Below are 57,671 nucleotides of genomic sequence, written 5' to 3' on the forward strand. Positions count from 1 at the left end.
AGGGGGGACCCTGTGGGAGAGTAGGACGCCGCCGAACAATTATTCCGGGAAAGCCCCGTGCCCTTGTGGCACGGGGCTTTTCTGCGTTCACGGCATGACCACCGACGCGAGACGGAAGCCGGCTCGCTGAACAGGCGAAGCACGATCGTCTGGGGCCTCCCCGGGGCGGCGGTAGCCGGCCGTGCAACATGACGGCGGAGGTCTCGAACCGGTGGTTCTGAGCACCCCTTGAACGGGGTATGCTTTACCTCGTTGCCGCAAGGCAGCAGGCCCCAATAGCTCAGTCGGTAGAGCGTCTCCATGGTAAGGAGAAGGTCTGCGGTTCGATTCCGCATTGGGGCTCGGTACGAAGAAAGGCCCCCGCCGACGGCGGGGGCCTTTCCCATGCCCTGACTAGATGTTCTGCGGCTCCGGGACGCGCATGGCAAGGATGGCCATGTCGTCGGAGGCGGGCTCCGCTGCGAATCGCTCGACGGCCCGCAGGATGCGCCCCGCCACCGCGCCGGCTGTGAGGCCCGTGCACATCGCGAGCACATCGGCCAGACCGTCGTCGCCCAGCATGCGGGACCCCTCGCGGCGTTCGGTGACTCCGTCGGTCACACACAGGAGTACGTCGCCGGGCTGCAGAGTGACCTCCTGCTCGTAGAGCTCGAGGTCCTCGATGACTCCCAGCAGCGGCTGCGGTTCGGCAGCGGCTTCCACGGAGCCGTCCTGGCGCAGGCGCAGGGGGAGCGGGTGTCCGGCGCAGACCACCTTCAGGAGGGCGCTTCCGTCCTCCTGGGGCCACAATTCCCCGTAGAGCAATGTGAGGAAGCGACTGCGGGCCCCCTCGTCCAGAATGGCGGCGTTGAGCCTCTCCAGTACCGCGGGGCCGCCGAACCCCTCGCGGGCCAGCAGACGCAGGGCGTGCCGGGCCAGGCCCGTGACGGCTGCCGCCTCAGGGCCCGTACCGCAGACGTCACCGATGGCGAAGCCGTAGGCACCGTCACGGATGGGGAAGACGTCGTAGAAGTCGCCGCCGACCTCGTTGCCCTCGCCCGCAGCGCGATAGATGACCTCGATCTCGACGTTCGGCACATCCGGCAGGCCCGGCGGCAGCAGGCTCCTCTGGAGCGACTGGCTGATGGCCATGCGCTCCGAGTACAGGCGGGCGTTGTCCAGCGCCAGAGCCGCCCGTCGGGACAGGTCCTCGGCCAGTTCCAGGATCTCCTGGCGGAAGTGCTCGTCCGACGGCTTGCCCAACGTGAGCATGCCGATCACACGGTTCCTCGCCACCAGCGGCAGGACGACTGTCTCGCCTCCGACAGCGGCCGCGGTGGCCAGAACGGTGCGTGCCGACGCCCCCATGCTCAGGGGTGCGTCCTTGCCCAGGGTGCGCTTGGACGTGCGCAGGGCGGCCTGGTGGCCGGCTTCCGTGGGCGCCGGCCAGATGCGCGCGCCCGGGGCCGGGACGGGGTCCGGCGGGTCGATCGAGGACAGCAGTGCCTTCAGACCGTCGATGCGCTCCTCGTCCTCGTGGAGGACGTAGGACAGATACGGCTCGGAGGACTGGTCCGCGATGGTGTACACGGCGCACCACGTCGCCAGCGTGGGCACGGTCATCTGTGCCATCAGGGCCAGGGTCTGGTCCCTGTCCAGCGTGCCGGCCAGCAGGTCGGACGCTTCGACGAGGAAGGACAGCGAGCCGCGCCGGAGGCGTTCCAGCTCACCGAGCCTGGCCGACTCGACGGCCAGCGCGATGCGGTCGGCCGCGAACTGCAGGCGCAGGGCCTCTTCGTTGGAATAGCGCCCCGCCGCTTCGGCCGCGACCCCGAGGGACCCGGTCAGCCGGCCCTCGACCTTGAGCGGGACCGTGACGACCGAACGCATCCCGGTGTCGCTGAGCAGCGGCACGGCCCCCGGTACGACGGTGAGGTCCTCGTGGACCGCGGGCATGCGGGCGGAGCCGTAGCGGCCCGTGCCGGCCTCGACGGGCACCCGTGCGAAGCGCTGGCGGGCCGAGGGAAGACCGGTGGTCGCGCGGACCTCCAGTTCGGTCTCGTCGTCGGTGGCGAGCAGCAGGAAGGCGGCATCGGCGTCCAGCATGTCGCGCGCCCGCTCGACCGTGCGCTGCAGCAGCCCGTCCAGGTCGTCGGGGGCGGGGGAGCCGATGAAGATCTCGAACGGATCCGTACTGCGGTTCTCTGCTGAGGCGTCGGACACGGGCGCTCGTACCGGCGTCTGGAGGACCGCGCGTTCGTAATCGCGTACGAGGAGGCAGACGGTGGAGGGTTCGCCGTCCGCGTCGCGGACCCTGAGGTGTGAGGCGTACACGGGGATGACACGGCCGTCCGCGCCGCGGATGCCGTAGCTGCCCTCCCACCGGGAGAGTCGCAGCGCGTCGGCGATACCGGTGTTGGTCCCCGGGGTGTGCGGCCACGCCACGAAGTCGGTGAAGTGCTTGCCGTCGGCCTTCTCCGCCGCGTAACCGAAGAGGAAGGAGGCGTCCTCGTTCCACGCGGTGACGGAACCGGAGCCGTCGATCTGGACGACGGCCACCCGCACACGTTGTTCCGCCACCGGCAGAAGGGCGGTGGGCAGGACCGGGCTCGCCGAGCGGATGCCCACGGGCCGTTCGGGAAGATCGAGCTGGAACCAGACATGTTTGTGCGTCGGGGTGTACTCGACGCCCCAACGGGACGCGAGAGCCGCGCAGAGCAGCAGGCCGCGGCCACCCTCGCGGTCCGGGCTGCCGAAGTCGAGGCCGGAGCTCTGGAGCGGGACCTCCCGCTCCGGGTAGTGGTCGGCGACCTCCACGCGTACGCCGTCCTCGGTGCGTAGGCAGAGGACATCGGCGGCCGTGCCCGCGTGCACGACGGCATTGGTCACGAGTTCACTGGTCAGGACGACGGCGTCGTCAACGACGTCCCTGTAACCCCACCCCTGAAGGGTGTCGCGGACGAAGGCGCGGGCGGTCGCGACCGAGCGTCCGACCGGATCGAAGGTGGCAGCCGCGCGCGCGGTGATCACAGCACTCCCCATATGGTGTCTCGTCGCTTCCCCGAGTCCTGTGCCCGTATATCGCCGCTTCGATTCGCCTGCCAGGCTAGACGCTCACCAGGTGTCCCGGGTACACGAGGGCGGACTTGGGTACGTAGGGCACCCGGCGGTTGTGCGCCGGGCGCACAACTATGGGGCCCTCGGTGAGGGAAATGGGACGACCCGGCGACCTTCCCCGCCGTCCTCTTCCGGCCTGGTACGTTTCAACGATTTGACGACCGCATAGTCACCCGTCGACGGTGTGCTGTGGCGGTGAGCCAAAGTGGAAGTGGGCAAGCTTCCGATAAAGGCCCGAGCGATACGGTCAACCCCTGCGGGAGGGACACGGTGGAGTCTGGCGTGGCGGCGCGGGGTTCAGGAACGCGCACAAAAGGCGGGCAGTCCGTGAAAAAGCAGCGCAATGGGACCATCGACGTGGACGCGGCAGCTCTGAACAGACTGCTCGCGGCCCTGGTGGCGATGCGTGACGGGAACTTCCGCCGGCGGCTCACCGTCTCCGGCGACGGCGTCCTCACCGAGATCGCGGCCGTCTTCAACGAGGTGGCCGACCGCAATCTGCATCTGACGGGTGAGCTGGCCCGGGTCCGGCGCGTGGTCGGGCGCGAAGGGAAGCTCACCGAGCGCCTGGAGACCGGCGCGTGCGAGGGCTCCTGGGCTGCGGCCATCGATGCCTCCAACGAGCTCGTCGACGACCTGGCTCGGCCCGTGTCGGAGGTCGGACGCGTGCTCTCCGCGGTCGCCGACGGTGATCTCGAGCAGCGCATGGAACTGCGGACGCACGCACCGGACGAGACCGTACGCCCGCTGCGCGGGGAGTTCCTGAAGGTCGCCCGTACGGTCAACAACCTGGTCGACCAGCTCTCCGCCTTCACCGAACAGGTGACGCGGGTGGCGGTCGAGGTGGGTACCGAGGGCAAGCTGGGCGGTCAGGCCCAGGTCCGTGGCATGTCCGGGTCGTGGAAGGACCTCACGGACTCCGTGAACACCATGGCCTACCGGCTCACCGCACAGGTGCGTGACATCGCCCTGGTGACGACGGCCGTGGCCAAGGGAGACCTGTCACGGAAGGTCACCGTTCACGTGGCCGGTGAGATGCTCCAGCTCAAGAACACCGTCAACACGATGGTGGACCAGCTCTCGTCGTTCTCCTCCGAGGTGACCAGGGTCGCCCGTGAGGTGGGCACCGAGGGCGAACTGGGCGGACAGGCGACCGTGCCCGGGGTGGCCGGGGTCTGGAAGGACCTCACCGACTCCGTCAACACGATGGCCGGGAACCTCACCTCCCAGGTACGCGGCATCGCCGAGGTGACGACCGCCGTCGCCAACGGTGATCTGTCCCAGAAGGTCACCGTGAGCGCCCGCGGCGAGGTCGCGCAGCTCGCCGAGACGATCAACCAGATGACCGAGACGCTGCGCACCTTCGCCGACGAGGTGACGCGCGTCGCGAGCGAGGTCGGTGGCGAGGGCCTGCTGGGCGGCCAGGCCCAGGTGCCCGGCGCGGCCGGTACGTGGAAGGACCTCACCGACTCGGTGAACACGGTCTTCCGCAACCTCACGACGCAGGTGCGCGACATCGCGCAGGTGACCACCGCGGTGGCCAGCGGTGACATGACCCAGAAGGTCACCGTGGACGTGGCCGGCGAGATGCTGGAGCTGAAGAACACCGTCAACACGATGGTCGACCAGCTCCAGGCCTTCGGTTCGGAGGTGACCCGGGTCGCCCGGGAGGTCGGCGTCGAGGGCCGACTCGGCGGGCAGGCCGAGGTACCCGGTGCCGCTGGTACGTGGAAGGACCTCACCGACTCGGTGAACACCGCCTTCCGCAACCTCACCGGCCAGGTGCGTGACATCGCGCAGGTCACCACGGCGGTCGCCAACGGTGACCTTTCGCAGAAGGTCACCGTGGACGTGGCCGGCGAGATGCTGGAGCTGAAGAACACCGTCAACACGATGGTGGCGCAGCTGTCCAACTTCGCCGACCAGGTGACGCGGATGGCCCGGGACGTGGGCACGGAGGGCCGCCTGGGCGGTCAGGCGCGTGTCGACGGTGTCTCCGGTACGTGGAAGGAACTCACCGACTCCGTCAACTTCATGGCCGGCAACCTCACCTCACAGGTGCGTCAGATCGCCCAGGTGACGACGGCGGTGGCGCGGGGTGACCTGTCGCAGAAGATCGACGTGGACGCCCGGGGCGAGATCCTGGAGCTGAAGAACACCATCAACACGATGGTCGACCAGCTCTCGGCCTTCGCCGACCAGGTGACCCGCGTCGCCCGCGAGGTGGGCACCGACGGCCGCCTCGGCGGTCAGGCCCAGGTGCCCGGTGTGGCAGGCGTGTGGCGCGACCTGACCGATTCGGTGAACGGCATGGCGGGGAACCTCACCGCCCAGGTCCGCAACATCGCCCAGGTGGCCACGGCGGTGGCGCGGGGTGACCTGTCGCAGAAGATCGACGTGGACGCCCGGGGCGAGATCCTGGAGCTGAAGAACACCCTCAACACGATGGTCGACCAGCTCTCGAACTTCGCCGAGCAGGTGACCCGCGTCGCCCGTGAGGTGGGCACGGAGGGCATTCTCGGCGGGCAGGCGGAGGTGCAGGGCGTCTCCGGTACGTGGAAGGACCTCACCCAGTCCGTCAACGGCATGGCGAACAACCTGACCCTCCAGGTGCGCAACATCGCCGAGGTGACCACGGCGGTCGCCAAGGGGGATCTCTCCAAGAAGATCACCGTCGACGCCAAGGGCGAGATCCTCGAACTGGTCACGACCGTCAACACGATGGTCGACCAGCTGATGAACTTCGGTGACGAGGTGACCCGGGTCGCCCGTGAGGTGGGCACCGAGGGCATCCTCGGCGGCCAGGCCCGGGTGCGCGGTGCGACGGGCATCTGGAAGGACCTCAGCGAGAACGTCAACCTGATGGCCAACAACCTGACCAGTCAGGTGCGCAACATCTCCAGGGTCTCCTCCGCGGTCGCCAACGGAGACCTCACGAAGAAGGTGACGGTCGAGGCGCGCGGGGAGGTCGCCGAACTCGCCGACACCGTCAACACGATGGTGACGACCCTGTCCTCGTTCGCCGACGAGGTGACCCGGGTGGCCCGCGAGGTGGGCACCGAGGGGGAACTGGGCGGCCAGGCACGCGTCCCGGGCGTCTCGGGCACCTGGAAGGACCTCACCGAGTCGGTGAACTCGATGGCGTCCAACCTCACCGGACAGGTGCGTCAGATCGCCACGGTGACCACGGCCATCGCCAAGGGTGACCTCACGAAGAAGATCGACATCGATGCGCGCGGCGAGATCCAGGAGCTGAAGAACACCATCAACACGATGGTCGACCAGCTCTCCTCCTTCGCGGATCAGGTGACCCGGGTGGCCCGCGAAGTGGGTACCGAGGGGCAGCTGGGCGGGCAGGCGCGGGTGCGGGACGTCGACGGGACGTGGCGGGACCTCACCGAGTCGGTGAACGAGATGGCCGGGAACCTGACCCGGCAGGTGCGCGCCATCGCGGCCGTCGCCACGGCGGTGACCCGCGGTGATCTGAACCTCAAGATCGACGTCGACGCGGCCGGTGAGATCCAGGTGCTGCAGGACAACATCAATACGATGATCGCCAATCTGCGCGACACCACGCTGGCCAACAAGGAACAGGACTGGCTGAAGGGCAACCTCGCCCGTATCTCCGGTCTGATGCAGGGCCGCCGCGACCTCGACGACGTCGCATCGCTGATCATGAGCGAGCTGACGCCGGTCGTCTCCGCCCAGCACGGCGCCTTCTTCCTGGCCATGGCCACCGGTGACGGGAGTGAGGTCGGGTCGGACGCCGGCAGGGAGAGTTCGTACGAGCTGCGCATGCGCGGCAGTTACGGCTACTCGGCGGGCTCCATGCCGACCTCCTTCCGGCCCGGTGAGACCCTCATCGGCACGGCGGCCGAGGAGAAGCGGACGATCCAGGTGGACAACGTGCCGCCCGGGTACCTGAAGATCTCGTCGGGACTCGGCGAGGCGCCGCCCGCGCATGTGATCGTGCTTCCGGTGCTCTTCGAAGGCCAGGTGCTCGGCGTCATCGAGCTGGCTTCGTTCCAGCCGTTCACACACATCCAGCGGGACTTCCTCAACCAGCTCGCCGAGATGATCGCCACGAGCGTCAACACCATCAGCGTGAACACGAAGACCGAGAAGCTCCTCGAACAGTCCCAGGAGCTCACCGAGCAACTGCGCGACCGCTCGCAGGAGCTCGAGAACCGGCAGAAGGCGCTGCAGGCGTCCAACGCGGAGCTGGAGGAGAAGGCGGAACTGCTGGCCCAGCAGAACCGCGACATCGAGGTGAAGAACACCGAGATCGAGGAGGCGCGGCAGGTCCTGGAGGAGCGTGCCGAGCAGCTCGCCGTGTCGATGCGCTACAAGTCCGAGTTCCTCGCGAACATGTCGCACGAGCTGCGTACGCCGCTCAACTCGCTGCTCATTCTGGCCAAGCTGCTCGCGGACAACGCCGAGGGCAATCTCTCCCCGAAGCAGGTGGAGTTCGCCGAGACGATCCACGGGGCGGGGTCCGACCTCCTCCAGCTGATCAACGACATCCTCGACCTGTCCAAGGTCGAGGCCGGCAAGATGGACGTGAGTCCGACCCGGATCGCACTGGTGCAGCTGGTCGACTACGTGGAGGCGACGTTCCGGCCCCTCACCGCGGAGAAGGGGCTCGACTTCTCCGTACGGGTCTCTCCGGAGCTCCCCGCCACGCTGCACACGGATGAGCAGCGACTTCTGCAGGTCCTGCGCAACCTCCTGTCCAACGCGGTCAAGTTCACCGACAGCGGCGCCGTGGAGCTGGTCATCCGGCCGGCCGGCCCCGATGTGCCCAACGCCATCAGGGAGCACCTGCTGGAGGCCGGGTCGCTGCGTGACGCCGACGGCGACCTGATCGCCTTCTCGGTCACCGACACCGGGATCGGCATCGCGTCCAGCAAGATGCTCGTGATCTTCGAGGCGTTCAAGCAGGCGGACGGCACGACCAGCCGCAAGTACGGGGGTACCGGGCTCGGTCTCTCCATCAGCCGCGAGATCGCCCGTCTGCTGGGCGGTGAGATCCACGCGGCGAGCGAACCGGGACGAGGCTCGACCTTCACGCTGTACCTGCCGCTGCACCCGAGTGAGCTGCCTCCGCAGGGCTATCCGCAGTTGGGCCCCGGCCCCATCGAGGTCCACGCGGGTTCCGCGGAGGGCGGCCCGCACATGGCGCCGTCGCCGGGCAACGGGACGGAGCAGCCCCTGGGCGACCCCGCCAACTCCGCCGGGGTCTTCCGGCGCCGGCGCAAGGCGCTCGGGGGGGCCGCCCAGCGCCCCGCCCTGGCGAACGGTGCGCCCGAGGAGGCGAGCGCCGCGCCGGAGGAGTGGGTGCAGAGCGCGCAGGCGGAGGCGGAGCCCCGACGGGCGATCCGTTTCCACGGCGAGAAGGTGCTGATCGTCGACGACGACATCCGCAACGTCTTCGCCCTCACCAGCGTGTTGGAGCAGCACGGGCTCTCGGTGCTGTACGCGGAGAACGGGCGTGAGGGGATCGAAGTCCTCGAGCAGCACGACGACGTGACGATCGTGCTGATGGACATCATGATGCCCGAGATGGACGGCTACGCGACCACGACGGCGATCCGGAGGATGCCGCAGTTCGCGGGGCTGCCGATCGTGGCGCTGACCGCCAAGGCCATGAAGGGTGACCGTGAGAAGGCCATCGACAGCGGGGCCTCCGACTACGTGACCAAGCCGGTCGACTCCGACCATCTGCTGTCGGTGATGGAGAACTGGATGCGCGGCGAGTGACCGTGCGCGCAGAGGCGCGCCGGGATCCTTCGGCCCGCTGCGCCCCGAAGGGTGTGAGAGGGCGGATTCCGGGGAACCTTCTGGTCTTCGACCGCGTTTTCCCTGTGTGCACAGTGACATCGCGGTGACAGGGTGTGGTGATGGGCGGGGTGCAGCTACCATGACCGGCACAAGGACGGACGGCGTAAGGGAGTCGTCCCCTGGGGCGGCACCCGGTGCGATGCCGGGGCGAGGAGGGCGGGCCATGATGCAGAAGGCCAAGATCCTCCTGGTCGATGACCGGCCGGAGAATCTGCTGGCGCTGGAGGCCATCCTCTCTGCGCTCGATCAGACACTGGTGCGGGCATCGTCCGGGGAGGAAGCGCTCAAGGCGCTGCTCACGGATGATTTCGCGGTCATTCTGCTTGACGTGCAGATGCCCGGCATGGATGGATTCGAGACGGCGGCACACATCAAGCGGCGGGAGAGAACCCGGGACATCCCGATCATCTTCCTGACCGCGATCAACCACGGCCCGCATCACACCTTCCGGGGCTACGCGGCGGGCGCGGTGGACTACATCTCGAAGCCCTTCGACCCGTGGGTGCTGCGCGCCAAGGTCTCGGTCTTCGTCGAGCTGTACATGAAGAACTGCAAGCTGCGCGAACAGGCTTCGCTGTTGCGGCTGCAGCTCGAGGGCGGCACCCACCAGGGCGCCGACGACAGGGAGCCGGCCGGTCTGCTCGCCGAGCTCTCGGCGCGGCTCGCCGCGGTCGAGGAGCAGGCGGAGGCCCTCTCCAAGCAGTTGGACGACGACTCGGCCGATGCCGCTGCGGTGGCCACGGCGGCCCATCTCGAGCGCAAGCTCACCGGATTGCGTCGCGCGCTCGATGCGCTGGAACCGGGGACGGGCGGTTCCGCGGCCACGCTGCCCTCGCAGAGCTGACCTGCGAGGGCTGAGGGCGCGTCAGTTCAGCGCCTGTGGGCGGGCGACACGGACGGGTGAAGCCGTAGGCACACGTGTCCACCGGCGTCCGCACCGGTAACCTCAGTCCCATGGCCTCACGTACGTCCGGCAAGGGTTCCCTGGGCACGGCGGGCACCGCGAAGGGTGCCGGCCGTACGCAGGGACCGGCGAAGAAAGCCGCGCCAGCCAAGAAGGCGGCGGCGAAGAAGACCGCGCCCGCCAAGAAGGCACCCGCCAGGAAGGCGGTGGTGAAGAAGCCCCCGCCCAAGCCCGCGCCGTCCCCCACCGGGGGCGTGTACAGGCTCGTCCGTGGACTCTGGCTGGGCACCGCGCACGGCGTGGGGGCGGTGTTCCGTTCCATAGGGCGCGGTGCCAAGGGACTTGATCCTGCACACCGCAAGGACGGACTGGCCCTTCTGCTTCTCGGACTCGCGCTGGTCGTGGCGGCGGGTACCTGGTCGCATCTGCAGGGCCCTGTCGGCGATCTCGTCGAGATGCTCGTGACGGGGGCGTTCGGACGGCTCGACCTCCTGGTGCCGATACTGGTGGGCGCCGTCGCCGTGCGGCTGATCCTCTATCCGGAGAAGCCGGAGGCCAACGGCCGTATCGTCATCGGACTCTCCGCCCTCGTCATCGGTGTGCTCGGACAGGTCCATATCGCCTGCGGTTCGCCCGGCCGGGAGGACGGCACCGGGGCCATGCAGGACGCGGGCGGGCTGATCGGCTGGGCGGCCTCCCAGCCACTCGTCTTCACGATGGGCGAGGTCCTCGCCGTCCCGCTGCTTCTGCTCCTGACCGTCTTCGGACTTCTCGTCGTCACCGCCACCCCGGTCAACGCCATCCCCAGGCGGCTGCGGCAGCTCGGTGTGCGGCTCGGCATCGTCGACCCCGTGTACGCACCCGGTGAAGAGGACGGCAGCGACGACGAGCGGTACGACGAGCAGTGGCGCGACGCGCTGCCCGAGCGCTCCCGGCGCTCCCCGGCACGGCGCTCGGAGACGGACGACCTCGAACCGGATCCGGCCGAGGGCGAGGCGCCGGCCAAGCGGCGCAGGCCCCGCAGGCCGTCCGCCCAGCCTGCGATGAACCGAGGCATGGACGCCGTGGACGTAGCGGCAGCCGCGGCGGCCGCGCTCGACGGGGCGGTCCTCAACGGTATGCCCCCGTCCCCGGTCGTCGCCGATCTCACCCAGGGTGTCTCCCCGGACCGGGGCCGGGAGCAGACCGGCACACCGGTTCCCGGCGCACGGTCGGCCGAGAAGGCCCCGCCCGCCGGCAGGAGCGCGGAGAAGGGCACCTCGTCCTCCGGCGGCGTCCCCGATCTGACGAAGCCCGCCCCCGAGCGGTCCGAGGCGCTGCCCGCCCGTGCCGAGCAACTCCAGCTCTCCGGTGACATCACGTACTCGCTGCCCTCGCTGGACCTGTTGGAGCGTGGTGGACCCGGCAAGACGCGCAGCGCCGCCAACGACGCGGTCGTCGCCTCACTGACCAACGTCTTCACGGAGTTCAAGGTCGACGCGTCCGTCACCGGCTTCACCCGTGGCCCGACCGTCACCCGGTACGAGGTGGAACTCGGTCCCGCCGTCAAGGTCGAGCGGATCACCGCCCTCACCAAGAACATCGCCTACGCCGTCGCAAGCCCGGACGTCCGGATCATCTCCCCGATCCCGGGCAAGTCCGCCGTGGGCATCGAGATCCCCAACTCCGACCGGGAGATGGTCAACCTCGGCGACGTCCTGCGCCTCGCGGACGCGGCCGAGGACGACCACCCCATGCTGGTCGCACTCGGCAAGAACGTCGAGGGCGGCTACGAGATGGCCAACCTGGCGAACATGCCGCACGTCCTGGTCGCCGGCGCGACCGGTTCCGGCAAGTCCTCCTGCATCAACTGTCTGATCACCTCGGTCATGGTGCGGGCGACGCCGGAGGACGTGCGGATGGTGCTCGTCGACCCGAAGCGGGTCGAGCTCACCGCCTACGAGGGCATTCCGCACCTCATCACGCCCATCATCACCAACCCGAAGAAGGCCGCCGAGGCTCTCCAGTGGGTCGTGCGCGAGATGGATCTCCGCTACGACGACCTCGCGGCCTTCGGCTTCCGGCACATCGACGACTTCAACCACGCGGTACGCACCGGCAAGGCCAAGGCCCCCGAGGGAAGCGAGCGGGAACTCTCGGCCTACCCCTATCTGCTCGTCATCGTCGACGAGCTGGCGGACCTGATGATGGTGGCCCCGCGTGACGTCGAGGACTCCATCGTCCGGATCACCCAGTTGGCGCGTGCAGCCGGCATCCATCTCGTGCTCGCCACACAGCGCCCCTCCGTCGATGTCGTGACCGGTCTGATCAAGGCCAATGTGCCCTCCCGGCTCGCCTTCGCGACCTCGTCGCTCGCCGACAGCCGGGTCATCCTCGACCAACCCGGCGCCGAAAAGCTGATCGGCAAGGGTGACGGGCTGTTCCTGCCCATGGGTGCGAACAAGCCGACCCGCATGCAGGGGGCCTTCGTCACCGAGGCCGAGGTCGCGGCTGTCGTCCAGCACTGCAAGGATCAGATGGCGCCGGTCTTCCGCGAGGACGTGGTGGTCGGCACGAAGCAGAAGAAGGAGATCGACGAGGACATCGGCGACGACCTCGATCTGCTCTGCCAGGCCGCCGAGCTGGTCGTCTCCACCCAGTTCGGCTCGACGTCGATGCTCCAGCGCAAGCTGCGGGTCGGTTTCGCCAAGGCCGGTCGGCTGATGGACCTGATGGAGTCGCGCAACATCGTGGGTCCCAGCGAGGGCTCCAAGGCGCGTGATGTCATGGTGAAACCGGACGAACTCGACGGTGTGCTGGCCGTCATCCGCGGGGAAACCGCTTCGTAAGAGTTTTGCGGGCAACCGTTTCGCCCGGCCGTACGTCAAGTTGAAAGGAGGAGTAGCGAATGATCCGTCTTGCGCTCAGTCCTCCGTCCTGCCCAAGGGGCTGCCCGGCGAACCCGATGGCGTACAAAGTCGTCGCTCCCGGTTGCCCCACCCTTTCGTACCACCCCTAGACTGAACATCCAGCAGGTGGCTCACGCTCGAAAGGCGCCCCCGTGTCCATCGGCAACTCCCCCGAAGACGACCGGCCTTCGATCGGTCGCGCTCTACAGCAGGCTCGTATCGCCACAGGTCTGACGGTCGAGGAAGTCAGTAGCTCCACCCGGGTGCGCATCCCCATCGTGCACGCGATCGAGGAGGACGACTTCTCCCGCTGCGGCGGCGACGTGTACGCCCGAGGCCATATCCGTATGCTCGCCCGCGCCGTCAGGCTCGACCCCGATCCGCTGATCGCGGAGTTCGACGCCGAGCACGGCGGCCGCCCGGCGCCGACGCCCGCGGCGCCGATGTTCGAGGCGGAGCGGATCCGCTCCGAACCCCGGCGGCCCAACTGGACCGCGGCGATGGTCGCCGCGATCGTGGCCGTGGTCGGCTTCGTCGGCTTCACGCTCTTCAGCGGCGAGGACGAGGGATCGGGCTCGACGAACGTCGCCGAAGGCTCGACACCCGACAAGACCACTCCCAAGCCCACCGCGACCAAGCCCGCAGACCCCAAGCCCGCTCCATCAGAAAGTGCCATCGCCGCCGCTCCGCGGGACAAGGTGACCGTCAGGCTCAGCGCCACCGAGGGCAAGAGCTGGATCTCGGCCAAGGACCACAACGGCCGACTGCTCTTCGACGGGCTGCTGGCCCAGGGCGACTCCAAGACCTTCCAGGACAAGGAGCGGGTCGACCTCGTTCTCGGTGACGCCGGAGCGATCGACCTCTTCGTGAACGGCAAGAAGGTCGACGACCAGTTCGAATCCGGTCAGGTCGAGCGGCTTTCCTACACCAAGGGTGACCCCGAGGTCGGCTGACCTGACTACACCCTGCTTATCCGACGGTGAGTGCCCGGCAGTCCTGCCGGGCACTCACCGTCTGTTTTGCCCACGTCCGCCTTCCAGATCACCGCTCGGTCCGTCACTCCGCGTAGCGACGAACCCTGCTCGGCGGGCCCGGTGCCGGGACAAAGTAGTCTTGAGCCCATGCCCGAACGCCGTACCGTCGCCCTTGTCACTCTTGGCTGCGCCCGTAACGAGGTGGACTCGGAGGAGCTTGCAGGCCGCTTGGCAGCGGACGGCTGGGAGCTCGTCGAGAACGCCACGGACGCGGATGTCGCCGTCGTCAACACCTGTGGGTTCGTCGAGGCCGCCAAGAAGGACTCCGTCGACGCCCTGCTCGAAGCCAATGATCTGAAGGACCACGGCAGAACCCAGGCCGTCGTGGCGGTCGGCTGCATGGCCGAGCGCTACGGCAAGGACCTCGCCGAGGCGCTGCCGGAAGCGGACGGAGTCCTCGGATTCGACGACTACGCCGACATCTCCGACCGTCTGCAGACCATCCTCAACGGTGGCATCCACGCCTCCCACACCCCGCGTGACCGGCGCAAGCTGCTGCCGATCAGCCCGGCCGAGCGGCAGGACGCCGCCGTCGCGCTGCCCGGGCACGCCCAGGAGATCACGCCGGCGCCCGCCGACCTGCCGGAAGGTGTCGCGCCGGTCTCAGGGCCGCGTGCACCGCTGCGCCGCCGGCTGGGGACCAGCCCGGTCGCCTCGGTGAAGCTCGCTTCGGGCTGTGACCGGCGCTGCTCGTTCTGCGCCATCCCCTCCTTCCGCGGGTCGTTCATCTCGCGGCGCCCCTCCGACGTCCTCGGAGAGACCCGCTGGCTGGCCGAGCAGGGCGTCAAGGAGGTCATGCTCGTCTCCGAGAACAACACCTCGTACGGCAAGGACCTCGGCGACATCAGGCTCCTGGAGACGCTGCTGCCGGAACTCGCCGAGGTCGACGGGATCGAGCGGATCCGCGTCAGCTATCTGCAGCCCGCCGAGATGCGGCCGGGGCTGATCGACGTACTCACCTCGACGCCCAAGGTCGCCCCCTACTTCGACCTGTCCTTCCAGCACTCCGCACCCGGGGTCCTGCGCGCGATGCGGCGGTTCGGTGACACGGACGGTTTCCTCGAACTCCTGGACACCATTCGGACGAAGGCACCGCAGGCGGGTGCGCGGTCGAACTTCATCGTGGGATTCCCCGGTGAGACGGAGGCCGACCTCGCCGAGCTGGAGCGCTTCCTCACCGGCGCGCGCCTGGACGCCATCGGGGTCTTCGGCTATTCCGACGAGGACGGCACCGAGGCGGTCGGTTACGGGAACAAGCTGGACGCCGACGTCATCGCCGAGCGCCTCGCACACATCTCTCAGCTCGCCGAGGAGCTGACCTCGCAGCGGGCCGAGGAGCGGGTCGGCGAAACCCTCCAGGTCCTGGTCGAGTCCGTGGAGTCCGACGAGGACGGGCCCGTGGCGGTGGGACGAGCGGCCCACCAGGCGCCGGAAACGGACGGCCAGGTCATCTTCACCGCACGCGAAGGGCTCGTGCCGGGCCGTATGGTCGAAGCGAAGGCAGTGGGCACCGAGGGAGTGGACCTCGTGGCCGAACACCACGAGCTAGCGGAGGCAGCCAGATGACGGGAGCCCCGGCGACCGCGGCAGGCGGCTCCGGCGCGACGCCGGCGCACCGCGGCGGCAAGCTGGGCGCGGCGGCCGTCAACCAGGCCGGACTGTGGAACATCGCGAACATCCTCACGATGCTGCGACTGCTGCTGGTCCCGGGCTTCGTGATGCTGCTCCTGCACGACGGTGGTTACGACCCGGTCTGGCGGTCGTTCGCCTGGGCCGCCTTCGCCGTCGCGATGATCACCGATGTCTTCGACGGCCATCTGGCACGGACGTACAACCTGGTCACCGACTTCGGCAAGATCGCCGACCCGATCGCGGACAAGGCGATCATGGGTGCGGCGCTCATCTGTCTGTCGTCGCTCGGGGACCTGCCGTGGTGGATCACCGGTGTGATCCTCTTCCGTGAACTCGGGATCACGCTCATGCGTTTCTGGGTCATCCGGCACTCGGTGATCCCCGCGAGCCGCGGCGGGAAGGTGAAGACCCTGGCCCAGGGCATCGCTGTGGGCATGTACGTCCTCGCGCTGACGGGCCCGCTGGCGACCCTCCGCTTCTGGGTCATGATCGCCGCCGTCGTGCTGACGGTCGTCACCGGTCTCGACTACGTACGCCAGGCGGTCGTCTTGCGTCGCCTCGGGCTAGCGGCCGAGCGGGCGGCCGCCCTGGAGGCGGTCACGGTGGCGGCGGGCCTGGAGGACGCCGCCGGTGGGCGCGGTCCCGCGGAAGGCGTTGTGGATGTGCCCGTCGTGGATCCGACGGGGGAGCCGGCCTGCGGGAAGCCCGCCGGAGAGCGCGTGGCGGGCGGCAGGGGCCCTGCGGAGGCGGAACGGTGACGTCCGTGGCGGCCCGGGTGCTGCGACGACTTCAGGAGCGCGGCGAGACGCTCGGCGTAGCCGAGTCCCTCACCGGCGGCCTGGTGGCGGCCGAGCTCACCTCCGTACCTGGCGCCTCTCAGTGCTTCCGCGGATCCGTCACGGCGTACGCGACGCCCCTCAAGCGGGATCTGCTGGGCGTCGACGGCGTGCTCCTGGCCGAGCGCGGAGCGGTGGACCCTGAGGTCGCCCGGGAGATGGCCGTCGGCGTGCGCCGGGTCCTCGGTACGGACTGGGGCGTCTCGACCACCGGGGTCGCGGGTCCCGAGCCGCAGGACGGCAAGCCGGTCGGCACGGTCTACGTCGCGGTCTCCGGGCCCGGCGACGTACAGAAAGTTGCCGAGCTGAGGTTGAACGGCGGGCGGGCGGACATCCGTAAGGAGAGTGTGCGGAGTCTGCTCGAACTGCTCTCCGGCGAACTCGGCGAGAACGCGGGGGCACAGGATACGGAACAGAACGGGGGGAATCGATGTTTGCAGCCCTGAGTGAACACGACATCGCTCCCCGCACGGCCGCAGCGCAAGGCGGTACGGTGGGGCGTGAAGGATGCGGCTACGCGGTCCGAGGAGGGAGCCACCGATGATTCTGCTCCGTCGCCTGCTTGGTGACGTGCTGCGTCGGCAGCGCCAGCGCCAAGGCCGTACTCTGCGCGAAGTCTCCTCGTCCGCCCGAGTCTCGCTCGGCTATCTCTCCGAGGTGGAGCGGGGGCAGAAGGAGGCATCCTCCGAACTGCTCTCCGCTATTTGCGACGCGCTGGACGTACGGATGTCCGAGCTCATGCGTGAAGTGAGCGATGAACTGTCGCTGGCTGAGCTGGCCGAGTCGGCAGCGGCCAGTGATGCGGTGCCTGTGCCGGTACGCCCGATGCTCAATTCCGTCTCTGTTGCGTCGGTCGCCGGCGTACCGACGGGACGGGTGACCATCAAGGCGCCCGCGGAGGCGGTGGATGTCGTCGCCGCCTGACCGCATGGCGTGGTGAACGAAAGCCCCGGCCGGCCCCTCACGGGCCGGCCGGGGCTTTCGTGTGTCCGCGGTCTGCCCGCAGTGTGTGCGGGGCCGTTCAGGGGGCAGGCGCGCAGTGTGGCCGGAGGGCAATCCTCCGGAACAGCCGGTCGAATGACCGTTTCGCTCCATATGTGACATTGTGGACAAATGGTAAGTCGAACAGCTATCTGAACGGAGAAGTGCATGTCTGTCGTGAAGAGCGCCCTGTCCGAAGGCGACCGCAAGGTCGTGGGAGATGCGCTGCAAGGCGCACTGGTCGACCTGGTCGATCTCTCCCTGGTGGCCAAGCAGGTCCACTGGAATGTGGTCGGCCCGCGCTTCCGCTCCGTGCACCTTCAGCTCGACGAGGTCGTCGACACGGCGCGTCAGCACTCGGACACGGTCGCGGAGAGGGCCTCCGCCATCGGCGTGAACCCGGACGGCCGGTCCCGGACCCTGGCCAAGACCACCGCGATCGATTCCGTGCCCGACGGCTGGATCAAGGACGTGGACGCGGTCCGTGTGCTGGTCGACGCCCTCCGCGTGGTCATCGACCGCATGCGGGAGCGGATCGAGGCGACCGACGAGCCGGATCCCATCAGCCAGGACATCCTGATCACGCTCACCGCGGAACTCGAGAAGCACGCGTGGATGTTCCAGGCCGAGAGCGCCTGAACCCGAATCGAGGAAGGAGTCGCCGTGACGGACAAGAAGCCCGTGGACAAGCTCAAGGGCAAGGCCAAGGAAGCGACCGGCAAGCTCACCGGAGACCGCCGCAAGGAAGCCGAAGGCAAGGCCGATCAGGCCAAGGCCAAGGCGGAGGGCGCCATGGGCGCCACCGGCGAGCGTGCCAAGGGCGTGAAGGACTCTCTCACCGACGACGACAACCGGTAGGAGAAGCGCCGCGGCCCGCGTGTGCCCCCGTGGATCCACGGGGGCACACGCATGACCTGGGCCGCAGGATGCAGTCGGCGCCGTCCCGGGGGAAACTGCGGGGGAGGGCCGGTGCTGACCTCTCCCGACGGCGGCCCCACGCAAGGGCGCGCGCCGTCCTTCCGCCCGCGCCCCGCACGCCGTCACTGCACCGGTGCGCCCTCCCGTCAGGAGATCGAGCCGTACTCGCGTCGGCCGGAGGAGGCAGCCATGGTGCGGCGATGGGTGCCGGCGCTCGTACTCGGTGGCCTGTGGTGGTGGGCCGCGCTGCGGCTGTTACTGGAGCCGGAACACGCCGGACTGGTCGAGGGGGCGGTAGCGGCCGGGGGGTGGGGGCTGAGCCTCCTGCCGGTACACGTGGCGGCCGTCGCGCGGCCGGAGCGTTCCGTCCGAGAGCCTGGAGCCGACTCGGAGATATCCGCGGCCCGTCGCAGGGCCGCCGGAAACGGCTCAGCCGGTGGGACCTGACTGGCAGCGCGGGCACCAGTAGGTGGGGCGATCGTCACGGTCGGCCTTGCGGATCGGGGTGCCGCAGCGCAGGCAGGGGCGCCCGGCCCGGCCGTAGACGAAGAGGCGCTCCCGCGTGCGAATGCGGGACATGGCCGCCGTCGCCCCGGTCGTGGTCCGCATCGGACGCTCACGGTTGGCCTCGAGCAGTTGTCTGGCTGTGCTGATCAGCCGGGTGGCGACGGGCAGGGGCAGCTCACCCACCGGGAGCCATGGCGTCGCACGGGCCATGAAGCAGAGCTCGCACATGTACACGTTGCCGACGCCCGCCAGGTTGCGCTGGTCCAGAAGGGCGTCCCCGACCCGGCGCCCGGGGTCGGAGAGCACACGACGCAGAGCGGTCTCCGGATCCCAGTCCGGGCCCAGCAGATCGGGGCCGAGGTGGCCGACGACCTGTTCCTCGTCGTCGGTGCGGAGCAGTTCGAGGACGGGCAGACGGTAGCCGACGGCGGTGCGCTCCGCGGTGGCGAGCACAGCGCGGATCTGGTGGGCGGGGCCGCCCCGCCATCGTTCGCCATGGTCGTACACCCGCCAAGCGCCCTCCATGCGCAGATGGCTGTGGAGTGTGAGGCCGTCCTGGAAACGGGTGAGCAGGTGTTTGCCGCGCGCGGCGACGCCCAAGACCTTCTGGCCGGTCAGATCAGCTGTGGCGAAGCGCGGGACCCGCAGGTCGGAGACCGTCAGGACCTGACCGGCCAGTGCCGCGTCGAGTCGCCGGGCGGTCTGCAGGACGGTGTCACCTTCAGGCATGCATCCATCATGCGCGAACCGGGGTGTGCGTGGGTGTCCGCCCGCGCACCACACGGCTCAGGCCCGCAGCCGCAGACCTCGCGGGGTGGCGAGGAAGCCTGCGGCCTCCAGGGCGCGGCCCAGGGGGGACGTCAGGGAGGAGGCGCCGTTGGTGCGCTCGACCGTGACCGTGCCGAGTGTCCCCGCGCGGGCGGCCGACGCGAGTGCCTCGGCCGCGGCGCGCAGCGCCGGATCGGCGGGGTCGGTGGGCCACGCGAGGAGGGACTTGCCGCCGCGCTCCATGTAGAGCGTCAGCTCGCCGTCCACGAGGACGACCAGCGCCCCCGCCTTGCGGCCCGGCTTGTGTCCCGCGCCGTCGGGCGACTCGGGCCAGGGCAGTGCGGCGCCGTACGCGTTGGCAGGATCGGCCGCTGCGAGGACCAGCGCGCGGGGAACGGAGCCGGGGTCCGCACGGTCGCGTGCGGTGGAGGCCGCCCTGAGCCGGTCCACCGCGCCGTCCATGGCGAACTGGGCTGCCCCCAGCCCCTCGACGACATAGCCGCGGCGGGCCTGTCCGCTGTCCTCGAACGCGGCGAGGATGCGGTAGATCGCCGAGAATCCGCCCTCGACGCCTTCGGCCTGTACCGCCCCGCGGGTCACCACGCCGTGGCGGTCCAGGAGCGTCCGGGCCAGGGCGTGCGCGCGGTGGGTCGGTTCGGGCTCGGCCGGGGGCAGCAGCGACCAGCGGCCCGACACGGTCGGTGGACCTGTGCGCGAAGCGGTACGGGCGGCTGCCGTCAGCGATCCGTAGCGGCCGCGCGGCACGTTGCGCCTCGCGCGGTGTGCGGTGGAGCCGGCGGTGCGGCCGGAGCCGAGGAGCGAGCGCAGCGGAGCGAGGGTGTCGTTGGTGAGACGGCCGGACCAGACCAGGTCCCAGAGCGTCTCGGCCAGCTGGGAATCGGTGCAGTCCGGGTGAGTGGTGGCCCGGACCTGGTCGGCGATCTGCCGGAAGAAGAGCCCGTATCCGCCGGAGAGGACGGTGAGCACCGACTCGTGCAGCGCGGTCTCCTCCAGCGGCAGTGGCGCTGGGAGGAGCAGGGGCGCGCTGTCCGCGAGGTAGACGGACAGCCAGCCGTCCTTTCCGGGGAGGGCGCCCGCACCGGCCCAGACGACCTCACCGGTGGTCGTGAGCTCGTCGAGCATGACGGGGGTGTATCCGGCGACGCGGCTCGGCAGGATCAGTTTCTCCAGAGCGGACGCGGGGACCGGAGCGCCCTGCAGCTGCTCGATGGCACGGGCCAGCCCGTCGATCCCACGCAGGCTGCCGTCGCCGACGTGCTGCCACTGAGGGAGGAAGCCGGCCAGCGCGGCCGGCGGAACCGGTTCCAGCTCCTGGCGGAGCGCGGCGAGCGAACGGCGGCGCAGCCTCCGCAGGACCGTGGCGTCACACCACTCCTGGCCGATACCCGCGGGGTGGAACTCGCCCTGGACGACGCGACTTGACGCGGCGAGTCGTTGCAGCGCCCCGTCGGTGACGGAGGGCCCGAGGCCGAAACGGCTCGCGGCCTGCGTGGAGGTGAACGGTCCGTGCGTACGGGCGTACCGGGCCAGGAGGTCGCCGAGCGGATCCTTGACCGGCTCGGTGAACGCCTCGGGAACGCCTACGGGAAGCGCGGTGCCGAGCGCGTCACGCAGCCGGCCCGCGTCCTCGACGGCTGCCCAGTGGGCGGCTCCGCCGATGCGGACCTGGATGGCACGCCGGGACGTCTCCAGCTCCGGTGCCCAGGCCGGCTCCGCACCACGCTCCACCAGCTCGGCGTCGGTGAGGGGCCCGAGGACGCGCAGCAGGTCGGCGACCCCTTCGGCATCCTTGATCTTCCGGTCGTCGGTCAGCCACTGGAGCTCCCGCTCCAGTTCGCCGAGGACGTCGGCGTCCAGCAGCTCCCGCAGCTCCGCCTGGCCGAGCAGCTCGGCCAGGAGATGGGAGTCCAGCGAGAGGGCCGCCGCCCGTCGTTCGGCGAGGGGCGAGTCGCCCTCGTACAGGAACTGCGCGACGTAGCCGAAGAGGAGTGAGCGGGCGAACGGAGACGGCTCTGGAGTGGTCACCTCGACCAGACGGATGCGGCGCGCCTCCAGGTCGCCCATCAGCTCGGTGAGGCCCGGCACGTCGAAGACGTCCTGCAGGCATTCGCGGACCGCTTCGAGCACGATCGGGAACGAGCCGAACTCGGAGGCGACCTGCAGCAGCTGGGACGCGCGCTGACGCTGCTGCCACAGCGGGGTGCGCTTTCCCGGGCTGCGCCTGGGCAACAGCAGGGCGCGCGCGGCGCACTCGCGGAACCGGGACGCGAACAGGGCGGACCCCCCGACCTGTTCGGTGACGACCTGGCTGATCTCTCCCTTGTCGAACACCACGTCGGTGGCCCCGACGGGGGGCTGCTCGCTGTCGTGTCCGGCGGCGGGAAAACCCCGGCCGGTCTCCCCGCGTCCCGGGCCGTCGGCGGCCCCACCGCCCGCATCGGCCTGTGCCGGGTCGAAGTCGAGGAGGTCGAGGCCCATCAGATCGGCATCGGGCAGCCGCAGCACGATGCCGTCGTCCGCGTGCATGACCTGGGCGTCCATGCCGTACCGCTCGCCGAGACGGGCGGACAGGGCGAGTGCCCACGGGGCGTGCACCTGGGCGCCGAAGGGCGAGTGCACCACGATCCGCCAGTCGCCCAGCTCGTCCCGGAACCTCTCGACGAGGACGGTCCGGTCGTCGGGGACGTGGCCGCAGGCCCGGCGCTGCTCGTCGAGGTAGGACAGGATGTTGTCCGCCGCCCAGGCATCGAGCCCGGCGGTGAGCAGCCGGAGCCTGGCGTCCTCGGCGGACAGCCCGCCGAGCTCGCGGAGGAACGCGCCCAGCGCCCGTCCCAGCTCCAGCGGGCGGCCCAGCTGGTCGCCCTTCCAGAAAGGCAGGCGGCCCGGCACTCCGGGGGCGGGCGAGACCAGGACCCTGTCCCTGGTGATGTCCTCGATGCGCCAGGATGTGGTGCCCAGCGTGAAGACGTCGCCGACCCGGGACTCGTAGACCATCTCCTCGTCCAGCTCACCGACGCGTCCGCCGCCCTTCTTCGGGTCCGCGCCTGCCAGGAAGACACCGAAGAGCCCGCGGTCGGGGATGGTTCCGCCCGAGGTGACGGCGAGCCGCTGGGCACCGGGGCGGCCCGTGACCGCGCCGCTGACCCGGTCCCACACCACGCGGGGCCGCAGTTCCGCGAAGGCGTCGGACGGATAGCGTCCGGCGAGCATGTCGAGCACGGCGGTGAACGCCGATTCGGGGAGCGAGGCGAAGGGGGCGGCCCGGCGGGCGAGGGCGAGGAGGTCGTCGGCCTGCCAGCTGTCCAGCGCGACCGTGGCGACGATCTGCTGGGCGAGCACGTCCAGCGGATTGGACGGGATCCGCAGGGCCTCGATGGCCCCTTCGCGCATCCGCTCCGTGACGACGGCCGCCTGCACCAGGTCGCCGCGGTACTTCGGGAAGACCACGCCGGTGGACACGGCGCCGACCTGGTGCCCGGCGCGTCCCACCCGCTGCAGCCCCGAGGCCACGGAAGGCGGTGACTCGACCTGGATCACCAGGTCGACCGCGCCCATGTCGATCCCCAGCTCCAGGCTGGAGGTGGCTACCACGGCGGGCAGACGGCCCGCTTTGAGGTCCTCCTCGACCTGGGAGCGCTGTTCCTTGGACACCGAGCCGTGGTGCGCACGGGCGAGGAGCGGGGGTGCGCCTTTCGCAGCCCCGGACTGGGCCATGATCTCGGCGGGGGAGTGGGCCTCGGCCAGGGGACCGTTGCTTCCCGGCTCCTCCTCCGGCGCCGCGCCGGCCGCCCGCTCGTAGGCGATCTCGTTCAGCCGGTTGCACAGGCGCTCCGCGAGCCGCCGGGAATTGGCGAAGACGATCGTGGAACGGTGCGCCTGCACGAGATCGGCGATCCGCTCCTCGACATGGGGCCAGATCGACGGCTTCTCCGCCTGGCCGCCCTCGTCGCCCGTGGCGGGGGAGCCGCTCAGCTCGCCGAGATCCTCCACCGGAACCACGACGGAGAGGTCGAACTGCTTGGTGGACGGCGGCTGGACGATCTCCACTCTCCGCTGAGGCGACAGGAACCGCGCGACCTCGTCGACCGGGCGGACCGTCGCCGACAGCCCGATGCGCCGCGCGGGCCGCGGCAACAGCTCGTCCAGACGCTCCAGCGACACGGCGAGATGAGCACCGCGCTTGGTGCCCGCGACGGCGTGCACCTCGTCCACGATCACCGTCTCGACCCCGGCCAGCGCATCCCGGGCCGAGGAGGTGAGCATCAGGAACAGGGATTCGGGAGTGGTGATCAGAATGTCCGGGGGTTTCGTCGCCATCGAACGGCGCTCGGCCGGCGGAGTGTCGCCGGAGCGGATCCCCACCCGCACCTCCGGCTCGGGCAGGCCCAGGCGCACCGACTCCTGACGGATCCCGGTCAGCGGTGACCGCAGGTTCCGTTCCACGTCGACGGCGAGAGCCTTCATCGGTGACACGTACAGCACGCGGCAGCGCTTCTTCGCCTCGGCGGGAGGCGGTACGGCCGCGAGCCGGTCCAGGGAGGCGAGGAAGGCGGCCAGCGTCTTGCCCGATCCGGTCGGTGCGACGACCAGTACGTCCGAGCCCTCACCGATCGCCCGCCAGGCACCCTCCTGTGCCGCGGTGGGCGCGTCGAAGGCCGCCGCGAACCAGCTGCGGGTCGCGGGCGTGAACGAATCGAGTGCGGAACCGGCCATGCACCCCATCGTGCACCCCGCCACTGACAACGGCTGGAGGGCGTGCCCAGCACTGCTGCCGCACCTTTCCGCGGCGCAGCCCCGAGGGCCGCGCCTCCGGCACGATCACCATCGTGTCGAGGGTGTCGGCCTCCCCACCGTTACCGCGCACGCAGGCCCCCACCACCGCGCCCTGTTCCGGAGCGGCACGGGCGAGCTGCGCGGGTCAGTCCAGCCTCCGACCGTGGGACCGGAGGGTCTGCAGAGCCCTGATCGTCACGATCGGGCGGCCCTCCAGGGCGGTTCCGGGCGCCCACTCCCGCCAGTTGACCGGCCAGCCACCGTCCTCCTGCTGCTCGGCCGCCAGATGGTCCAGCGCGCCTTCCAGTTCGCCGTCGCTGAACCAGCGGCGGGCCAGCGACCCGGGTGTGCGGGCGTAGTCGTAAGGGAAGTGGTGCTCCCCGGGCGCGTATCCGGCGGCCACCGGGTATTCCGCGCGGCGCCCCGGGTCCAGCACCACCAGCCGCTGCTCACGCACGAGTTGTCCCAGTCGGCCGGCGGCCGATTCGGCGCGTGCACGGTCGGGCACGCCGTCCAGGAAGGCGAGGGCCGCCTCGATCTCGTACGGATGTGACTGTTCCAGTGCGTCGACGGCGGCCCAGCAGAAGTCGGTGGCCCGGAAGAGCCAGGCGTGCCAGACCTGGTTGCGGTGCAGAAGGCCGACGACCGGGCCCGTCGCCAGTAGTTCGGCGGGCGGGTCGTCGAGCGCGGGGATGAAGGGGGCCGCGGGGTAGCCGCGCTGGGAGGGATGCAGGGCGGGCAGGGCGCCCTCCTTGGTCGACACCTCCGTCAGGTAGCGGCAGATCCGCTCCACGCGCAGACCGCAGCAGCCCCCGATCGAGTCGAGGACACTCAGTGCGTGGGCGGTGTGCAGGGGCTGACTCACAGGTCCGCGGAGGTCGGGTTCGAGCGCGTAGCCGTAGCCACCGTCCTCGTTCCGGTAGGCGGCGAGCGCGGTTTCGACGGTGTCCGCGCTCCCTCCGAGGAAGAGATGGGCGAACCGCCGCTGTTCGAGAACGCGTGCGGTGAGCCAGATGAACTGCTCGGCGCGGGCGAGAGGGGTTGCTCCGGTTCCAGCCATGAACCGACCGTAGAGGGGAAAGTGACGGCGGCATGGCCTCGCGGCCGGGCTGCACTCTCAGGAGCGGGATACTGAAGGCATGCGGTTGACGATTTTCTGGGAACGGATGGCGGACCACTTCGGCGCGGCCTACGCCGACTCCTTCGCGCGCGATCACGTCATGGCGGAGCTCGGCGGCCGTACGGTGCACGAGGCGCTGGCCGCGGGCTGGGAGGCCAAGGACGTGTGGCGTGGGGTCTGCTCGGCCGTCGGCGTCCCTCCGGACCAGCGCTGACCGAGGCGGTGCCGCCACCGGCACGACCGCCTCGGCCGCGCGGACGTGTCACCGGAGCCCTCAGCCGACGGGCTGGGCGGCCGGCTGTTTCCGCGGTGAGCGAGACTTGTCCCGTGGCCCCGACAGACGAGACCGACCAGACCCAGCCGCCCGCCCCACAGCCCGTCCCGCCGGCCGCACCACCCGGTCCGCCGCTCGGCGCCGGGCACGTCCGCATGCCGGGCTGGCTGCCGCGCGCGATGGTCATGGCACTGACGCTCTACGGGTGCTTCCAGCTGGGCAGCTGGGCCTTTTACCAGCTCATCGGACTGCTGACCAACGTCCTCATCGCCTTCTTCCTGGCGCTGGCCATCGAGCCGGCAGTCAGCCGCATGGCCGGGTACGGGATGCGCCGGGGGCTTGCCACCTTCCTGGTCTTCCTCGCCGTGCTGGTCGCCGGGGTCGGCTTCGTCCTCCTGCTCGGCTCGATGCTCGCCGGCCAGATCGTCGACATGGTCGAGGAGTTCCCCAAGTACCTCGACTCGGTGATCAACTGGGTCAACCAGACGTTCCGTACGGAGCTCTCGCGGGTCGAGGTGCAGGACAGCCTGCTGCACTCCGACTGGCTCCAGAAGTACGTGCAGAACAGCGCGACCGGCGTACTCGACGTCTCCACCACCGTGCTCGGCGGGCTGTTCCGGCTGTTGATGATCTTCCTGTTCTCGTTCTACTTCGCTGCCGACGGCCCCCGCCTGCGGCGCGCGCTGTGCTCCGTACTGCCGCCCTCCCGGCAGACCGAGGTGCTGCGCGCCTGGGAGATCGCGGTCGACAAGACCGGTGGCTACATCTACTCGCGCGGGCTGATGGCGCTGATCTCGGGCGCGGCTCACTACATCCTGCTGGTGGTCCTCGGTGTGCCCTACGCGCCGGCGCTCGCCGTCTGGGTCGGACTGGTCTCGCAGTTCATCCCCACGATCGGTACGTACCTGGCGGGGGCGCTGCCCATGCTGATCGCCTTCACCGTCGACCCCTGGTACGCCTTGTGGGTCCTCGGCTTCGTCGTGGTCTACCAGCAGTTCGAGAACTACGTGCTGCAGCCGAAGCTCACATCCAAGACGGTCGACATCCATCCCGCGGTCGCCTTCGGATCGGTGGTCGCGGGCACTGCGCTGATGGGTGCCGTGGGGGCTCTGATCGCCATCCCGGCCGTCGCGACGCTGCAGGCGTTCCTGGGGGCGTACGTGAAGCGCTACGACGTGACGGACGACCCCAGGGTGCACGGCGGCCCTCGCCTGCGCCGTGGTGAACCGCTGATGTCCAGGATCCGCCGCGCGGTGCGGGGTGGGGCTGAGGGCGGGTCGGGGCTCCGTCGGCCGTAACCGGTGACGTCGGTCGGCGGTCCGGGTCCTGAGCCTCGCCCGGGTCCCGGCCTCCTCTCGCTCGGATCCGGCACCCGCGGTCGGTCACAGTTCGTCGACTTGCCCGATGTCGCCTGTTTTGAGCCACTATCCTCGACCGTGTCGGCCCGGAGTGGTGCGCTTGACACTGAATTCGAACATCCATTCTCATGGGATTCCGGCCGGGTTTTGCCGGGCCCGACCGTGGAGTTGTCCACAGGGCGGGAGGACGTCGAGGCCCATTGTCAGTGGCAGGGGTTAGCGTCTGTGACGTGAAGCGATCGACTCAAGCAAATCGGGTGGAACCCATGGCAGGAACCGACCGCGAGAAGGCGCTGGACGCCGCACTCGCACAGATTGAACGGCAATTCGGTAAGGGCGCGGTGATGCGCCTCGGTGAACGGCCGAACGAGCCGATCGAGGTGATCCCCACCGGGTCCACCGCGCTCGACGTCGCGCTCGGCGTCGGCGGGCTGCCCCGCGGCCGTGTGGTGGAGGTGTACGGGCCGGAGTCCTCCGGCAAGACGACACTGACGCTGCACGCCGTGGCGAACGCGCAGAAGCTCGGCGGCTCGGTGGCGTTCATCGACGCGGAGCACGCCCTGGACCCGGAGTACGCGAAGAAGCTCGGCGTCGACATCGACAGCCTCATCCTCTCGCAGCCGGACAACGGCGAGCAGGCCCTCGAGATCGTGGACATGCTGGTCCGCTCCGGCGCACTGGACCTGATCGTCATCGACTCCGTCGCGGCCCTGGTGCCCCGTGCGGAGATCGAGGGCGAGATGGGCGACTCGCACGTGGGCCTGCAGGCGCGTCTGATGAGCCAGGCGCTCCGGAAGATCACCAGTGCGCTCAACCAGTCCAAGACCACCGCGATCTTCATCAACCAGCTGCGCGAGAAGATCGGTGTGATGTTCGGGTCACCGGAGACCACGACCGGTGGCCGGGCGCTGAAGTTCTACGCCTCGGTGCGTCTGGACATCCGCCGGATCGAGACGCTGAAGGACGGCACCGACGCCGTGGGTAACCGCACGCGCGTCAAGGTCGTGAAGAACAAGGTGGCGCCGCCCTTCAAGCAGGCCGAGTTCGACATCCTCTACGGCCAGGGCATCAGCCGCGAGGGCGGTCTGATCGACATGGGTGTGGAGCACGGCTTCGTCCGCAAGGCCGGTGCCTGGTACACCTACGAGGGCGACCAGCTCGGCCAGGGCAAGGAGAACTCGCGCAACTTCCTCAAGGACAACCCCGACCTCGCCAACGAGATCGAGAAGAAGATCCTCGACAAGCTGGGTGTCGGTGTCCGCGCGGACGACGCAGCGGCGGATGCCGGGGCCGATGCCGCGGGTGCTCCGGCCGACGGAGCGGCGGCCAAGTCGGTACCGGCTCCCGCGACCAAGGCCAAGCCCGCCAAGGCCGCAGCGGCCAAGAGCTAGGCCGTGACGCGTCGCACGGAGTGGCCGGGTGCCGACGCCGGTGCGGGTCCCGGTCCCGAGTACGCCGCGGAACCGTCCGGGGATCCCCCGGAGCCCGGCCGGGGGGCCGGGTTCGGCGAAGGAGCGGGCCGCCGTTCCCGCTCCCGTACCAGAGACAGCGGTTCCCCTTCCTCGTCGAGGGCCGAGAAGGGGGAACCGCGAGACCCGGTCGAGCAGGCGCGCAACATCTGTCTCAGGCTGCTGACCGGGACCCCGCGTACCCGTAAGCAGTTGGCCGACGCGCTCCGCAAGCGGGAGATTCCCGACGAGGCGGCCGAGGAAGTGCTCTCCCGCTTCGAGGACGTGGGGCTGATCGACGACGCGGCGTTCGCGGACGCCTGGGTCGAGTCCCGGCACCACGGCAGAGGGCTGGCCCGCCGTGCTCTCGCGCGGGAACTGCGCACCAAGGGCGTGGACCCGGTGGTGATCGACGAGGCGGTCGGGCAGCTCGACCCCGAACAGGAGGAGGGCACCGCCAGGGAGCTCGTCGCGCGGAAGCTCCGCTCCACACGGGGTCTGGACCGCGACAAGCGTCTGCGCCGGCTGGCGGGCATGCTCGCCCGCAAGGGGTACGGCGAGGGGATGGCCCTGCGCGTGGTGCGTCAGGCGATCGAGGCGGAGGGGGAGGACACGGAGGGGCTGGACGAGCTCTTCTGACCGGGAGGCGAGGGGGGAACGGGGAGGCAAGCCGACTGCCTCCGGGCACGGGGGATGGTTTCGCCCGGCGTGACCGGGACCGAGGACCGGGGCCGAGGACCAGGACCGAGGACCAGGCGCACAGGCCGCAGAATGGTCTGCGGCGGTGGTGTGGGTGCTGTGACCGGCAGGCCGCGCTCGATGCCTGGCCGGGGCGGCCGCGGCCGTCAGGGGCGGCCGGCCGAACTGCTCCCGGGCAGGGGCAGGTGGTGGCCTGTCGGGGAGTGCGCTGTCACGGCATCCGGCAGCCGGGCTCGGGCGGGCTCAGTGTCCTGCCAGTGACGCCCGGCGGATCGTGGTGTCGATCAAGGCGAGCGCGTCTGCTGCGGTGCGGCCGGGATGCCGGTTCCAGGGGCCGATCAGGTCCGTCCAGCCCTGCGACCGAAGCTCGGTGATGAGCCAGGCGCCGGCGCGGTCGACGGTGTCGAGCGACCCGTAGCCGAGCCGGTGGGCGGTCAGCATGGCCCCGCAGAGGCAGCGCGCACCACGGGCGTTGCGCAGACGGTAGGGGGTGTTCTGCCAGCCCCACTCGGTCAGGATCCGCCGTGCGTGGCCGAGGTGGGTGGACGGACGGACATCGGGCTGGCCGATGCGGCGCCACGCGTGCAGATGCTCGGGCAGCACCGCACCGAGGCGTCCGGGGAGCGGCCGTTCGCGGGGCGGGCGCGCGGGCAGGGCGCGCAGTGAGTCCTCGACGAGCCTGTCGACGGGAACGGACAGCAGTGCCCGCCAGTCGGCCGGGCGCACGGGCCGTGCCCCGGTGTCCGGCGCGGTAGCAGCGGGAGCAGGTTCACGCCCGGTGCGTTCCCAGCCGGTGACGATGCGCTGCCACGCGTCCGTGTCGTGGAGCAGGGAGGCCTGTGCGTCGAGCTGGTCAGGGGTGAGCTGAGCGGTGTCCATCGGCACGACATCTCCGTACATTCCGTCCTCGGTGATGAGGTGAATGTCCGTCGCGCGCGTCGATTGCTCCACCGGAGAGCAGCGTTCGGGTGGGCGGGGGAGTCATTCGGCCCTGGGCACAGCCGTCGGGGAGGGCCCAGGGCCGGTCCTGTCAGAGCGTGACCGGGAGCCCGGCCGCACGCCACGCCTGGAAGCCGCCGGTCAGATCCGTGGCGCGGTGCAGACCCAGTCGGCGAAGGGAGGCGACCGCCAGACTCGAGGCGTATCCCTCGTTGCAGATCACCACGATCCGTAGATCGTGGCTCACCGCCTGCGGGGTGCGGTGGCTGCCCTGGGGATCGAGCCGCCATTCCAGCTCGTTGCGCTCGACGACCAGAGCCCCTGGGATCAGGCCGTCCTTCTCGCGCAGCGCCGCATAACGGATGTCGACCAGCAGTGCCCCCTCCGCAGCGGCGGCCGCAGCCTCCTCGGGACCGATCCGTTCGTAACCGGACCGCACCCGGTCGAGCAGTGCGTCGATGCCCACCGGAGGCTCACCGCCCGGGTGTTCTCCGAGACCGCCCCGGTCCTGGACGCTCACTGCCAGTCCTCCGGACGTTCGGTCTGCTCGAGCCGCAGCACGGCTCCCGTGCGGCTGTAGCGGCGGATCTGCGGCAGCGGCGGGTAGTACGCGTGCACCGACACGGCGTGCTCCCGCCCGGACTCGTTGAGCACCTCGTGGACGTGGTGCCGGCCGAAAGCCCTGCCCTGGCCGGTCGCCAGGAGCCGGCTCCGGTCCACGCCCTCGCTCAGTTCGAGGGTCCTCCAGCCGTCGGTGGGCAGCCGCGCGGCCAGGGAGTACTCCTTGAGGGCGCCCGCGGCGACGGTGAACGCGCCCGTCGATTCGGCATGGTCGTGCCAGCCGGTGCCCGTCCCGGGCGGCCAGCTGATCAGCCACGCCTCGCTGCCGCCGGGGCCATCGAGGCGGAGCCAGGTGCGCCCCTCCGGATCGAGCGGGAGCGAGGCGACGAGCGCCGTGTCCTCCGCGGTCCTGCGGACGAAGTCGAGCAGTTCCGCCGTGGTCGGTGCGTCCGAGCCGTCGGCTGCCGGGGCCGGCAGGTCCGTGTCGACGGCGGACTCGGGTGTGGGGAGGGAGGGAAGGGAAGCAGACACAGGGACCGTCCTGAGAAGTTCGCTCGGGGGCACAGCCGCGCGGTGAGCAGCAGGGTGTGCTGGGGCAGGCGATTCAGCAGGACGGACGACACACGCAGCCCGCATAGCGGACGAGGTCCATATGGACCCTCCGCCACAGGTGCACGTCGGTGTCGGTCATGATCTGGAGTACACCATGTGCGTCTGTGGCGGTCAATTGACGTCCGCGGTCCGGTCGGAGCCCGCGGTGGTGCGCGCCTCGTCCCCCGGCTCGCCGTCCACTCCGCCGCCGCGTGCGGTGTCGGCCGCTGCGTAGAGCTCGGCGGGCCGCACCCCGCTGAAGGCCGCCACGAGATGCCCATCAGGCCTGACCAGCAACACCGTGTGCGCCGTCGCCCCCGGGTAGCTCTCGGTGACCAGCAGTTCGGCCTTCGCGGGAAGGGCGTCCACCGCGTCGACGAGCCGGGGCATGACACCCGCGGTCAGCCAGTGCCGCCTGTCCCACACCCCGGTGCCCGGTGCGACCAGGATCACCAACAGGTTTCCCAGGCCCAGCCGGTCGCGCAGCCGCACCGCCTTCCCGTCGGGCGCGGTCACCCGCACATCGGCGACCGGCGTGCCGGGGGCGGTCCCCACCGTGGCGTGAGCCTCGGCGCGTTGAGGCGAAAGGGGGGAGTGCGTGTACGAAGGGGGTGCGCCCAGGGGACCGCATCCCAGGTGGCCGTCGGCGAGCAAGGTGTCGTGACCGCGCGCGGCGCCGGAGACGAGCGTCCGGAGTCCGGCGCCGCCCCGGAGTATCGGCAGCGACTGGTCGGCGGCACGGAGCCGGGAGGCAACGGCGGTCCTGCGCTCGGCCTGGTAGCTGTCGAGGAGAAGCTCGGAGGCACTCTGGTGCCACGCCTGCGCCAGCTTCCAGGCGAGGTTCTCGGCGTCCCGCAGCCCCTCGTCCAGGCCCTGGGTGCCGAGGGCGCCCAGCAGGTGTGCGGCATCCCCGGCGAGGAACGCGCGCCCGGACCGCCAGCGTCTGGCCAGCCGGTGGTGCAGCGTGTACACCCCGGTGTCCAGCAGTTCGTAGGCCGGTGTCTCACCGCACCAGCCGCCGAGGGTGTCGCGGACACGGGTGATCAGGGCATCGGGGGTGACGAGTTCACCGCGTGGCGGAAGGAGCCAGTCCAGCCGCCAGACGCCGTCGGGCAGCGGCCGCGCGGTGACCTCCGAACCACCCGAACGCCAGGGCGGGGACCTGTGCAGCACTGCTTCGCCCGGCCAGGGCAGCTCGGCGCGGAGCGCGGCGACCGCATGCCGTTCCACCGCCGTACGGCCGGGAAACCTGATGTCCAGGAGCTTGCGTACGGTGGATCGCGCACCGTCGCAGCCCACCAGATAACTCCCACGCCACCAGGTCGAACCGGGCTCCCGGGTGTGCACCGTGACGCCGTACGGGTCCTGCTCCAGGGTGTCGATCCTGCTCAAGGGCACCACGGTGACCAGGCCCTGCGTGCCGACCGCGGCCCGCAGACCTCCGGCGAGTGCGTGCTGGGGCAGGTGTACGGGCGAGGGCAGCGGGACGGTGCCCTCCTCCTCGCCCAGCGGCACGGCCCGCACCAGTTGCTTGCGCCGCACCGACCGCCAGCCGCTCCACCGCAGGCCCTCGTCGGGGAGGGTCGTGCAGCCCAGGCGTGTCACCAGGTCCGCGGTGTCCTCGCGCAGCACGACGGTGCGCGCGGGGCGTGGTTCGTCGACGCCCGGCCCCTCGTCGAGCAGGACGGAGGGAACACCCTGAGCCGCGAGAGCGAGTGACAGCGCCAGACCGACCGGCCCGGCGCCGACAACGATCACCGGGTCCACGGTGTGATCCCTCCGGCGGCGTTCGTCGAGGTCGAGGGGGAGGAGAGGGAGGCGGCAGGGGCGGTTCGGGGCGGGATCACAGAACGTATGCAACCTACTGTCGGTGCGTGCGTCAAGTGACGTGGGCAGGTGGCGGGGGGCGCGCCGTGCCTGCCGCGCCCCCCATGCCGAAACAGCGCGGACGGCCTGTCAGATCTGCTGCGTATGAACGGCCTTGAACCCGGGGAACTCGCACCCGGGTCCCCGGGCGACGGCCGGTGCGGCAGGAGGAGCACCGGCCCGGTGTCCGGTGCTCCTCCTGCCGCACCGCAGCCCCCTCGAGCCGGTTCGTGAGCGACGTCAGCGTGAAGCCGGGCGCGATGGGCATCGGTGCGGTCACCGTGAGGCACGCGATGGCGTTCGCGCCGTGGTCAGTGCTCGTGGGGGCCGACCGACGTCGGCAGTTCGGAGAAGGTGAGTACCGCGTCGTTGAGCGCCGTGTCGTGCAGGATGACGGCTTTCCGGCGAGGATCGCGGGCAGCGTCGCGGTGAAGCACTGGGTATTCGTCTCTACGCCCGTGACCGGCCGGTCCTGGCGGTGAGTCTCCGACGAGATCAGCGGCCCGCTCCGGCAGTCCTCGCCTGAGGGCGCCGATCTGTCCCCCACACCCGCTACGGGCCGGTACGGATGTCGCCGGGCTCGGTACCCGTGCACGCAAGCGCCCGGCTGGGGGACCCCGGCCGGGCGCTTGTCCGAACTCTCACGGGCTGATCGACCGACCACCTGTCGCGGCGACTCCGTCGCGAACGGGGCCGGTCACGAGAGTTCGAGGTCAGTTGTTGTAGCGCGTCTCCACGCCCGCCGAAGAGGCGATGGTGTTTCCCTGGCAGTAGGCGTAGGAGAACCCGGTTATCCGCCACTGGCCGGCGTAGTTGTAAATCTTTCCGTTGTCAGGGTTCTTGCACAGGACCAGAGCCCGGTAGGCTCCGCCATTTGTCTTCGAGCAGATGGCGACACCGCCCCACTTTCCCGGAACCTCGTAGGAGCAACCCGTGGGATGCGCCATCGTTCCGACCTCGGAGGCCGAGGCAGTTGTCGCTGCGCCCAGAGAGAACAGGCCCGCCAGTAGAATTCCGAATGCTGGGGCTGCTGCGGCCCGGCGGGAACGAGCTGTCTTCAACAATGTCTTCGCCTACTTCCAGAGCTGATGATGCTTCAGAGGTTGTAATGGAGTGCAGGCCCGGTGCGCAATTGCCGCACTTTTCCCCAAGCCTCGGCAGGCTGATTTCCTTGCCGGCATCCGGCGAATGAGGTGAATCCGTCTTCCTGGGGGAGCCGTTGAGCCTGGCCCGAGGAAGGCGGACCGCTCGCATCCGTCCGGCGTGAGGCGGGCCGGTGCAGCGGGCCGACGCGGACCGGACGGCCCGCTGCGCAGCGGGGTTAGGAGGCCTTCGTCATGATCCCCGCGGAGGTGGGCTTTGTCATCGGAGGGCAGGACACGTAGGAGTAGCCGCTGGACACCCACTTCTGCGATTCGCGAGCGACTTTCTGGTTGTCCCAGTCCTCGCAGATCACGAGCGCCTTGTAGTGTCCGCCGTTGCTGTTGGAGCACTTGGCCGACGCCCCGTTTATCCCGGCCCCGTGAATGCTGTACGTGCAGCCGCTCGGGTGGGCCTGCGGTGTAACGACCCCGGCAGATGCTGTGGCCGGCACCGAGATAATGGCGCTGCATGCGGCTACGCCTGCAAGGAGGATCTTGTGTGTTCTGCGCACGGAAAGTATTCCTTTCGTCGGTGTCCATTGATCTATCGCCGAGAACCTCTCACTCCGAGAGGTATGCAGTCAATAGACTTCACAACCCGGCCAAAAAAGCGTTCAGGTTGTGGCGGTGCGAGTCTGAAGAATATGTGGCAGTACCGGATCAGGGCTCGGTTTCGGCCACGGCGACAGCAACGGGTTCGCGGGACTCCGATTCCTTGTCGCTATCAAATCAATTCGTTCGTGCAATAGGATTCCCATGAGCTCATGAAATGATCATGCGCTAAGCGAGTCGAGGTTCTCGAGCAGATGAGCTCGAGGCGAGCAGGCGAGGCGCCCTCAAGGTTCGGTGCGGCGCTCCTGGCGGGCGCCGAGGAGCCCGAAGCCGTGAAGTTCGGAGAAGTCCTGCTCGGCGACGCGGAGGAGTCTGCCGGTGCCCTGATGTCGGGTGATTCCTTGCGCGAGGCGCGGGACAGAAGCCTGTGGGGCATGTCGCGGTATGCGTGGGCGTCGTATCCCTTGTCGCGGAGGAGGGCTTCGGTCGTCGGCCGGGGGCCCGTGACGGACGGGAAACCGAGCTGCTGTCGGCCATGGCGAGGGGCTGGTGAGGTGATGCGCGAAACAGCGGACCAAACGTGGTGCGATACAGGTCGTGGGGGATCGGTCGGCCTCGATTGGCGTGATCTCGCCTCGAGCGACGGGACGTTCACAGGGCTGGAGATGGACGCGGGTCCGACGACGACTTCGCCGGCGGGGTGACAGACAAGCACCGCTGGCGTGCACTCCTCACCCAGGTCCCACCACGCCCGAGCGGGTCCTGGGCTCGCGGCTCGAGCGTTCGGCCATGCCGGCCCTCCTTCGAGCAGTCGAAGGCGACGATCCGCGCCGATGTGGTCCACGAGAAGCTCGTGAAGATGGGCTACCGGGGCAGCGAACGCTCGACGAGGCGGGCCGCGAACGCGACGAGGAACGCGTGGAAGGAAGGTGAGCGCCGAACGTACCGGCCTTGGATTCCCGAGCCGGGCCGGTGGCTGGATCGCGAAGGCCGACCTGGTGCCCACCAGCACGAACCTGCTGCCCGCCTACGACACCTTCGCCGAGCTCACCGATGCCTGCCTGAAGTGGTGCGATGCGGTGAACTCGCGCCGACACAGGGCGACCGGGCAGATACCCGCGAGCCGTCTGGACATCGAACGCACCACGCTGCATGTCCTGCCCATCGAGCCGCTCGCCCTCGCGCTGGGCGAGGAGAGACTGGTCGGCTCGGACCGCACCATCAGCTTCAACGCGGTGCGCCACTCGACCCCGCAAGGGCTATACCGGTGCCAAGGTGTGGTGCGGGGTCGTCGGCGAGGAACTCTCCATCACCGTCCGCACCAAATCTGTTGATCTCTCGGAGATTTGGCGCCACCAGCTCTCCACCCCGGGTGTTCCGCAGATCATCGACGAGCACTACCCCGACCATCCCGACGGCCGCAGCATCCACCAACCCAGACTGCAGCCCCGCTCGGAAGCAGAGATCGCATTCGTGGGCATCGGACCCGGAGCCGGACGCTGGCTCAAGGAAGCCGGACCCACCGGCGCCACCCGCATCCGCGCCAAGACGGCCCGCGCGGTCGAGCCGGCCACCGTCCTGAGCCACGACAATGTCGACCACGCCCTGGGACTCGCGGTCACGGCCGGACGCTTCGCCGACGACGACCTCCTCTCAATCCTGGGACACATCGCGGACAGCGAACCCGCCGGCGAGGTCGTCCGCGCGGACGAAGCCCACTCCGTCCAGAACGGAACCGCCGGCTGGCAGGCGCTCGGTCAACTGCAACCCGTTCCCGGGGAGTTGCCGGCCGACTGACGGCGGTCAGTCCCCGACGAACCACAGATACCGGTGCACTCGCTGCTGGACGACCTGGCACAACTCGCGGGCCTGTCCAACCCAGTCACCGCCGCAAGCGGCCGGGAGCCCGTCGAGTTCCACCAGCAGTAGCGGCACCTGCCGGTGGTTGAAGACCGCGTCGCCATACGGGTCCAGCGACCAGAGCATCGGAAACTCCGCTGGGTCCAGATCCGCGAATGCAGCGGTCCATTCCACACCACCCTGGGCCCGGGCCACGACGTTCCCGCGGTCGCCCCGACCGACATATTGATCATCCGCCGAACCTATCGGCGCCCGCCCCGACCCATGAAGGAATGAACGACTATGACGTTTCCCCAGGCCCCGGCGCTGCCCGAGGAGCTCGACAAGCTCATGCGCCGCATGCGCCTGCCCTATATGTGCAACGCGGCCCCGGACGTCCTGGCCACCACCCGAGCCCAGCGGTGGGATCCTGCCGAGGTTCTGCAGCTGCTGACAGCCGAGGGAGGTCACCGGCCGCGACGCGGCCACCCGGCCTCTTCGCCGCCACTCGGCGAACTTCCCCACCGGCAAGACGCTGGGCTCCCGGCGGGCCGAGGACTCCACCATGCTGAGGGGCCGCCTCGGCTGCGCGGCCCCACCCAGAACTCCCTGACCAACCCGGAATGGATCGGCCGCGCCGAGAACTTGGTGATCGCCGGCCCGTCGGTTATCAACGGTTTTTAGCCTCTGATGCGGAGTTCTTGCACGTCAGATCATTGATGAGATCGATGCCAGGTGCCGTCAGCGTAGGCTGGAAAGTTCGTTCACGTGGCGGGTGGGAACGCCGAAGAACAGGTCGGGCTGTGCCGGACCGTGGACGATATTGAGCGTGTCGAGTCGGTAGGTCCATTCGCCGCCGCATGAACCGGTGAAGCGGTAGTTGATCTGCCAGCGGAGCCACTCTCCGCGGGCGAGGCGAACGGCCGGTGGACGCCGCGATCTGCGTGGCGTGCCGAATGGCGTCGCAACCAGTTGAACCCGCAGCAGTCCGTCGGCTTCCCGCAAGAGGACGCCGGCGTCCGTGCTGGACTCGGGCATGCTGTCGTGCGTCACGGACCGGGGCTGGAAGTCTTCGGCTTCGTGCATCCGAACCTCGTGCATGAAGGGCGGCGAGCCGAGCGGCAGCGGAAAGGCCGTTGGGGTCGCGTTCCGACGCGCGGCTTCGAGCCCGCCACGGGATTGTTTGGTCCATGACGTGCGGACCCACTGCACCACTGTCTCCACGAGGCTTATCCTGCGGCATGGCCGGGACTGGCCGCTACTTCGTTTCGGCGGAGGCTGACAGGCCGACACCACCGGCCACACCTGGGTTTCTGATGGCCACCAGCCTGGGCCTCCAACAGCCATCCACCGGGGCGTCTCAATGACCGTTGACACGCATACGGCCTGTTCCGCCGATGGCAGCGGAACGGCACCCGGCAAAGGCGTTGAGCGGGCTCCGGTCCCCAGTCGACGCGAGGGCGCGATCACGCGGGATCTGCGCGTCGGTGCCACGTGATGCCGCGTCAGCCGACATGGCGGCCGGGGCCCGCAAGCGGGGAGCCCAGCGTCAGGGACCGCAGGGCGGTGTGTCTGCACCGGCCTCCCGAGCAGGGCCCGGCCACAAGGCGACAGGGCCCCCCGGCGCTGCTCGGCGCGATTCGCATCGCCGAGTTGCCGGGAGGCCCTGCCTACACGCTCACCTTCGAAAGGTCACCCGACCGGGAAACCTGTTCGACCAGTGCGTCGTACGACTGGTTGAGAGTGATTCCTAGCTCTTGCGGACGGGCTCCTCAGGAGCGTCCGGACCGGCTCCGTCGCCCTCGGGGTTCCGTGTGCCGGAAGTCTCGAGGACACCGGGTGCCTCCGCGGGTTCGGCGGCCGCGGCCACCGCGATACCCGTCTTGGCCCGCCGGCCCCGCTTCTCGATCCAGGTGGCGAGTGCCGACAGGAGCAGACACATCGCCACATAGATCGTGCCGATGACCGCGATGGTCGAGACGTACGGGTACTGGAAGTTGACCTGCGTGTTGGAGGCGATCAGACGCGCGGTCTGGAGCAGCTCCGGGTACAGGATGATGAAGCCGAGCGAGGTGTCCTTGAGGGTCACCACCAGCTGACTGATGATCGTCGGCAGCATCGCGCGGACCGCCTGCGGCATCAGCACCGTGACCATGACCTGGGTCTTGCTCATCCCCAGGGCGTACGCCGCTTCGCTCTGCCCCTTGGGTACGGAGTTGATGCCCGCCCGCAGGACCTCGGCCTGGACGCAGCCGTTGTAGACCGACAGTCCGAGCGCGAGGGCCCACATCGAGTAGTCGGTGAGGAAGCCGACCCAGATGGCGTAGATGGTGATCAGCAGCGGGATCGAGCGGAAGAGCTCGATGAAGGTGATCGCGAACCAGCGGACCGGCTTGTGGTCGGAGAGGCGGCCGACGGCGAGCAGGACTCCGAGGATCAGTGAACCGATCGCCGCCAGACCGAAGGCCTTCAGCGTGGCGAGCACGGCGTCGGCGATGTTCTGCCGGATGCCCGCGTAGTTGAAGATGTCCCACATCTCGGGGGCGAGGTGCCCCTTCTCGGACAGCCGCATCACGCTGATGCCGATCAGGGCCAGGATGGCGAGGGTTCCGGCAACGGCGTAGATCCGGTTGCGGACCGCGGCCTTGGGGCCCGGGGCGTCGTAGAGAACGCTGGCGCTCATCGGGCGACCTCCATACGGCGCTCCAGCAGCCGGAAGAGACCGCTGATGGTGAACGTGACGACCAGGTAGCCGAGTGCCACCCAGATGAAGACGGGTGTGATCTCGTAACCCCGGTCGCTCATCAGCTTCTGCCATCCGAAGAGTTCGGTGACACTGAAGGCGCCGGCGATCGCCGAGTTCTTCGTGAGCGCGATGAAGATGCTGCTCAGCGGGGGAATGACGGACCGCGTGGCCTGCGGGAGAACAACGATCCGCAGGGTCTGGGCGAACGTCATACCGATGGAGCGCGCGGCCTCGGCCTGTCCCAGGGAGACGGTGTTGATGCCCGAGCGGACCGCCTCGCAGACGAAGGAGGAGGTGTAGAAGCCGAGTGCCAGTGAGCCGAGAAGGAAGGGGCTCATGCCCGGGAAGAGGATCTCCGGCACCACGAAGAAGAAGATCAGGAAGAGGAGAGTCAGCGGCGTGTTGCGCAGCAGGGTCACCCAGGCGGTGCCGAAGTAGCGCAGCGGCGGCACCGGCGACACCCGGCAGCCGGCTATGGCGACGCCCAGCACCAGGGCGATGACCGAGCTGATGACGGTGATCGACACGGTGCCTATGAAGCCGTCGCGGAATTCCGGGAAATTATCGAGCAATACGTTCATGGGGTCTCCGCGTCGGCGGTCAGCGGCATCAGGGCAGGGGAAGGGGCGCCCCGTACGCCGCTGTGCACAGTGGCAGCGGCGTACGGGACGTCTCGCTCACGCGGTTGGCGTCAGTGACAGGACGTCAGTGACACGACGTCAGCGACAGAGCTGCGTCAGTAGCTCTCGATGGCCGGCGGCTCGGTGTAGTCCGAGCCGGACAGGCCCAGGGTCGCCTCGTAGATCTTCTTGTACGTGCCGTCCTGGACGTGGGTCTCCAGCGACTTGTTGATCGCCTCGCGGAGAGCCTTGTCGTCCTTGTTCAGGCCGACGCCGTAGGGCTCGTCGGTGAACGGCTTGCCGACGACCTTGAGCTTGCCCGAGTTGGCTGCGGCGTAGCCCTTGAGGATCGAGTCGTCGGTGGTGACGGCGTCGACCTGCTTGGTCAGGAGCTGCTGCACGCAGTCCGAGTACTTGGCCAGTTCGACGACCTGCGCGCCGTACTCAGGCTTCTTGATCTCCTGGAGCGGGGTGGAGCCCACGATCGAGCAGACCTTCTTGTCCTTCACCGACTCCTTGCCGGTGATGGAGGTCTCGTCCTTGCGCACGAGGAGGTCCGCGCCGGCCTTGTAGTACGGCCCAGCGAAGCCGACCTGCTTCTTGCGCTCGTCGTTGATCGTGTACGTACCGACGAAGTAGTCGACCTGGCCCTTGGAGATGGCCGTCTCGCGGATGCCGGAGTCGACGGTCTTCCACTCGATCTGCTTCGCGGAGAAGCCGAGGTCGGCCGCGATCATCTTGGCGATCTCGATGTCGAAGCCGGAGCGCTCCTTCGTCGACTGGTCCTCGAAGCCGAGGTAGGGCTGGTCGGCCTTCGCGCCGATGACCAGCTTGCCGCGCTGCTTCGCCTTCTTGAAGACCGGCGAGTCCAGGTCGACACCGGTCGCGACGGTGTACGTCGGGAGCTTCGGCGCCTCGGACGAACCGGGCTTGACGCCCGACGGCTTGTCACCGGCGGACCCCTCCTTGCCGCCGCAGGCGGTCGCGGTCAGGGCGAGCACGGCGATGGCCGCAACGGCGGCCGACTTGCGGAGCTTCATGTGAACAATCCTCGTGTCGTGGGTCGTCGGTTCAGTGGTGAAGGATCTTCGACAGGAAGTCCTTGGCCCGGTCGCTGCGCGGATTACTGAAGAACTGGTCGGGAGTCGCCTCTTCGACGATCTTTCCGTCCGCCATGAAGACCACACGGTTGGCGGCGGAACGGGCGAAGCCCATCTCGTGGGTGACGACGACCATGGTCATCCCCTCCCGGGCCAACTGCTGCATGACCTCGAGCACTTCGTTGATCATCTCTGGGTCGAGCGCCGACGTGGGCTCGTCGAAGAGCATGACCTTGGGGTCCATCGCCAGCGCCCGTGCGATGGCGACGCGCTGCTGCTGACCGCCGGAGAGCTGCGCCGGATACTTGTCCGCCTGCACGCCGACCCCCACGCGGTCGAGCAGGTTCCGGGCCTTCTCCTCAGCGGTCTTCTTGTCCGTTCCGCGGACCTTGACCTGGCCCAGCATCACGTTCTCGAGCACCGTCTTGTGCGCGAAGAGATTGAACGACTGGAAGACCATGCCGACATCGGCACGCAGCCTTGCGAGCTCCTTGCCCTCCTGGGGCAGGGGCTTGCCGTCGATCGAGATCGCGCCCGAGTCGATCGTCTCCAAGCGGTTGATCGTGCGGCACAGCGTGGACTTCCCGGACCCTGAGGGTCCGATGACTACGACGACCTCGCCGCTGGCGATGGTCAGGTCGATGTCCTGGAGCACATGCAGCGCGCCGAAGTGCTTGTTGACGTTGCTCAGTACGACAAGGTCGTCTCCCGCAGGTGCGGCATCCTCGGCGGCCTTGGTCACTGAAACTCCGCTCATCGGCTTATTGCTCCGTCCTCCTCGGTTAGGCAAGGACCCTAGTGACGCAGTGCTACCAGCGTCATTACATCTGAGCGGAAATTGAGCATAACGATCCGGCCTCAACAGGCCACTCCTCGTGAACGGGACGCCACGGGGTGCTCGGAGGCGTGTCGGGTGCATAACGGAAACCTGGTGGGAACGGGCAGGGACTTGACTGGGGTACCCGTCATCGGCGTGGATGCCCTGGTACGGGGACGACGTGAATCGCCGCTGTGCGGGAAGCTTCGCCGGGCGGAACACCGGAGGACCGTCACGCACGGTTCCAGGTCGTCGCAGTGACCTCGCGAGGACGTCGCGAGAGAGATGATGAACGGATGAGGCGGAGAGGGGGGCCATGAGACTGCTGCTCGTGGAGGACGACGACCATGTCGCTGCCGCTCTGACCGCCGTGCTCTCGCGCCACGGCTTCCAGGTCGTGCACGCGCGTAGTGGCGAGGAGGCCCTGCAGGCGCTGCTGCCGGCCGAGAAGGAGCCCTTCGGGGTCGTACTCCTCGATCTCGGGCTGCCCGATCAGGACGGCTACGAGGTGTGCGGGAAGATCCGAAAGCGTTCGGCGATCCCGGTGATCATGGTGACCGCGCGGTCCGACGTCCGCTCACGGATCCACGGCCTCAACCTCGGGGCCGACGACTACGTAGTGAAGCCGTACGACCCCGGTGAGCTGCTTGCCAGGATCCACGCCGTCGCCCGGCGCAGGACGGCCGGTGAGGACACCGGGGCGACCCCGCTCGCCGGCCTGCGGATCGGCCCGGTCCACATCGAGCTGCCCACCCGCCGGGTCAGCGTCGACGGTCGCGAGGTCCAGCTCACCCGCAAGGAGTTCGACCTGCTCGCGCTGCTCGCCCAGCGTCCCGGCGTGGTCTTCCGCCGGGAGCAGATCATCAGCGAGGTCTGGCGTACGAGCTGGGAGGGGACGGGACGCACCCTGGAGGTGCACGTCGCGTCGCTGCGCTCCAAGCTGCGACTGCCCGCACTGGTCGAGACCGTACGAGGCGTCGGCTACCGGCTCGTCCCACCGTCGGCCTGAGGACGTCCGTTTTCCGTGCGCACCCGCCTGCTCCCCCTGCTCATCGTCCTGATGGCCGCGGTGCTGCTCGCCCTCGGCTTCCCGCTCGCGGTCCGGGTGGCCGCCGCCGAGCAGCAGCGCGTCGTCATCGACCGGATCGACGACACCGCGCGCTTCGGCGCGCTCGCGCAGTTCGTCGACGAACCCCTCGGGGGCACCGAGGAGCGGCAGCGGATCCTGCAGACCGAGCTCGAGGCCTACGACTCCGTGTACGGGATACGGGCCGGGGTCTTCTACCGGGACGACACGGCGCTCGCCAAGGCCCCCGCCTCCTGGTCCCTGCCCGCCGAGGGGGAGGGCAGGGAGGCCTTCGCCGAAGCTCTCCTCGGACGGCGCTCCCACGACCCGCCGCAGGTCTGGCCCTGGCAGAGCAAGCGGATCGCCGTCGCCTCCCCGGTCGTACGTGACGGCGACGTGGTCGCCGTCGTCGTGACCGACTCGCCCACCGGCGACATGCGGTCGCGGACGCTGCGGGGCTGGCTGCTCATCGCCCTCGGCGAGGCCGTGGCCATGCTGGTGGCGCTCGGTGCCGCGTTCCGCCTCACCGGGTGGGTGCTGCTTCCCGTACGGGTCCTGGACGCGGCCACACACGACATCGCGAGCGGCAGGATGAGATCCCGGGTCGCCGCGTCCGGCGGGCCGCCGGAGCTCCGGCGCCTCGCCCGTTCGTTCAACGAGATGGCCGACAACGTCGAGGACGTGCTGGAGCAGCAGCGCGCCTTCGTCGCCGACGCCTCGCACCAGCTGCGCAACCCGCTCGCCGCGCTGCTGCTCAGGATCGAGCTCCTCGCACTCGAACTCCCCGAAGGCAACGAGGAGATCGCCTCGGTCCGCACGGAGGGCAAGCGCCTCGCCCAGGTCCTCGACGACCTGCTGGACCTGGCGCTGGCCGAGCACACGGAAGCGGATCTCCAGCTCACGGACGTCGCCGCACTCACCGGCGAACGGGTCGCTTCATGGCGCCCGCTGGCCGAGGACAAGGGCGTACGGCTGACGCTGGACGGGGCGCCCGCGGTGACCGGCTGGGCGGACCCGATCGCCCTGTCCAGCGCACTGGACGCGGTCATCGACAACGCGCTGAAATTCACCCCGCGGGGCGAGGAGGTCCTGGTCACGGTGGGATCCGACGGCGACGGTGCCACGGTCGTCGTCGCGGACCGGGGGCCCGGCCTGACCGAGCAGGAGCTCGAACGCGTCGGCGACCGCTTCTGGCGCAGCGGCCGGCACCAGAACATCAAGGGGTCCGGCCTCGGACTCTCCATCTCGCGTGCCCTGCTCGCGGCGGGCGGCGGAACGATCCGCTACGACACGCACGAGCCGCACGGACTGCGGGTGACGGTCACGGTGCCCCGTAACCCTCCGCACGCGTGAGCCCGCGCCGAGGCGTCAGGGTTTGGCCGAGCGGTAGTAGCGGCTGGCACCCTCGTGCAGCGGCAGCGGATCGGTGTAGATCGCCGTCCGCAGATCCACCAGCTGCGCCGAGTGAACCTCGCGGCCTATCCGGTCCCGGCTGTCGATCACGGTCCGGGTGAACGCCTCGGTCATCAGCGGATCCGTACGGTCCGTGGTGATCAGCAGGTTGGAGACCGCGACCGTGGGGACGGCCTGCCCCTGCTGCGCGTGCGCATAGGCGTCGGCCGGCATCACGGCCGAGCGGTAGTAGCGCGTGGACCCGCCGGCCGCCTGGAGCGCGGTGACCAGTGTCTCCTCCAGCGGTACCAGCCGGATCGCGAACTTCTCCGAGAGATCCTGCACCGCTCCGGTCGGCAGCCCCCCGGACCAGAAGAAGGCGTCCAGCCGGCCGTCCGTCAGCCGCGCCGGCATCGTGTCGATCCCGGCGTGGACGGGTGTGATGTCCGCGGTCGGGTCGAGGCCCGCCGCCTTCATCAGCCGGTCCGCGACGAGAAGCACTCCCGACCCCTTCTGCCCCACACCGACCCGCTTGCCGCGCAGATCGGCGACCTTGCGGACCCCGGAGTCCCGGGGCACGACCAGCTGGACGTAGTCGTCGTACAGCCGTACGCAGCCGCGCAGCCGCTCGCTGCCCGGTTTCCCGCTCCGCAGGTAGGTCGACACGGCGTCCGCGGTGGCGATGGTGAAGTCGGCCTTCCCGGCCGCCACCCGTTCGATGTTCTGCTGGGAGCCCTCGCTGGTCCGCAGCTGTATCGAGACCTTGGGCATGTCCTTGGCCAGCGCGCCCTCGAGCCGCTGCCCGTAACGCTGGTAGACCCCGCTCCGTACCCCGGTGGAGAACGTGAGCGAACCGCTCGGCTCCTCCTTCCCGAGCGGGAGCACCCACCACAGCAGCAGTCCGAGCACGACGACGAAGGCGGCGCCCCCCTGAAGGGTGCGGCGCCGGTCGAACCGGGACAGTGCGTGCAGCATGGCGCGATCCTGCCAGGCTGTGCCCCGTCCTGGCCAGGCCTGATCCGGGGCACGGGCTCCGGCGGCGGGAGCGGAGCCGCCACCGCCTACCCTTGTCCCATGACCAGCGGCAACCGGAGCGAAGCAGTGGACGTCCAGAAGAGCTACGAGGTACGCACCTACGGGTGCCAGATGAACGTCCACGACTCCGAACGCTTGTCGGGACTGCTGGAGGACGCCGGATACGTGCGCGCCCCGCAGGGCTCCGACGGTGACGCGGACGTCGTGGTCTTCAACACCTGCGCGGTGCGTGAGAACGCCGACAACAAGCTGTACGGCAACCTCGGCCGTCTGGCCCCCATGAAGACGAAGCGCCCCGGGATGCAGATCGCCGTCGGCGGCTGCCTCGCGCAGAAGGACCGCGACACCATCGTGCGCCGGGCCCCCTGGGTGGACGTCGTCTTCGGCACGCACAACATCGGCAAGCTGCCGGTGCTCCTGGAGCGTGCCCGGGTCCAGGAGGAGGCGCAGGTCGAGATCGCCGAGTCCCTGGAGGCGTTCCCCTCGACGCTGCCCACCCGCCGTGAGTCCGCGTACGCCGCGTGGGTGTCGATCTCCGTGGGCTGCAACAACACCTGCACCTTCTGCATCGTCCCGGCACTGCGGGGCAAGGAGAAGGACCGCCGCACCGGCGACATCCTGGCCGAGATCGAGGCCCTCGTGGCCGAAGGCGTCAGCGAGATCACGCTGCTCGGCCAGAACGTCAACGCCTACGGTTCCGACATCGGCGACCGGGAGGCCTTCTCCAAGCTGCTCAGGGCGTGCGGCACGATCGAGGGCCTGGAGCGCGTCCGCTTCACCTCACCCCACCCGCGCGACTTCACCGACGACGTGATCGCGGCGATGGCCGAGACGCCGAACGTGATGCCCCAGCTGCACATGCCGATGCAGTCCGGTTCGGACACCGTCCTCAAGGCCATGCGCCGTTCGTACCGGCAGGAGCGCTTCCTCGGGATCATCGAGAAGGTGCGCGCGGCCATGCCGGACGCCGCGATCTCCACCGACATCATCGTCGGCTTCCCCGGGGAGACCGAGGAGGACTTCGAGCAGACCATGCACGCCGTGCGCGAGGCCCGCTTCGCGAACGCCTTCACCTTCCAGTACTCCAAGCGCCCCGGGACACCCGCCGCCGAGATGGAGGGGCAGATCCCCAAGGAGGTCGTCCAGGAGCGCTACATGCGCCTGTCCGCCCTCCAGGAGCAGATCTCCTGGGACGAGAACAAGAAGCAGGTCGGCCGCACCCTGGACGTCATGGTCGCGGAGGGCGAGGGCCGCAAGGACGGCGCCACGCAGCGGCTCTCCGGCCGCGCTCCCGACAACCGCCTGGTCCACTTCACCAAGCCGGCGCAGGACGTACGCCCCGGCGACGTCGTGACCGTCGAGATCAGCTACGCCGCCCCTCACCACCTGCTCGCCGAGGGCGCGCCCCTGGGCGTCCGGCGCACGCGGTCCGGGGACGCCTGGGAGAAGCGCAACGCGGCTCCTGCCGACGGGCCCGCCGGAGTGATGCTCGGCCTGCCGGGCATCGGCGCCCCCGCCCCGCTGCCCGTGGCCGCCACTCCGGGATGCGGCTGCGACTGAGTACGCTGACCGGCATGCTTGTCGCCGCCGCCGTCTGCCCCTGCCCGCCGCTGCTGGTCCCCGAGGTGGCCGCGGGAGCCGGGCCCGAGCTCGACGCCGCGAGGAACGCGTGCCTCGACGCGGTGGGCGTGCTCGCCGCCGCGAAACCGGATCTGCTGATCGTGGCCGGGCCCGCGGGACAGGACGAGCAAGGTCCGTTCCCCGCCGGCTCGGCCGGCTCCTTCGCCGGGTTCGGCGTCGGTCTGACCGTGCGGCTGGGTGAGGCGCCCGCCGGATCCCCCGCACCGCGACGTCCGCTCCCGGCGTCGCTCGCCGTCGGCGCCTGGCTGCTCGAGCGGGCCCGGTGGGGCGGCGCCCCGGTCGACGGGATCGGTGTGGAGAAGCGGCTCGCCACGGGCGGCTGCCTGCGGGCCGGAGCCGACCTGGCGGTCAGGGCTGAGCGGGTGGCCCTGCTGGTCATGGGCGACGGCAGCGCCTGCCGCACGGTCAAGGCGCCCGGCTATCTGGACGAGCGGGCGGCGGACTTCGACGCTGCCGCCGTCCGTGCGCTGGGCAGTGCGGACCTGGCGGCGCTGAGCGCCCTGGACCCCTCGCTCGCGTACGAACTGAAGGCGGCGGGCCGGGCGCCCTGGCAGGTGCTCGCGGGCGCGGCCCGGGGAGCCGGTCTCGAGGGGCGGTTGCTGTACGAGGACGCCCCGTACGGTGTCGGCTACGCCGTCGCAGCCTGGTCGTGATCCGCGTCCGGTCCCTCGACCGGACATGACCGAGGGCCGCGGAGCGACTGCGCTCCACGGCCCTCGGTGCCGCCGGGACCCGGGTCAGGACGCGGGCGGCGTAGGCGGCGTGCCGCCCTCGTTCTTGTGGCCCAGGCGGTCGACCGCGTCCTTGGCCTTCTGCGTGCCTGACACGATCTTGTCGCTGTACTTGCCCTTGGTCCTCTGGTCGACCGTGCGGGCGGCCTTGTCGAGACCCTGGTCGATCTTGCCCCCGTGCTGCTGCGCGAGGTCGCCGACCTTCTCCTTGGCCGGGGCCAGCTTGGCCTTCAGGTTGTCCAGGAAACCCATGGGTCACCTTCCGTGCTGGGGGGACTGTGGTCACATTTTACTCGTCTGTGAGCAATCGCGCGTCACTCGCCGTACTCGTTCCGCACGGAGCCGCGAGGGGAGGCACCCGCCGGGACGAAGCGGAAGTCCCTGCCGAACGGGCGGGGAGGCCGCTCACTCTCCGCCGTTCGGGACGTGTCCGGAAGTTTGGGAGACTGTCCCCGTGAGAAGACCAGCTCCCACCCCCCGCGTCATCACCGTCGTCGGTCCCACCGCTGCCGGAAAGTCCGATCTGGGAGTCTTCCTCGCCCAGCAGCTCGGTGGCGAGGTGGTCAACGCCGACTCCATGCAGCTCTACCGGGGCATGGACATCGGCACCGCGAAGCTGACTCTTCCCGAGCGTGCCGGCGTGCCCCACCACCTGCTGGACATCTGGGACGTCACCGAGGCCGCCAGCGTCGCCGAGTACCAACGGCTCGCCCGGACCGAGATCGACCGGTTGCTTGCCGAAGGACGCACTCCCGTCCTCGTGGGCGGTTCGGGCCTCTATGTGAAGGGCGCGATCGACGCCCTCGAATTCCCGGGGACGGACCCGGACGTACGCGCACGCCTCGAACAGGAGCTGGCGGAGCGCGGCTCCGGTGCCCTGCACGCCCGGCTCGCCGCGGCGGACCCGGAGGCCGCCCGCGCCATCCTGGCGAGCAACGGGCGCCGTATCGTCCGCGCCCTGGAGGTCATCGAGATCACGGGCAAGCCCTTCACGGCCAACCTCCCGGGTGACGAAGCGGTCTACGACGCCCTTCAGATCGGGGTCGACGTCGAGCGCCCGGAACTCGACGAACGGATCCGGTCCCGCGTGGACCGGATGTGGGAGGCCGGGCTCGTCGACGAGGTGCGCGACCTCGAGGCCCGCGGGCTGCGGGAGGGACGCACCGCCTCGCGTGCCCTCGGCTACCAGCAGGTGCTGGCGGCCCTGGCGGGGGAGTGCACCGAGGACGAGGCGCGCATCGAGACGGTACGCGCCACCAAACGCTTCGCGCGTCGCCAGGACTCCTGGTTCCGGCGCGACCCGCGCGTCCGGTGGCTGAGCGGTGCGGAGGAACGGCGCGGGGAACTCCCGCACCGGGCGCTGGCGTTGGTCGAACGGGCGGTCACAGCCTGATCACGTGATGGCATCGGGAAGCTCCGCCCGTCATTTCGGCGGCCGGTGCCGTGCCATCATCGAGCGACGATCGACCAGTGGAGTCCGAGTTGGGAGGGCGCGTGGCGATGGAGGCCGGCCCTCGCGACACAGACCGGGACACACCGGAGACGCGGCATGAGGCAGGACGTCTGAGCCCTGACGGGCCGGACGAGCTCGAGGTGAACGCCGAGGTCGAGGTCGAGCTCCGCCCCGCCCGTCGCCTGCGGATCTGGCAGCTCGCGCCGATCGTGGTGCTGGCGGCGGTCGGCTCCCTGATGTTCGCCTTCCCGCTCGCCTTCGAGTTCGGGGGCGGTGGTGCCGTGGTGGCGATGCTGGGACTTCTCATCAGCTGCTGCGCCGCGGGCTGGGGCATGATGGCCGCACGCCGCGTGGGCCACACCTGGCCCGGTCTGACGACCAGCGGCCCGGGCGAACGCCCCGACTGGCGCGTGGTCGCGCTCTACGTGGCCGCATGCGCCGTACTGGTGGCCCTGGCCGTCTGGCGCGTGGCCCGCCTCCGCTGACACGCGCGGGGCGCACGCCGGGCCCCGGCCCGGCGGACCGGTGGCACGGCCTCGTACAGTTGATCCGTGAGCACTTCGCAGATCACCTTCCTCAAGGGCCACGGCACCGAGAACGACTTCGTGATCGTTCCGGATCCGGACAACGCCCTCGACCTGCCGGTCTCCGCCGTCGCCCGGCTCTGCGACCGCCGGGCGGGCATCGGCGGCGACGGACTGCTGCACGTCGTACGGTCCTCGGCGCACCCCGACGCCGAAGGCATGGCGGGCGAGGCCGAGTGGTTCATGGACTACCGCAACGCCGACGGATCGGTCGCCGAGATGTGCGGCAACGGGGTGCGTGTCTTCGCGCGCCATCTGCAGCGCGCCGGGTTCGTCACCGTAGGAGATCTGGCCGTCGCGACCCGGGGCGGGGTCAAGCGGGTGCACATCGCCGAGGACGGCGACATCACGGTCTCCATGGGGCGGGCGGAGCTCCCCGGTGCCGGAGTCACGGTCACCCTGGACGGCCGCAGCTGGGACGCCCGGAACGTGAACATGGGCAATCCGCACGCCGTCGCGTTCGTCGAGGACCTGGACCACGCCGGAGACCTGTTCTCCGTACCGCCGTTCAGCCCGCAGTCCGTCTACCCGGACGGGGTCAACATCGAGTTCGTCGCGGACCGGGGCCCGAGGCACGTCGCTGTGCGCGTCCACGAGCGCGGCTCCGGCGAGACACGCTCCTGCGGGACGGGCGCCTGTGCCGTGGCCGTCGCCACAGCACGCAGGGACGGTGTGGACCCGGCGCTGACCGGGGCGCCGGTCACATACACGGTGGACCTCCCCGGGGGCACCCTGGTGATCACCGAACACCCCGACGGCGGGGTCGACATGACGGGTCCCGCGGTCATCGTCGCCGAGGGTGTGATCGACCCCGTGTGGATCGAAACGATGATCGGTTAGAGCTTCGCTCGAATGGGTGATCCGTTTCACGCTGGGCGAGAGCGGGACTGCGCCACGTGGTGGGGCCGATAGCATCAAGCACCGGCCCGGGGGTGTATCCGCACCCCTTCCCCGCCGGTCGACGTCGCCGGAGGTGCCCCATGAGCGCAGAGGCCGCCAATCCAGGTGCTCCCCTTCGCAAGCGCGGTCGCGCGCGGATCGATCTGCGCAGGCTGAGCCGTGTCGCCCTGCTCGGGCCGGTCTCCCGTGACCGGCTTCCCGACGCCATCGGGCACGTGGCGGAGGCGCACCGCGCGCACCATCCGGACGCCGATCTGACCATTCTGAGCAGGGCTTACATCCTCGCCGAGTCCTCCCACCGCGGCCAGATGCGCAAGAGCGGTGAGCCCTACATCACCCATCCCCTCGCGGTCACCCTGATCCTCGCCGAGCTCGGCGCGGGGACGACGACCCTGACGGCCTCCCTGCTCCACGACACGGTCGAGGACACCGAGGTGACGCTCGATCAGGTGCGGGAGGAGTTCGGCGACGAGGTCTGCTATCTGGTCGACGGCGTCACCAAGCTCGAGAAGGTCGACTACGGAGCCGCCGCCGAGCCCGAGACCTTCCGTAAGATGCTCGTCGCCACCGGGAACGACGTCCGCGTCATGTCGATCAAGCTGGCCGACCGGCTGCACAACATGCGGACCCTCGGTGTCATGCGCCCCGAGAAGCAGGCCAGGATCGCCAAGGTCACCCGCGACGTGCTCATCCCGCTCGCCGAACGCCTCGGTGTCCAGGCGCTCAAGACGGAGCTCGAGGACCTCGTCTTCGCGATCCTGCACCCGGAGGAGTACGAACGCACCCGGGCCCTGATCTCCGCCTGGGGCGATGCGCAGGGCCCGCTCACGGAGATCGCCGACGGCGTCAGGTCGACCCTGCGGGAAGCCGGTATCAGCGCCGAAGTGCTCATCAGGCCGCGTCACTTCGTCTCGGTGCACCGGGTGAGGGCCAAACGCGGCGATATGCGGGGCACCGACTTCGGACGGCTGCTGGTGCTCGTCGGCGAGGACGCCGACTGCTACGCGGTTCTGGGCGAACTGCACACCTGTTTCACCCCGGTGATCTCCGAGTTCAAGGACTTCATCGCGGCTCCCAAGTTCAACCTCTACCAGTCGCTGCACACGGCGGTCGTCGGCCCCGACGGCGCGGTCGCCGAGGTCCTCATCCGCACGCACCGTATGCACACGGTCGCCGAGGCGGGTGTCGTGGCACTCGGCAATCCCTACGCCCAGGACGGCACGACCGCCGCGCACCAGGCCGAGCCCGCCGACGGCGAACGCGCCGACCCGACCAGGCCCGGCTGGCTCTCCCGCCTCCTGGACTGGCAGGAAGCAGCGACCGACTCCGACACGTTCTGGGCCACGCTCCGCGCGGACCTCGCACAGGACCGGGAGATCACGGTCTTCCGCACCGACGGCGGGACGCTCGGGCTGCCCGCCGGCGCCAGCTGCGTCGACGCCGCGTACGCGCAGTACGGCGAAGAGGCGCACGGTTGCATCGGAGCCCACGTCAACGGCCGGCTGGCCACGCTCGGCACCGCGCTGAACGACGGCGACACCGTGCAGTTGCTGCTGGCCCAGGACGCCTCGTCCGGCCCCTCCCCGGAGTGGCTCGACCACGCGCGCACCCCCACCGCCCGGATCGCGATCACCGCGTGGCTCCAAGCCCATCCCGAGGGTGCGCAAGGGACCCACAAGAGCCGGCCGGACGCTCCGAGGCCGCCGGCCCAGCCCGCCGACGACGCTCCGGGCAGCCGGTCCGCGGCGGCCGGCCGGGCTCCCTCCGTGGCCGTCGGAACACCCGGCGCGCCTGTACGTCTCGCGGGCTGCTGCACCCCCGTCCCGCCCGACCGCATCACCGGATTCACGGTGCGCGGCGGGGCCGTCACCGTGCACCGCGACGAGTGCCCGGCGGTGGCCCGCATGCGGGCCGTCGGCCGGACGGCTGTCGAGGCCCGCTGGAACGATCCGGACGGTAGGAGCGGCACCACCGACTACCGGGTCACGCTCGTCGCGGAGTCCTTCGGACGCCCCCGGCTCCTCGCCGATCTCACTGAGGCCATCGCCACCGCGGAGGCGGCCATCGTGTCGGCGACCGTCGAACCGCCCAGTGAGCAGCGCGTACGGCACACCTACACACTGCAACTGCCGGACGCGGCAGGCCTGCCGGGCCTCATGCGGGCCATGCGCGACGTACCCGGCGTCTACGACGTGAGCCGCGCCCAGCAGCCCGCCGCCACGGGCTGACCCCTGTTCCGACCCACTCCCTTCCGCTTCCCGGCGGCCCCGTTCGGGTGGTGCGGCGCGCGCCACCCCCGTGTGGAGAGCGCGCGCTGGTAGCCGTAGTCCATGCCGCTCACCTCCCGCCGACTGCGTGCCGCTCTGCTGGCCACCGCGTCGGTCACCCTCGTCGCCGCCGCTCTGCCCGCACCCGAGCCGCTGGGCATCGGCGACCGCCTGTTCCCGCACCTCGGCAATCCCGGCTACGACGTCCTCTCGTACGACATCTCGCTCACCTACGAGGGCAGCAACAACAAGCCCCTCGAAGCCGTCACGACGATCGACGCGCGGACCACCGAACCCCTGGAACGCATCAATCTCGACTTCGCCCGGGGTGCCGTCCGCTCCGTCGAAGTCGACGGGCGGAACTCCGAGTTCGCCACCGCGGGCGAGGACCTGGTCGTCGACGCGCCGTCCCGCATCCCGGCTGGCACCCCTGTACGGGTCACCGTCCGGCACACGAGCGACCCCTCCGGGGACCAGGCCGACGGGGGCTGGGTCCGGACCGCCGACGGCCTCGCGATGGCCAACCAGGCCGACGCCGCACACCGGGTCTTCCCCGGCAACGACCACCCCGCCGACAAGGCGTACTTCACCTTCCGGGTGACCGCGCCGAAGAACCTCACGGTCGTGGCGGGCGGCCTTCCCGCGGGAAAACGGGACCACGCGGGCGCGACCACCTGGACCTACCGCACCGAGCACCCGATGGCGACGGAACTCGCCCAGGTGTCCATCGGACGCTCCGCCGTCCTGCACCGCACCGGACCCGGCGGACTGCCGGTCCGGGACGTCGTACCCGCGGCCGACCGCGAGAAGCTCGGGCCCTGGCTGAAGAAGACCCCGGCGCAGCTGGCGTGGATGGAGGAACAGGTCGGCCCGTATCCGTTCGAGACGTACGGACTCCTGGTCGCGGACACCGAGACGGGCTTCGAGCTGGAGACCCAGACCCTCTCCCTCTTCGAGCGCTCCCTGTTCACCGGGACCGGGTATCCCGAGTGGTACGTCGACTCGATCATGGTGCACGAGCTCGCCCACCAGTGGTTCGGCAACAGCGTCTCCCCGCGATCCTGGTCCGATCTGTGGCTCAGCGAGGGACACGCGACCTGGTACGAGGCCCGCTACGCCGAGGAGCACGCGCAGAAGCCGATGGAGCGGCGCATGCGTGAGGCCTACGCCCGCTCCGACGCCTGGCGTGCCGCGGGCGGGCCGCCCGCCCGCCCCGACGTCCCCACGCCCGACCACAAGATCAGCCTGTTCCGCCCCGTCGTGTACGACGGGAGCGCACTCCTCCTGTACGCCCTGCGCGAGGAGATCGGCGAGGCCGCGTTCGACCGCCTGGAGCGGACCTGGGTGCGGGCCCACCGGGACGGATCGGCGACCACCCGGCAGTTCACGTCCCTGGCCGCGAGGATCGCCGGCCGGGACCTGACGGCATTCTTCGAAGGGTGGCTGTACGGCAGGAAGACCCCGCCGATGCCGGGACACCCGGACTGGCGCAGCGGGACGCCGCGCGACGCCGCAGAAGGGAAGAGCCCCGCGCCGGCACGGAAACCCGAGTGACGGGCCGGGCGGGGACGTGCCACCATCGACGCGTCGGTGCAGCGGCCGGCCGGTGAATCGCCCCGTGGGAATCTTCCGGCTGTGTCACGCGTTGTGACTGACGAATCAGACTTCTATCGACGTAAGGATCCAATGACCTCCTCTTCCTCCCTTCCCCAGGACGCGCAGGACGCGCGGAGCGCCACGGAAGCCACCTCCGAGAGCTTCAATGAGAGCCTTCGGGCCGACGCCCTGATGGAAGAGGACGTCGCCTGGAGCCACGAGATCGACGGGGAGCGGGACGGCGAACAGCTCGACCGTTCCGAGCGCGCGGCGTTGCGCCGTGTGGCAGGCCTCTCCACCGAGCTCGAAGACGTCACCGAGGTCGAGTACCGGCAGCTGCGCCTCGAGCGCGTGGTGCTCGTCGGCGTCTGGACATCGGGGACCGTCCACGACGCGGAGATCTCCCTCGCGGAGCTCGCCGCCCTCGCCGAGACGGCCGGCGCCCAGGTGCTCGACGCCGTCTTCCAGCGGCGCGACAAGCCGGACCCGGCCACCTACATCGGCTCGGGCAAGGCGCTGGAACTGCGTGACATCGTTCTCGAATCCGGGGCCGACACCGTCGTCTGCGACGGTGAGCTCAGCCCCGGCCAGCTGATCCATCTGGAAGACGTCGTCAAGGTCAAGGTGGTCGACAGGACCGCCCTGATCCTCGACATCTTCGCCCAGCACGCCAAGTCCCGTGAGGGCAAGGCACAGGTGTCGCTGGCACAGATGCAGTACATGCTCCCGCGCCTGCGCGGCTGGGGGCAGTCGCTGTCCCGTCAGATGGGCGGCGGCGGGTCCAGCGGCGGTGGCGGCATGGCCACCCGTGGTCCCGGTGAGACCAAGATCGAGACGGACCGTCGACGGATCCGCGAGAAGATGGCGAAGATGCGCCGGGAGATCGCGGAGATGAAGACCGGCCGCGAGATCAAGCGCCAGGAGCGCAAGCGCAACAAGGTGCCCTCGGTGGCGATCGCCGGATACACCAACGCGGGCAAGTCCTCACTGCTCAACCGGCTGACCGGCGCGGGCGTCCTCGTGGAGAACGCCCTGTTCGCGACCCTCGACCCGACCGTGCGCCGGGCCGAGACGCCGAGCGGCCGTATCTACACCCTGGCCGACACCGTGGGCTTCGTGCGGCACCTGCCCCACCACCTGGTCGAGGCCTTCCGCTCCACCATGGAGGAGGTCGGCGAATCCGACCTGATCCTGCACGTGGTGGACGGCTCCCACCCGGTGCCGGAGGAGCAGCTCGCCGCCGTGCGCCAGGTGATCCGGGAAGTCGGCGCGGTCGACGTACCCGAGGTCGTCGTGATCAACAAGGCGGACGCTGCGGATCCGCTCGTGCTGCAGCGCCTGCTGCGCACCGAGAAGCACGCGATCGCGGTGTCGGCGCGGACCGGTGCCGGTATCGACGAGCTCCTCGCGCTCATCGACGCCGAGCTGCCGCGGCCTTCCGTGGAGATCGAAGCGCTCGTGCCCTACACCCAGGGCGGTCTCGTCTCCCGGGTGCACGCCGAGGGTGAGGTGATCTCCGAGGAGCACACGCCGGAGGGCACACTGCTCAAGGCGCGGGTGCACGAGGAGCTCGGATCGGACCTCGCGGCCTTCGCTCCGGTGCCGCACTGACGCGGTGAACGCACAGGAGGCCGGGTTCCCCTTCCCGAGGGGGCCCGGCCTCCTGCGTGCGGTCCCTACTGTCCCGCGTACTTCTTGCTCACGGCCTTGTAGACGCCCTCGGCCTCCTTGCCCAGGCGGGGTCCTGCCAGCCAGCCGGCCGTCACCGGGCCGATGGAGGTGTTGGAGACCAGAGCCGGCTTACCGTCCTGGCCCTTCGCGACCCAGCCGCCGCCGGAGGATCCACCGGTCATCGTGCACCCGATGCGGTACATCGTGGGCTGCTGCTCGAAGACGGTCAGGCGGCCGGGCCGGTCCGTGCACCGGAGCGCCTTCTGGCCGTCGAACGGCGGGGCCGCCGGATAGCCGGTGGCCGTCATGCTGTCGATCTCAGGGACGGCCGGGGCGCTGAAGTCGACCGGAAGCGCCGAACCGACGGTCTCCTCCAGGGACTTGCCCGTCGAGCCCTTCTCCGGAGCGACCTGCAGCACGGCGAAGTCGTACGGTGCGCCCTGGCCACCGGTCGCGGCACCCTGACTGATCCACTGGTCGGAGGTCTGCGCCCACTGGCCCCACCACACGCCGTAGGGAGCGATCTGCTCCTTGGACGCGTTCTCCAGCTCCGCCGTCGACATGCCGCTGTCGTTGTAGGAGGGGACGAAGGCGATGTTGCGGTACCAGCCGCCGTTCTTGCCGGCGTGCACACAATGCCCGGCGGTCCACACCATGTTGGACTTGCCCGGACGAGCCGGGTCCTGCACCACGGTCGCCGAGCAGACCATCGAGCCCTCGGGGCCGTCGAACAGGAGCTTTCCGGACTCGGGGGCGCTGCCGTGGTACGGCGTCTGCACGCCGGCGGCCTCGACCGGTGCCGGGGTCGGGTCCGTCACGCCCTCGTCGCCGGAGATGTCGGGGTCGACGGGGTTCTCCGGCGGCTTGTCGGCATCACGCATCCGGTCGGGGTCCCAGAGGTCCTCGATGATCGGATTGACGTAGTCCTTGGCCTCACGCAGCCAGGTGTCCTTGTCCCAGTTCTTCCACTCGCCGTCCCGCCACTTGTCGAGATCGATCCCGTGCTCCTTGAGCCGGTCCTTGAGGTCGTCCGGGATGACGACCTTCCCGTCGGGGGACTGGCCGGTGGCACTGCCAGGCTCGGCGGCCGCGCCGTCCTCCTCGGGCCCGCAGGCGGTGGCGGTGAGCGTGAGGACAGCGGCGAGGGCGGCTGCGGCGAACACCCGGGGGGCCCGACGCAGGCTCCCCCCGAGGTGTGCGGTATCGGTCGGGCGCATGGGTCGCATCTGGGATCCCCCTGGGACTTCGTCACTGACTTCGTTGCCGCACTGCGGACTCGGGGCGGGCGGCCCTGCCCTGTGGGCCGGGGAACGTCGCCCCGGAGCGCGGCTCCGTCCGTGGTGCGGCCCCTACTATGCCGGTGCCGTTGGGGACGGTGCGCGGCAGGTCCACGGTTCCGCCTGCGCAAGGATCTTCCGATTTACCCGTGATCTCCCGTGTTCCGCGTCGTTGGTACGTACGGGG

General features: G+C 69.9%; 48 protein-coding genes and 1 tRNA gene. 30 read left to right on the plus strand and 19 right to left on the minus strand.

Going from position 1 to position 57,671, the window contains the following annotated elements; genetic code table 11:
- The first annotated feature begins 269 nt into the window (after positions 1-269).
- Positions 270-342: transfer RNA gene (locus JOC24_RS29695), tRNA-Thr, on the plus strand.
- 51 nt (positions 343-393) lie between these two features.
- Here JOC24_RS29695 and JOC24_RS29700 read toward each other — a convergent pair.
- Positions 394-3,021 carry a SpoIIE family protein phosphatase gene (locus tag JOC24_RS29700; protein WP_239581176.1) on the minus strand — a complete coding sequence of 876 codons (2,628 nt, stop codon included), beginning with the start codon at positions 3,019-3,021 and terminating at the stop codon, positions 394-396.
- A 402-nt stretch (positions 3,022-3,423) separates the two neighbouring features.
- On the opposite strand from JOC24_RS29700, the gene JOC24_RS29705 reads away from it, so the two are divergent.
- The 11 genes from JOC24_RS29705 (at position 3,424) to JOC24_RS33590 (ending at position 18,577) form a co-directional block, all read left to right on the plus strand.
- Positions 3,424-8,856, plus strand: coding sequence for a HAMP domain-containing protein (locus JOC24_RS29705; protein WP_205023516.1), 5,433 nt, complete (start codon positions 3,424-3,426; stop codon positions 8,854-8,856).
- A 244-nt stretch (positions 8,857-9,100) separates the two neighbouring features.
- Positions 9,101-9,781 (plus strand): response regulator, encoded by a 681-nt coding sequence (locus JOC24_RS29710; protein ID WP_205023517.1) that lies wholly within the window; start codon positions 9,101-9,103, stop codon positions 9,779-9,781.
- Positions 9,782-9,891: 110 nt separating this feature from the next.
- Complete coding sequence (locus JOC24_RS29715; RefSeq protein WP_205023518.1) at positions 9,892-12,669, plus strand: DNA translocase FtsK; 2,778 nt, start codon at positions 9,892-9,894, stop codon at positions 12,667-12,669.
- A 212-nt stretch (positions 12,670-12,881) separates the two neighbouring features.
- The gene (locus tag JOC24_RS29720; RefSeq protein ID WP_205023519.1) at positions 12,882-13,682 is read left to right on the plus strand and encodes a helix-turn-helix domain-containing protein; all 801 of its coding nucleotides are present in this window, start codon (positions 12,882-12,884) and stop codon (positions 13,680-13,682) included.
- 168 nt (positions 13,683-13,850) lie between these two features.
- The gene (gene rimO / locus JOC24_RS29725) at positions 13,851-15,329 is read left to right on the plus strand and encodes a 30S ribosomal protein S12 methylthiotransferase RimO (RefSeq protein ID WP_205023520.1); all 1,479 of its coding nucleotides are present in this window, start codon (positions 13,851-13,853) and stop codon (positions 15,327-15,329) included.
- Positions 15,326-16,153: a CDP-diacylglycerol--glycerol-3-phosphate 3-phosphatidyltransferase gene (gene pgsA, locus JOC24_RS29730; RefSeq protein ID WP_205023521.1), complete on the plus strand. Its 828-nt coding sequence runs from the start codon at positions 15,326-15,328 to the stop codon at positions 16,151-16,153. Before rimO ends, pgsA begins: the two co-directional genes overlap by 4 nt.
- Entirely contained in the window at positions 16,150-16,677 is a 528-nt protein-coding gene (locus JOC24_RS29735) for a CinA family protein (RefSeq protein WP_205023522.1), read from the plus strand. Before pgsA ends, JOC24_RS29735 begins: the two co-directional genes overlap by 4 nt.
- A gap of 94 nt (positions 16,678-16,771) precedes the next feature.
- Positions 16,772-17,155, plus strand: a complete 384-nt coding sequence (locus tag JOC24_RS29740) for a helix-turn-helix domain-containing protein (RefSeq protein WP_014153702.1) — start codon at positions 16,772-16,774, stop codon at positions 17,153-17,155.
- Between the two features lie 225 nt (positions 17,156-17,380).
- The gene (locus tag JOC24_RS29745) at positions 17,381-17,851 is read left to right on the plus strand and encodes a Dps family protein (protein WP_205023523.1); all 471 of its coding nucleotides are present in this window, start codon (positions 17,381-17,383) and stop codon (positions 17,849-17,851) included.
- A gap of 24 nt (positions 17,852-17,875) precedes the next feature.
- Entirely contained in the window at positions 17,876-18,070 is a 195-nt protein-coding gene (locus tag JOC24_RS29750) for a CsbD family protein (RefSeq protein ID WP_205023524.1), read from the plus strand.
- Positions 18,071-18,319: 249 nt separating this feature from the next.
- Positions 18,320-18,577 carry a hypothetical protein gene (locus tag JOC24_RS33590; RefSeq protein WP_239581185.1) on the plus strand — a complete coding sequence of 86 codons (258 nt, stop codon included), beginning with the start codon at positions 18,320-18,322 and terminating at the stop codon, positions 18,575-18,577.
- On the opposite strand, the gene JOC24_RS29755 is transcribed toward JOC24_RS33590, so the two are convergent.
- The 3 genes from JOC24_RS29755 to JOC24_RS29765 all read right to left on the minus strand — a co-directional run bounded on the left by JOC24_RS29755 (position 18,560) and on the right by JOC24_RS29765 (position 25,259).
- Entirely contained in the window at positions 18,560-19,366 is an 807-nt protein-coding gene (locus tag JOC24_RS29755) for an Fpg/Nei family DNA glycosylase (protein WP_205023525.1), read from the minus strand. The genes JOC24_RS33590 and JOC24_RS29755 overlap by 18 nt on opposite strands.
- Positions 19,367-19,423: 57 nt before the next feature.
- Positions 19,424-24,139: an Lhr family ATP-dependent helicase gene (locus JOC24_RS29760; protein ID WP_205023526.1), complete on the minus strand. Its 4,716-nt coding sequence runs from the start codon at positions 24,137-24,139 to the stop codon at positions 19,424-19,426.
- Between the two features lie 205 nt (positions 24,140-24,344).
- The gene (locus JOC24_RS29765) at positions 24,345-25,259 is read right to left on the minus strand and encodes a hypothetical protein (protein ID WP_205023527.1); all 915 of its coding nucleotides are present in this window, start codon (positions 25,257-25,259) and stop codon (positions 24,345-24,347) included.
- Between the two features lie 79 nt (positions 25,260-25,338).
- Here JOC24_RS29765 and JOC24_RS29770 point away from each other — a divergent pair, with 79 nt between their 5' ends.
- The 4 genes from JOC24_RS29770 to recX all read left to right on the plus strand — a co-directional run bounded on the left by JOC24_RS29770 (position 25,339) and on the right by recX (position 29,038).
- A complete protein-coding gene (locus JOC24_RS29770; RefSeq protein ID WP_205023528.1) occupies positions 25,339-25,533 on the plus strand; it encodes a DUF3046 domain-containing protein in 195 nt (64 codons plus the stop codon).
- A 215-nt stretch (positions 25,534-25,748) separates the two neighbouring features.
- Complete coding sequence (locus JOC24_RS29775; protein ID WP_205023605.1) at positions 25,749-26,891, plus strand: AI-2E family transporter; 1,143 nt, start codon at positions 25,749-25,751, stop codon at positions 26,889-26,891.
- Positions 26,892-27,217: 326 nt separating this feature from the next.
- Positions 27,218-28,342, plus strand: a complete 1,125-nt coding sequence (gene recA / locus JOC24_RS29780) for a recombinase RecA (protein WP_205023529.1) — start codon at positions 27,218-27,220, stop codon at positions 28,340-28,342.
- Positions 28,343-28,345: 3 nt separating this feature from the next.
- Positions 28,346-29,038, plus strand: coding sequence for a recombination regulator RecX (gene recX, locus JOC24_RS29785; protein WP_205023530.1), 693 nt, complete (start codon positions 28,346-28,348; stop codon positions 29,036-29,038).
- A gap of 303 nt (positions 29,039-29,341) precedes the next feature.
- On the opposite strand, the gene JOC24_RS29790 is transcribed toward recX, so the two are convergent.
- The 5 genes from JOC24_RS29790 to JOC24_RS29805 form a co-directional block, all read right to left on the minus strand.
- Complete coding sequence (locus JOC24_RS29790) at positions 29,342-29,977, minus strand: DUF6197 family protein (RefSeq protein WP_205023606.1); 636 nt, start codon at positions 29,975-29,977, stop codon at positions 29,342-29,344.
- Between the two features lie 151 nt (positions 29,978-30,128).
- On the minus strand, positions 30,129-30,557 hold the full coding sequence (locus tag JOC24_RS29795) for a rhodanese-like domain-containing protein (RefSeq protein WP_307792782.1): 429 nt from the start codon (positions 30,555-30,557) through the stop codon (positions 30,129-30,131).
- On the minus strand, positions 30,554-31,075 hold the full coding sequence (locus JOC24_RS29800) for a cupin domain-containing protein (RefSeq protein ID WP_205023607.1): 522 nt from the start codon (positions 31,073-31,075) through the stop codon (positions 30,554-30,556). The genes JOC24_RS29795 and JOC24_RS29800 overlap by 4 nt, the downstream gene beginning before the upstream one ends.
- Before the next feature lie 127 nt (positions 31,076-31,202).
- The gene (locus JOC24_RS34295) at positions 31,203-31,289 is read right to left on the minus strand and encodes a putative leader peptide (RefSeq protein ID WP_358980702.1); all 87 of its coding nucleotides are present in this window, start codon (positions 31,287-31,289) and stop codon (positions 31,203-31,205) included.
- A 32-nt stretch (positions 31,290-31,321) separates the two neighbouring features.
- The gene (locus tag JOC24_RS29805) at positions 31,322-32,956 is read right to left on the minus strand and encodes an FAD-dependent monooxygenase (RefSeq protein ID WP_205023531.1); all 1,635 of its coding nucleotides are present in this window, start codon (positions 32,954-32,956) and stop codon (positions 31,322-31,324) included.
- Positions 32,957-33,285: 329 nt separating this feature from the next.
- Here JOC24_RS29805 and JOC24_RS29810 point away from each other — a divergent pair, with 329 nt between their 5' ends.
- Complete coding sequence (locus JOC24_RS29810) at positions 33,286-33,537, plus strand: hypothetical protein (RefSeq protein WP_205023532.1); 252 nt, start codon at positions 33,286-33,288, stop codon at positions 33,535-33,537.
- 231 nt (positions 33,538-33,768) lie between these two features.
- Here JOC24_RS29810 and JOC24_RS29815 read toward each other — a convergent pair whose 3' ends face one another.
- The gene (locus JOC24_RS29815) at positions 33,769-34,002 is read right to left on the minus strand and encodes a hypothetical protein (protein WP_239581177.1); all 234 of its coding nucleotides are present in this window, start codon (positions 34,000-34,002) and stop codon (positions 33,769-33,771) included.
- Between the two features lie 1,676 nt (positions 34,003-35,678).
- Between JOC24_RS29815 and JOC24_RS29820 the strand changes: the two genes are divergently transcribed.
- Entirely contained in the window at positions 35,679-36,083 is a 405-nt protein-coding gene (locus tag JOC24_RS29820) for a hypothetical protein (protein ID WP_205023534.1), read from the plus strand.
- Positions 36,025-36,546 (plus strand): hypothetical protein, encoded by a 522-nt coding sequence (locus JOC24_RS29825; RefSeq protein WP_205023535.1) that lies wholly within the window; start codon positions 36,025-36,027, stop codon positions 36,544-36,546. The genes JOC24_RS29820 and JOC24_RS29825 overlap by 59 nt, the downstream gene beginning before the upstream one ends.
- Positions 36,547-36,552: 6 nt before the next feature.
- Here the strand turns inward: JOC24_RS29825 and JOC24_RS29830 are convergent, their stop codons facing one another.
- Complete coding sequence (locus JOC24_RS29830; protein WP_205023536.1) at positions 36,553-36,735, minus strand: hypothetical protein; 183 nt, start codon at positions 36,733-36,735, stop codon at positions 36,553-36,555.
- 156 nt (positions 36,736-36,891) lie between these two features.
- Between JOC24_RS29830 and JOC24_RS29835 the strand changes: the two genes are divergently transcribed.
- Positions 36,892-37,272, plus strand: coding sequence for a hypothetical protein (locus tag JOC24_RS29835; RefSeq protein WP_205023537.1), 381 nt, complete (start codon positions 36,892-36,894; stop codon positions 37,270-37,272).
- 57 nt (positions 37,273-37,329) lie between these two features.
- On the opposite strand, the gene JOC24_RS29840 is transcribed toward JOC24_RS29835, so the two are convergent.
- The 5 genes from JOC24_RS29840 to JOC24_RS29860 all read right to left on the minus strand — a co-directional run bounded on the left by JOC24_RS29840 (position 37,330) and on the right by JOC24_RS29860 (position 41,811).
- On the minus strand, positions 37,330-37,812 hold the full coding sequence (locus JOC24_RS29840; protein ID WP_205023538.1) for a hypothetical protein: 483 nt from the start codon (positions 37,810-37,812) through the stop codon (positions 37,330-37,332).
- A 526-nt stretch (positions 37,813-38,338) separates the two neighbouring features.
- Positions 38,339-39,271 carry an amino acid ABC transporter permease gene (locus tag JOC24_RS29845; protein ID WP_205023539.1) on the minus strand — a complete coding sequence of 311 codons (933 nt, stop codon included), beginning with the start codon at positions 39,269-39,271 and terminating at the stop codon, positions 38,339-38,341.
- The gene (locus tag JOC24_RS29850; RefSeq protein ID WP_205023540.1) at positions 39,268-39,915 is read right to left on the minus strand and encodes an amino acid ABC transporter permease; all 648 of its coding nucleotides are present in this window, start codon (positions 39,913-39,915) and stop codon (positions 39,268-39,270) included. The genes JOC24_RS29845 and JOC24_RS29850 overlap by 4 nt, the downstream gene beginning before the upstream one ends.
- 155 nt (positions 39,916-40,070) lie before the next feature.
- Positions 40,071-40,994 carry a glutamate ABC transporter substrate-binding protein gene (locus JOC24_RS29855; RefSeq protein WP_205023541.1) on the minus strand — a complete coding sequence of 308 codons (924 nt, stop codon included), beginning with the start codon at positions 40,992-40,994 and terminating at the stop codon, positions 40,071-40,073.
- A gap of 31 nt (positions 40,995-41,025) precedes the next feature.
- Positions 41,026-41,811, minus strand: coding sequence for an amino acid ABC transporter ATP-binding protein (locus JOC24_RS29860; RefSeq protein ID WP_205023542.1), 786 nt, complete (start codon positions 41,809-41,811; stop codon positions 41,026-41,028).
- 376 nt (positions 41,812-42,187) lie between these two features.
- On the opposite strand from JOC24_RS29860, the gene JOC24_RS29865 reads away from it, so the two are divergent.
- Together JOC24_RS29865 and JOC24_RS29870 are read left to right on the plus strand one after the other, a co-directional pair.
- On the plus strand, positions 42,188-42,880 hold the full coding sequence (locus JOC24_RS29865; protein WP_205023543.1) for a response regulator transcription factor: 693 nt from the start codon (positions 42,188-42,190) through the stop codon (positions 42,878-42,880).
- Positions 42,881-42,895: 15 nt separating this feature from the next.
- Positions 42,896-44,290 (plus strand): sensor histidine kinase, encoded by a 1,395-nt coding sequence (locus JOC24_RS29870; protein ID WP_205023544.1) that lies wholly within the window; start codon positions 42,896-42,898, stop codon positions 44,288-44,290.
- Positions 44,291-44,305: 15 nt separating this feature from the next.
- Here the strand turns inward: JOC24_RS29870 and JOC24_RS29875 are convergent, their stop codons facing one another.
- Positions 44,306-45,304, minus strand: coding sequence for a TAXI family TRAP transporter solute-binding subunit (locus JOC24_RS29875; protein WP_205023545.1), 999 nt, complete (start codon positions 45,302-45,304; stop codon positions 44,306-44,308).
- A 99-nt stretch (positions 45,305-45,403) separates the two neighbouring features.
- On the opposite strand from JOC24_RS29875, the gene miaB reads away from it, so the two are divergent.
- On the plus strand, positions 45,404-46,924 hold the full coding sequence (gene miaB, locus JOC24_RS29880) for a tRNA (N6-isopentenyl adenosine(37)-C2)-methylthiotransferase MiaB (protein WP_205023546.1): 1,521 nt from the start codon (positions 45,404-45,406) through the stop codon (positions 46,922-46,924).
- 14 nt (positions 46,925-46,938) lie between these two features.
- On the plus strand, positions 46,939-47,658 hold the full coding sequence (locus JOC24_RS29885; protein WP_205023547.1) for a class III extradiol dioxygenase subunit B-like domain-containing protein: 720 nt from the start codon (positions 46,939-46,941) through the stop codon (positions 47,656-47,658).
- Between the two features lie 84 nt (positions 47,659-47,742).
- Here JOC24_RS29885 and JOC24_RS29890 read toward each other — a convergent pair whose 3' ends face one another.
- Positions 47,743-47,988: an antitoxin gene (locus JOC24_RS29890; protein ID WP_205023548.1), complete on the minus strand. Its 246-nt coding sequence runs from the start codon at positions 47,986-47,988 to the stop codon at positions 47,743-47,745.
- Positions 47,989-48,190: 202 nt separating this feature from the next.
- Here JOC24_RS29890 and miaA point away from each other — a divergent pair, with 202 nt between their 5' ends.
- The 6 genes from miaA (at position 48,191) to hflX (ending at position 56,147) form a co-directional block, all read left to right on the plus strand.
- Positions 48,191-49,129 carry a tRNA (adenosine(37)-N6)-dimethylallyltransferase MiaA gene (gene miaA, locus JOC24_RS29895; RefSeq protein WP_205023549.1) on the plus strand — a complete coding sequence of 313 codons (939 nt, stop codon included), beginning with the start codon at positions 48,191-48,193 and terminating at the stop codon, positions 49,127-49,129.
- A 107-nt stretch (positions 49,130-49,236) separates the two neighbouring features.
- Positions 49,237-49,674 (plus strand): hypothetical protein, encoded by a 438-nt coding sequence (locus JOC24_RS29900; RefSeq protein WP_205023609.1) that lies wholly within the window; start codon positions 49,237-49,239, stop codon positions 49,672-49,674.
- A gap of 66 nt (positions 49,675-49,740) precedes the next feature.
- Entirely contained in the window at positions 49,741-50,613 is an 873-nt protein-coding gene (dapF, locus tag JOC24_RS29905) for a diaminopimelate epimerase (protein WP_205023550.1), read from the plus strand.
- Between the two features lie 140 nt (positions 50,614-50,753).
- Positions 50,754-52,901 (plus strand): RelA/SpoT family protein, encoded by a 2,148-nt coding sequence (locus JOC24_RS29910; protein ID WP_205023551.1) that lies wholly within the window; start codon positions 50,754-50,756, stop codon positions 52,899-52,901.
- A gap of 102 nt (positions 52,902-53,003) precedes the next feature.
- Positions 53,004-54,494: a M1 family metallopeptidase gene (locus JOC24_RS29915; protein ID WP_205023552.1), complete on the plus strand. Its 1,491-nt coding sequence runs from the start codon at positions 53,004-53,006 to the stop codon at positions 54,492-54,494.
- Positions 54,495-54,626: 132 nt separating this feature from the next.
- Entirely contained in the window at positions 54,627-56,147 is a 1,521-nt protein-coding gene (hflX, locus tag JOC24_RS29920; protein ID WP_205023553.1) for a GTPase HflX, read from the plus strand.
- Positions 56,148-56,212: 65 nt separating this feature from the next.
- On the opposite strand, the gene JOC24_RS29925 is transcribed toward hflX, so the two are convergent.
- The gene (locus tag JOC24_RS29925; protein WP_205023554.1) at positions 56,213-57,424 is read right to left on the minus strand and encodes a trypsin-like serine peptidase; all 1,212 of its coding nucleotides are present in this window, start codon (positions 57,422-57,424) and stop codon (positions 56,213-56,215) included.
- Positions 57,425-57,671 lie beyond the last annotated feature (247 nt).

It is taken from the genome of Streptomyces sp. HB132 (assembly GCF_016909575.1).
GTDB lineage: Bacteria > Actinomycetota > Actinomycetes > Streptomycetales > Streptomycetaceae > Streptomyces.

Bases quoted from the DNA above. Each gene is read 5' to 3' on its own strand.
- JOC24_RS29700 (WP_239581176.1), bottom strand. From the start codon at position 3,021: ATGGGGAGTGCTGTGATCACCGCGCGCGCGGCTGCCACCTTCGATCCG.
- JOC24_RS29710 (WP_205023517.1), top strand. From the start codon at position 9,101: ATGATGCAGAAGGCCAAGATCCTCCTGGTCGATGACCGGCCGGAGAAT.
- JOC24_RS29715 (WP_205023518.1), top strand. From the start codon at position 9,892: ATGGCCTCACGTACGTCCGGCAAGGGTTCCCTGGGCACGGCGGGCACC.
- rimO (WP_205023520.1), top strand. From the start codon at position 13,851: ATGCCCGAACGCCGTACCGTCGCCCTTGTCACTCTTGGCTGCGCCCGT.
- pgsA (WP_205023521.1), top strand. From the start codon at position 15,326: ATGACGGGAGCCCCGGCGACCGCGGCAGGCGGCTCCGGCGCGACGCCG.
- JOC24_RS29740 (WP_014153702.1), top strand. From the start codon at position 16,772: ATGATTCTGCTCCGTCGCCTGCTTGGTGACGTGCTGCGTCGGCAGCGC.
- JOC24_RS29745 (WP_205023523.1), top strand. From the start codon at position 17,381: ATGTCTGTCGTGAAGAGCGCCCTGTCCGAAGGCGACCGCAAGGTCGTG.
- JOC24_RS33590 (WP_239581185.1), top strand. From the start codon at position 18,320: ATGGTGCGGCGATGGGTGCCGGCGCTCGTACTCGGTGGCCTGTGGTGG.
- JOC24_RS29755 (WP_205023525.1), bottom strand. From the start codon at position 19,366: ATGCCTGAAGGTGACACCGTCCTGCAGACCGCCCGGCGACTCGACGCG.
- JOC24_RS29760 (WP_205023526.1), bottom strand. From the start codon at position 24,139: ATGGCCGGTTCCGCACTCGATTCGTTCACGCCCGCGACCCGCAGCTGG.
- JOC24_RS29765 (WP_205023527.1), bottom strand. From the start codon at position 25,259: ATGGCTGGAACCGGAGCAACCCCTCTCGCCCGCGCCGAGCAGTTCATC.
- JOC24_RS29770 (WP_205023528.1), top strand. From the start codon at position 25,339: ATGCGGTTGACGATTTTCTGGGAACGGATGGCGGACCACTTCGGCGCG.
- JOC24_RS29775 (WP_205023605.1), top strand. From the start codon at position 25,749: ATGCCGGGCTGGCTGCCGCGCGCGATGGTCATGGCACTGACGCTCTAC.
- recA (WP_205023529.1), top strand. From the start codon at position 27,218: ATGGCAGGAACCGACCGCGAGAAGGCGCTGGACGCCGCACTCGCACAG.
- JOC24_RS29790 (WP_205023606.1), bottom strand. From the start codon at position 29,977: ATGGACACCGCTCAGCTCACCCCTGACCAGCTCGACGCACAGGCCTCC.
- JOC24_RS34295 (WP_358980702.1), bottom strand. From the start codon at position 31,289: ATGACCGACACCGACGTGCACCTGTGGCGGAGGGTCCATATGGACCTC.
- JOC24_RS29815 (WP_239581177.1), bottom strand. From the start codon at position 34,002: ATGGCGCATCCCACGGGTTGCTCCTACGAGGTTCCGGGAAAGTGGGGC.
- JOC24_RS29830 (WP_205023536.1), bottom strand. From the start codon at position 36,735: ATGCTCTGGTCGCTGGACCCGTATGGCGACGCGGTCTTCAACCACCGG.
- JOC24_RS29835 (WP_205023537.1), top strand. From the start codon at position 36,892: ATGACGTTTCCCCAGGCCCCGGCGCTGCCCGAGGAGCTCGACAAGCTC.
- JOC24_RS29845 (WP_205023539.1), bottom strand. From the start codon at position 39,271: ATGAGCGCCAGCGTTCTCTACGACGCCCCGGGCCCCAAGGCCGCGGTC.
- JOC24_RS29850 (WP_205023540.1), bottom strand. From the start codon at position 39,915: ATGAACGTATTGCTCGATAATTTCCCGGAATTCCGCGACGGCTTCATA.
- JOC24_RS29855 (WP_205023541.1), bottom strand. From the start codon at position 40,994: ATGAAGCTCCGCAAGTCGGCCGCCGTTGCGGCCATCGCCGTGCTCGCC.
- JOC24_RS29860 (WP_205023542.1), bottom strand. From the start codon at position 41,811: ATGAGCGGAGTTTCAGTGACCAAGGCCGCCGAGGATGCCGCACCTGCG.
- JOC24_RS29865 (WP_205023543.1), top strand. From the start codon at position 42,188: ATGAGACTGCTGCTCGTGGAGGACGACGACCATGTCGCTGCCGCTCTG.
- JOC24_RS29875 (WP_205023545.1), bottom strand. From the start codon at position 45,304: ATGCTGCACGCACTGTCCCGGTTCGACCGGCGCCGCACCCTTCAGGGG.
- miaB (WP_205023546.1), top strand. From the start codon at position 45,404: ATGACCAGCGGCAACCGGAGCGAAGCAGTGGACGTCCAGAAGAGCTAC.
- JOC24_RS29885 (WP_205023547.1), top strand. From the start codon at position 46,939: ATGCTTGTCGCCGCCGCCGTCTGCCCCTGCCCGCCGCTGCTGGTCCCC.
- JOC24_RS29890 (WP_205023548.1), bottom strand. From the start codon at position 47,988: ATGGGTTTCCTGGACAACCTGAAGGCCAAGCTGGCCCCGGCCAAGGAG.
- JOC24_RS29900 (WP_205023609.1), top strand. From the start codon at position 49,237: ATGGAGGCCGGCCCTCGCGACACAGACCGGGACACACCGGAGACGCGG.
- JOC24_RS29910 (WP_205023551.1), top strand. From the start codon at position 50,754: ATGAGCGCAGAGGCCGCCAATCCAGGTGCTCCCCTTCGCAAGCGCGGT.
- JOC24_RS29915 (WP_205023552.1), top strand. From the start codon at position 53,004: ATGCCGCTCACCTCCCGCCGACTGCGTGCCGCTCTGCTGGCCACCGCG.
- hflX (WP_205023553.1), top strand. From the start codon at position 54,627: ATGACCTCCTCTTCCTCCCTTCCCCAGGACGCGCAGGACGCGCGGAGC.
- JOC24_RS29925 (WP_205023554.1), bottom strand. From the start codon at position 57,424: ATGCGCCCGACCGATACCGCACACCTCGGGGGGAGCCTGCGTCGGGCC.